We start from the raw sequence: 46,337 nt of genomic DNA, 5'->3' as shown, positions 1-46,337 counted from the left end.
CTCTCGTGCCCGTGGAGGAGCCGTCCACAGCATCACGAGCGGGAGTTCGCGAACAACCGCCTATCCGATCCAGCAAACTACCCTTGCTTCTCGATCTCGCCCGGCCGCCAGGTAAGGGCCATAACCGGTCATGGCTCATAACTTCGCCAGCCGCGCGCGGCTGCTGCGACGACAGCAAGGGTTGCCTTGGCGCCGTCAGCCTCACCCTTCTCAAAATCGCCCTCCGTTTGCGCCATCGAATTTGTGACATGCGCAAAGCAGACGAGGGAATGGCCACTCGTAGCGCTAAAGGCATAAAGAGCGGCGGCTTCCATCTCGACCGCAAGCGTTCCTAGATCGCGCGCCCGCACGATCGCCGCTTCGGTTTCCCGATAGGGGGCATCCGTTGTCCAGGTCGAACCGCGATGCAACTTCTCCGGCAGCGATCGGCCCGCCCGCTCGACGCGATCGAGAAGCGACATGTCGGGTGCTGCAGCGAAAGTCGAGCCAGGAAGGTAGTGATAACTCGTCCCCTCGTCGCGCAGCGCGCGGTCGATCAGGACGAAATAGGGTGTCGGTCCGATGGGATTGATCTGACCCGCCGAGGTGATGCTGACGAGCAACCGGCAGCCCGACGCGAAGAGCTGCTCGGCGACCAGGACGGCGAAGGGTGCCCCGACCGCGCAGCCGACGATGCCGATCTCGCCGATGCCGTCGAGATCGAAGGCAAGGAGCTCGGTGTGATAGCAGGCCCAACCTTCATGGATGCGGCCGGCGCCGGTCCGCTTGAGGTGGCGGACGACGTCACCGTCCGGATCGAGCACGCAGATTTCGGGCACAGCGACGAGCGGCAACCGCCTCTGCCGGCGTGCCTCCCTCAACAGGGATTCAGGTCGGAAAACCGAGGGCGCCTTGTGATCCTTGACGCCAACGATCGGCCACGCGGGATCCGCGCGATGAGGCTTATCATCCATGATGCACCTGATCGACCTGTCTCAAGCCACGGATTCGACCGGCAGGCCGGCGGCTTTCCATTCCGGGTAACCGTCCTCAAGCCGGCGAACGCGATAACCGCGCGCCCTCAGTGCCGACACGGCTTCGAACGAAAGAACGCAATAGGGCCCGCGGCAGTACGCAATCACTTCACGGCCTTTTGACAGTTCGCCCAAACGTCTTTCCAGTTCGGCCAGCGGAATGTTGAGCGCTCCCGGGAGATGGCCAAGCGCGAACTCATCCTCGGGGCGCACGTCGAGCAACGTAACCAGGTCGTCCCGCAATCGCGCGACCAGATCGTCACGCGAGACGGGCTCAAGCGCATCACGGGCCTGGAAGTAATCGGACACAACACGACCGATCTCGGCGACATTCCGTTCACCCACGCGCCCCAGCGCTTTGATCAGCGTGACCACTTCGGCGTCGCCGGCGAGACGATAGAGGATGTGTTTGCCGCGACGCTCGGTCTCGACGAGACGCGCGCGCCTCAGGATCTGCAGGTGCCGCGACGTATTGGCGAAGGTCAGATGTGCCCGAGCCGACAGCTCCTCGACGGTGCGGATCCCCTGCGCAAGGTGCTCCAGGAGTTCAAGCCGGTGAGCATGGCCGAGCGCCTGCGCCACCTGGGCAAGGTTTTCATAGATCGCCTGTTTCGGTCCCGAGCTTGACACGGCGCTCCTTCAATATATCATTCAGCAGATCGATTGAATGTATCTAGCGTTTCTCATGAGGGAGTGCAAGTCCATGATTCTCCGCCAGTTCTTGCATAGCGATCCAGTCGGTATCTCCTACCTTTTCGGCTGCGGCGGCAAGGCCACCGGGGCGGTCGTTGACCCGGTCGGCGATATTCAGCCCTACCTACAGGCCGCCGACAATGCCGGGATGCGGATACACTACGTCATCGACACCCATGTCCATGCCGATCACCTGTCGGCGGGCCGCGCGCTCGCGGCCGCAGCGGGAGCCGAATACGTGCTCTCCACGAAGGCTGGCGTATCGTTTCCGTACAAGGCGGTGAGCGACGGGGAGGTTCTTCCGCTAGGCAACGTCTCCGCCACCGTGATGCACACCCCGGGTCACACGCCCGAGCACATCTGCATCCTTGTGACGGACCGAACCCGCGCCAACGAGCCCTGGTTCGTCTTCACCGGACACACGCTCATGGTCGGCGATCTCGGCCGCACCGAACTTGCGGCGAGCGCGGAGGAAGGCGCGAGGCAATTGTTCAAGAGCGTGCGAAGGCTGAAGGAGCTTCCTGACTACGTTGAGGTGCTGCCGGGCGCCTATGCGGGCTCGGTCTGCGGTCGCCGCCTGAGCGGCAAGCCATCCTCCGCGATCGGCTTCGAGAAGCGGCACAATCAGGCGTTCACGATCGAGGACGAAGCCGAGTTTGTCCGGTTCATGGTCGCCGAGATTCCGCCGGCACCACCGGAAGCCGCGAAGATCAGGGCGGCAAATTCAGGCACGGCGGCAGCAGCGGTCTGATCTCATGACCGAGGCCGTAAGCGGTCCACAGACTGCCTCGTCCGTCCGACTGGGGCTGAAAGAGAACTGGCCGCAGTTCGCCTTACTCGTCCTGATCAACGCCTTCGTCGGCGGGATGGTCGGAATCGAGCGGACGGTCGTGCCCCTGATTGGCTCCGAGGAGTTCAAGATCAGTTCGACGACGCTCGTCGTTTCCTTCATCGTCAGCTTCGGCGTCGTGAAAGCGTGCGCCAACCTGGTCTCGGGCCAGCTCGCCGACGCCTGGGGACGCAAACGTGTTCTGATCCTCGGCTGGCTGATCGGCCTGCCGGTGCCGTTCATGATCATGTGGGCGCCGAGCTGGGGATGGGTCATCGCAGCAAATGCTCTCCTCGGCATCAACCAGGGTCTTGCCTGGTCGATGACGGTGATCATGAAAATCGATCTGGTCGGGCCAAAGTCACGGGGACTTGCCGTCGGTCTGAACGAATTCGCAGGCTACCTTGCGGTGGGTGTGACCGCTTTCCTCACTGGGTATCTGGCCTCGAAATACGGCCTGCGGCCGGCGCCGATATATCTTGGTGTTGCCTATGCGGTTCTTGGCACGGCGCTCTCGATCTTGCTGGTGAACGATACGCGCGAGCATGTTCGACTGGAAACGGCGGCCCATACGCAGCAATCAGTTCCGATCAGCTTCCGCGAGATATTTCTTCTCACCTCGATCAGGGATCGCAATCTGTTTGCAGCGTCACAGGCCGGACTCGTCAACAATCTCAACGACGGAATGAGCTGGGGAATCTTCCCGCTGTTCTTTGCCTCGTTCGGGCTCCACGTCGATCGGATCGGCATATTGAAGGCCGTCTATCCGGCCACGTGGGGCATCCTGCAGATCGCTACGGGCCCTCTTTCCGATCGCTGGGGCCGCAAAGGGCTGATCGTTGCCGGCATGTGGGTGCAGGCCGCGGGTCTATTCCTGACCGCTGCAACAAGCCATTTCGAATGGTGGCTGGCCGGCAGCCTGCTTCTCGGACTTGGCACGGCCATGGTGTACCCGAGCCTGATCGCTGCGGTCTCCGACGCTTCGCATCCAAGCTGGCGCGCACGCTCGCTCAGCGTCTACCGCTTCTGGCGTGATCTCGGTTACGCGATCGGTGCGCTTGCGGCCGGCCTGATCGCCGACCTGCTCGGCATGGCATGGGCGATCGGAATGATCGGCGCGCTGACCTTTCTGTCCGGGGTGGTCGTCGCCGTCGCCATGGAGGGCAGACCGGGAGCACGAACGTGAGCGAAACCTATTCAGGACGTTGCCTCTGCGGCGCGGTGCGTTTCGAAGCACGTGGCCAGCCAAAGGGGGTCTTCTGGTGTCACTGCAGTAGCTGTCGTCGCCATTCCGGAGCCCCAGTCAGCGTATTCGTTGGGTTCGAGAACGACTCCGTCACAGTGATCGAAGGCGTCATCACGACGTTCAAATCATCGCCGGGAACGACGCGCGGCTTCTGTGCCCGCTGCGGCTCGACGCTGACCTGCGCTACCGTGCATTTTCCGGCGGAGACGCACTATCACGTTGGTGCCTTCGACCGGGCGGCAGACCTCCAACCGGGGAGACATTTCTTCGCTAACGAGCAATTGCCCTGGCTGCGGCTTGACCACAACGAGCAAGGCAAATGACGGCGACGATGCGGCCGATCTATCTCGATTACAACGCGAGCACACCGGTTGATCCAGCCGTGGCGGAGGCGATGCGGCCATTTCTGGACGACGCGTTCGGCAATCCGTCCAGCGGCCATTGGGCCAGCGCGCCGGCGAAGGCCGCGCTGGATCGGGCTCGCAGCCAGGTCGCCACACTCCTCGGGGCTGCACCTGACGAGATCGTATTCACCAGCGGTGGCAGCGAAGCAAACAACCTGGCAATCGAGGGCACGTTCTTCGAGCTGAACCGCCCAGGGACGCACATCATCACCTCGGCCATTGAGCATCCCGCCGTTCTTGCGCCCTGCCGGTTTCTCGAACGGTTTGGCGGCTCGGTCACGTACATACCGGCGGACGGGACAGGCTTGATCGATCCAGAGGACGTGCGGCGCGCCATCACTCCGCAGACGCTGCTGATCAGCATCATGCATGCCAACAACGAAGTCGGTACCATACAGCCGATCGCGGAAATCGGCGCGATCGCTCGTCAGCATGGAATCCGTTTTCATACCGATGCAGCCCAATCGGTCGGAAAAATCCCGACCAAGGTGAACGAGCTCGGTGTCGATATGCTGACAATCGCCGGTCATAAGCTCTACGCTCCAAAGGGCGTCGGCGCGCTGTATATCAGGCGAGGCCTTGAGCTTGAGCCGTTGATCCACGGCGCGGGTCATGAATCGGGCCGACGCGCCGGGACCGAGAGCGCCCTGCTGGCAGTCGGGCTTGGGACTGCCTGTGCACTAGCGGCTGACCTTGCCCCTATGAGGCACGTAGAGGCCCTGCGTGATCGCCTGTGGAGGGCGCTGCAAGACAGGTTCAACGAAGGCGTCGCGCTCAACGGCCATCCCACGCATCGTTTGCCGAACACTCTCAACGTGTCATTCGTCGGCAGGATCGGTGCGGACATTCTGGGCCAGTTGCGCAATGTGGCGGCATCGACGGGTTCGGCGTGCCATTCGGGGCAGATCGAGCTCTCGCCCGTTCTCGCGGCGATGCGCGTGCCAGAACGGATCGGAATGGGAGCGATCCGCTTCAGCCTGGGAAAGCACACCACAGCTGACGAGATCGACGCCGTCGTGGCGCGTCTGGGCACGATTGCGTTGTCCTGATTGCGACCGGCCGCCAGTCAGGCAGATCGTTTCGTCGCCAACAGAAGGGCAGGCTCGTTCGCGCCATCCCCTGCAACATGGACCTCCATGCCCGCTCGCTCGAGCACTGTCCGTACGTCGGCCAGTCTCGGAAAGCTGTAGATTTCTGCCGGAAAAGACGCGATGGCCTTCTGGTCGGCGTTCGTGCGGAACAACAATGCAAGGCGGCCACCCGGCTTCAGCACGCGCTCGATCTCGCGTAGCGACATTTCGACGTCCTTCCAAAAATAAAGCACGTGGACGCATAGCGCCTTGTCGAACATGTCATCGGGGAAAGGCAACGATTCCACACTCGAAAGAACCACATCGATGCGACCGGCTTCGATGAGCGTTCGGTTTCGTTTGGCCGCGATCTCCACCATCAACTCGGAGGGGTCTATGCCGACACTCCGCCCCCGAGGGGCTCGCGCAGCTATTTCCATCAGACTGCGCCCATGACCGCATCCAACGTCGAGGACCTGGTCGGTCTGTCCTATGCCGAGCGCTTCCATGGCGCGCATGTTCTCGCTCCAGGTTTCCCGAGCCATGATGAACGCGATCAGCCGGCCCAAGATGCCCCGCGCGTTACGAGCATGTTCTGCAATGAATTGAGGACGACGCATTCCTACTCCTGAGGCTCGCAGGCCCGCAGCAGGGTGCTGCAATTCATCAGAAATTGCTCGCCGAAAATGAAACGTGGCTGGCCATTTTCGAAAACGTCAACACACATCAAAGGGTTGGACCAGGGCGGCGCGCATCAAGCCGGCAGCCTTCACGTTCTATTTGAAACGGCCCTTCTGCGTCGCAGCCATTCCGGTTGGGGCCAAAAGCTACTATCCGGCGCGACCGCCTTTCGGGTCCGCTAAGGGCGAAAGGCCGAAATTATCGCGGTCGTCAGCGGCCCAATGATACGTTTTAGATGGCCGCCACGGTGGTCACTACAATGAGAATGATGGTTACGAGCGCCCCTGAAACATAGAGAATGGTTCTGATGCTGCCACCTTTGGCGGCGTTGCCGCCGCGCAAATAGACCGCAATGTGGATTAGGCGAATTGCGATATAGACCCATACGAACGTTGCAAGCGTCGCGGGTCTTACCCCCACCATCATAGCCAGCACAGCCGGGACGACAAAAGGCGTCAGCGCCTCCACCGCGTTCATGTGAACGCGATCGATCCGGTACAGCAGATTGTCGTCATCCGCTGGAAGGACAGGTCCGGAGAGCGCCCCGGCCCTGCCTTTGGACGATCCTGAATAGATCGCCAGCAAAATTGACAGGAGGCAAAGGACAAGCACTCCGACGACGCTAAGCGAGTAGGCTGCCATACGGACCTCCGCAATCACGTCGCATGGGATACGCGAGCATCATGTCTCGCGGGCAATCCGCTCGGCGAACCGTTTCAGATAGAGCGGCCAACCCTGATCGCCCGCGACGCCATCGCGCACGCCTTCCCAACCTTGGCCATGACGTTCGAGGTGGCGGTGCTCAAGCTCCAATCGGGTCCGGCTTGGCGTCTCGGCGATGAACCGCACCTCCCATTCACTGGTCTTGTGGGGATCGGCTTCGATTTGCCAGCGCGGGCTGATGTCCCAGCTTAGAAGTACGCGATTGGGCGGCTCAAAAGCCAACACACGCGCCCAGCGGCACTCGCTTCCGTCGACACCCCGATCATAAACGTGACCGCCGACCCGAGGCTCGAACACGGTCTCGGCGATGGGGACGGAGAGCAGATTGTGCTCGCGTGGCTTGAAGCTGCCGAAGTCTTCGGTAAAGACCTTGAACGCACGCTCGATAGGCGCCTCAACCACGATGGATTGTTTGATGGGCGCGGCCGATACACGCATGCTCATTGCTGGTCCTCCACTGATTTTTCGACGGCCACTTTGTAAGCGGCAAGTGTGCTGCTCCAGAACCGGTCAAGCCAGGCACGCATCTGGCCGAGCCCCGCTGGATCGATGTGATAAATGTTGCTGGCCCCCTTTGGCTCGGCACGAACCAAACGAGATTCGCGCAGCACCTTCAGATGCTGGGAGACGGCTGACTGGGAGACCGTCAGTTCTCGGGTGATTTCAACGACAGTGCGAGGCCGCGCGCCCACCAGTTCGAATATTCGTCTGCGAGTCGGATCGCCCAGAGCGGCCAGTTGCACGTTGTCTTTAGCCATGGCTGGCCGACGTCCGAAGCCGGCAGTGCCAACGGGACCTTTCAATTCGGTCACGACATCGGGTTCTCAGGGTGTCATTAGTCATTACTAATGATTAGCACGCGCTAATGGTTGCGTCAAGTCGCAGCATGCCCGATACGTCGGCGTGGACCGAGCGTCGGCTACTGTGCATGGGGTTGTTTTCAATATTTTGGTTGGGAGCGCCGAGACGACGGCGCGGGGCCAGGAACCGTCGCCCTACCTATCCAGCGGCCCCAATATCCTCACCAGCTCCCCGTGCACGAATTCATTTCCGCACACGACATGTCCGGTCTTCAGCGCATCGTCCTTGCCGCCGATGTCTGAAATCGTGCCACCGGCTTCCCGCACCATGATCTGTCCCGCGGCGATATCCCACGGCGACAAATTCCGTTCCCAGTAGCCGTCGAGGCGGCCGGCGGCGACGAAGGCGAGGTCGAGGGAGGCGGCGCCGAAGCGGCGGAAGCCGGCGACCTTGTTTTGCAGCACGGCCATTTCCTTCAGCGCCAGTTGATGGTCGCCGCGGCCGATATGCGGCAGCCCGCAGGCGATCACGCATTCGTCGAGCTGGCGGCGGCCGGCGACGCGCAGCCGCTGGTCGTTGAGGAACGCGCCCTTGCCACGCTCGGCGATGTAAAGCTCGTCATTGGCGGGGTTGTAGATCACGCCCGCAATGATCGTGCCCTCGCGGGCGAGGCCGATCGAGATCGCGAATTGCGGAATGCCGTGCAGGAAGTTGGTGGTGCCGTCGAGCGGGTCGACGATCCAGGTGTGGGTCTTGTCGGCGCCCTCGCGCTTGCCGCCTTCCTCGCCGATGAAGCCATAGCCCGGCCGCGCCTTGGCGAGATCCTCGTACAGCATTTCCTCGGCGCGCTTGTCGGCCTTGGTGACGAAGTTGGCCGGCCCCTTCAGCGACACCTGCAGATGCTCGATCTCGCCGAGGTCGCGCTTGAGGCTGCGGCCGGCGCGGCGCGCGGCTTTCACCATGACGTTGATAAGGGCTGAATAGAGCATGATGCGCGCTTATGGAGTGAGAGGGAACGGGCCAATGCCGTCAGGGGTTGGGGGACTGGGTGCCCTGCAGATGTGCCGCCGTCAAGGCGTCATTTGCCGGCGGTGCCGGTCCATTTGCGCGCCGCAGCCTCGGCCTTGGCACGTTCCTCGGGGCTGAGTTCGGAAAGCAATTCGTCCAGCTTGGGATCACCCTTGCCGGCCGTCTTGGCGACGAGATGCCATTTGAAGCCCTCGACCTTGTCCAGGGGCGCGCCCACGCCATAGATCAGCAGCCAGGCCAGCCGGTTTTGTGCGACCGGGCTGTTTTGCCGGGCGGCCTTGCGCAAGAGCGCGACCGCGGCCGGCTGGTTCTTCGGCGTGCCGGTGCCGTTGAACAGCGCGATCGCGTACTCGACCTCGGCGTCGACATTGTCGGCAAGCGAAGCCGCTTGCAGCAGCCGCACTGCTTTCTCGATGTCCTTCGGCACGCCGTTACCTTCCTTGTAGAAGGTCGCGAGCGCGTATTGCGCCTCCGGGTTGCCGGCGTCGGCCGCGGCGCGCAGCAACTCGGCGGCGCGCCGCACATCCTGCGGCAGCGTGTTGCCGTCGAGATAGAGCAGCGCCAGATTGTAGGCCGCCTTGGAGTTGCCGAGCTTGGCGGAGGAGGCCAGCAGCTTCACCGCCTGCTCGCGATTGGTGTTACCGCCGCGGCCGGACAGCCGCATCATGGCGAGCGCGAACATCGCCTCGCGGTCGCCGGCGTCCACCGCGCGCTGGTACCAATCGGCTGCCTTGGCATAGTCGCGCTTGACGCCGAGCCCGTTGGCATAGAGCTCGCCCAGCATCGTCATCGCCTTGGGGTCGCCGTTGTATTGCGCGCGCGTCGTCGCGAGATCGAACGCGGTCTTGTAGAGGCCGCGCTGATAGGCGCCATAGACGAGGTCGGCGTTCGGGTCCTCGAAGGTGGCCGCCGGCGAGGGGAAGGGCGTCGGCGTGGCCGCCGGTTTGGGCGATGCGGCCGGCTTCGGCGACGCGGTAGGCTGCTTCGCGGCCGGCGGGGCCTTTTGCTTGGGCGTCGCTTCTTGCCTGGGTGCTGTTTCCTTTTTCGCCGCACCCGGCGGGCTCGCCGGCGGCTGCGCCGCAGGCGGCGTCAGCGAGACCTGCGCGGAGGCACCGACCATCGTCATCGCGAGGCCGGCAAGCAGCAATATGGGACGCAGCAGTTTCATATCCGGTGTTATCCGTGCCCGGCCTGATCGGCGTCGGGTTTGGCCTCTCCGAATGTTGCTTCGTAGCCTTCCGCGATCGCTTGCGCGGCATCGATCAGCGCCGCCTTGGCGCCGCGCGGGTCGGCCCAGATGAAATCGCCGACCAGCACGAAGTCCGCCCCGGCGCTCGCGAATTCGAACGCCTCCTCGCGCGAGGCGGCAAAGCCGACGCAGGGCGGTTCGAACAATTCGTCCCACCATTGCAGCCGTTCGGCAATCGCTTCCATCGAGGGCCGCTGTCCCCCGGCATCGGGCTCGCCGAACAGCACGTAATCGGCGCCCGCTTCGCCTGCGGCCATCGAATCGTGCCGCGTGGCGAGGCCGCCGACGCCGGCAATGCGATCCGGCTTCAGCGACGGGAAAGCATCATCCAGCGCGGCAATGCCGTTCAGGTGCGCGCCATCGGCGCCCGCGCGCGCCACCAGTTCGACATGGCCGTCGAGCAGGAGCGCCGCGCCGGCATTCTGGATCGCCGGCGCCAGTGTCTTCACGCGAGAGGTCATGGTCTTTTGATCGGTCTGCTTCAGCCGCAGCAGCACCGCCGCGACATCGGTCGCGGCCAGCAGCTCGGGGAGCTGACTTGCGAGATGTGACGGATCGTCCACTTCAGGCGTCGCGAGATAGAGTCGCGGCGCCGGGCGCGACGGAAGAGGTTTAGTGGCCAAGTCTAGGCGACCTTCTTTTCCAGACCGGTTTCCCACTCGCCCTTGCTTGCCAGCGCATTCATCTTCGCGCGGTGCGTGAACGCGCGCTGGCCTGCGGCGACGTTCTCGGCCTTGCCGGACCACGCCTTCTGCGGCGCCGCCTGCAGCGCCCGGCCATAGGAGAAGGTGAGTTTCCAGGGCAGGCCGCCGATCCGGTTCATGGCGTCGAGATGCGCGGTTGCTTCCTCGTCGGATTGTCCGCCGGAAAGGAAGGCGATGCCCGGCACGGCCGCGGGAACGCAGGCCTTCAAGAGGCGTACGGTCTTCTCCGCGACTTCGTCGACGGAAGCCTGCTTCGCGCACTTCTTGCCCGAGATAGCCATGTTGGGCTTCAGCACCATGCCTTCGAGCTCGACGCGCTGAACGCGCAATTCCTGGAACGTCTTGTTCAGCACGCGCTGGGTCACGTCATAGCAGCGGTCGATATCGTGATCGCCGTCCATCAAAACTTCCGGCTCGACGATCGGCACGATCTGCGCCGCCTGGCACAGCGCCGCGTAGCGCGCCAGCGCATGGGCGTTGACGCTGATCGCGGTCATGCTGGGAATGCCCGAACCGATATCGATTACCGCGCGCCATTTGGCGAAGCGCGCGCCGCGCTCGTAATATTTCTTCAAGCGCTCGGCGAGCTTGTCGAGGCCGACGGTGACGAGTTCACCCGGGCACTGCGGCAGCGCCTGCGTGCCTTCGTCGACCTTGATGCCGGGGATGGCGCCGGACTGTTCGATCAGCTTGACCAGCGGCGTGCCGTCCTTGGCATTCTGCCAGATGGTCTCGTCATAGAGGATCACACCCGAGACATACTTGCTCATCGCCTCGGTGGAGCGGAACAGCATCTCGCGATAGTCGCGGCGGTTCTCCTCGGTGGATTCGACCTTGATGGCGTCGAAACGCTTCTTGATCGTCCCTGAGGATTCGTCAGCGGCGAGAATGCCCTTGCCTGGGGTGACCATGGCGAGGGCAACCTTGTTGAGGTCAGCAAGATTCATGGGAACGTTCTCCGGAAACATCATGCCCTTGCTGGCCAAAATAGGCGGTTCTCGGGCAAATGCCTAGAAATCGTTCGTCGCACCCTGGGTGTTTGCGGGGCGCGCGCGGCTGCCGGCTCAGGCGACCTTGTCAGGCGACTCGCGGATCCAGCTCACCCTTGGTGTAACGCTTGGCCATTTCGGCCGTCGTCAGCACCTTCTTGATCTTGCTGGCTTGGCCCGCGGTATTGAACTCCTGCAGCCGCTGCTTGCACAGCTTGGCCATGGCCTCCATCGCCGGCTTCAAATATTTGCGCGGATCGAACTCTTCCGGATTGTCCTTCAGGACCTTGCGGATCTGGCCGGTCATCGCCATGCGGTTGTCGGTATCGATGTTGATCTTGCGCACGCCGTTCTTGATGCCGCGCTGGATTTCGGAAACCGGCACGCCCCAGGTCGGCTTCATCTTGCCGCCATTGGCGTTGATGATTTCCTGCAGGTCCTGCGGCACCGAGGACGAACCATGCATCACCAGATGCGTGTTCGGCAGCTTGCGATGAATCTCCTCGATGACGTTCATGGCGAGGATGTCACCATCAGGCTTGCGGGTGAACTTGTAGGCGCCGTGCGAGGTGCCCATCGCGATCGCCAGCGCGTCGACTTTTGTTTCCTTCACGAACTTCACGGCTTCATCGGGATTGGTCAGCAACTGGTCGTGCGAGAGCTTGCCTTCGGCGCCGTGGCCGTCTTCCTTGTCGCCCATGCCGGTCTCAAGCGAGCCGAGCACGCCGAGTTCGCCTTCCACCGAGATACCGCCGAGATGGGCCATGTCGGTGACGGTCTTGGTCACGCCGACATTGTAGTCCCAGTCGCCGGGGGTCTTGCCGTCGGCCTTCAGCGAGCCGTCCATCATCACGGAGGTAAAGCCGGCCTGGATCGCGGTCATGCAGGTGGCGGGTTCGTTGCCGTGATCGAGGTGCACGCAGACCGGGATCTGCGGATAGATCTCGGTGACGGCGTCCATCATGTGCTTGAGCATGACGTCATTGGCATAGGAGCGTGCGCCGCGCGAGGCCTGGATGATGACGGGAGCATCGAGCGAGGAGGCGGCCTCCATGATGGCGAGCGCCTGCTCCATGTTGTTGATGTTGAACGCCGGCACACCGTAATCGTGCTCTGCCGCATGATCGAGCAGTTGACGCAGGGTAATGCGAGCCATTCAAATTCTCCTGTATTTGCCGCGCCTGTGGCGCCCCATGAAGTCTGGATTCAACGCTGTTTCAAAACTTCGACGCCGGGCAGCGGTTTGCCTTCCATCCATTCGAGAAACGCGCCGCCTGCTGTCGATACATAGGAAAAATCATCGGCTACGCCGGCCTGGTTCAGCGCCGCGACCGTGTCGCCGCCGCCGGCCACCGAAATCAGCTTCTTCGCCTTGGTGCGCTCGGCCGCATGCTTGGCCGCAACCATGGTGCCGCGGTCGAACGGCGTCATCTCGAACGCGCCGAGCGGACCGTTCCAGACCAGCGTCTTGGCGTCGTCGATCGCGGCGTGAATCCTCGCGGTCGATTGCGGGCCGACGTCGAGGATCATGCCGTCAGCCGGGATCGCGTCGAGCCCATAGGCGTGCGACGGCGAATTGGCCGCGAAGTGATAGGCGACCACGGCATCGACGGGGAGAATGATGGCGCAGTTCGCGACGCTGGCTTTTTCCATGATGCGCAGCGCGGTCGCCGCGAGATCCTTCTCCGCCAGCGATTTGCCGACACTGACGCCCTGCGCGTGCAGGAAAGTGTTGGCCATGCCGCCGCCGATCACCAGCGCGTCGACCTTCGACACGAGGTTTTCGAGCAGGTCGATCTTGGTCGAGACTTTTGCACCGCCGATGATCGCGATCACCGGCTTGGTCGGCGCTTCCAGCGCCTTGCCGAGCGCGTCGAGCTCGGCCTGCATGGTGCGGCCGGCATAGGCTGGTAATTTGTGGCCGAGGCCTTCGGTGGAAGCGTGCGCACGGTGCGCGGCGGAGAATGCGTCGTTGACCCAGATGTCGCCGAGCTTGGCGAGCTCCGCGACAAAAGCCGGATCATTCTTCTCTTCCTCTTTGTGGAAGCGGGTGTTTTCCAGGCAGAGGATATCGCCGTCCTTCATCGCCGCCACGGCCTTGGCCGCGGCTTCGCCGATGCAGTCGTCGGCAAACGCCACCGGCTTCTTGATGACCTGGCCCAGCGCCGCCGCGACGGGCTTCAGCGAATCCTTGGCATCGCGCCCCTTCGGGCGGCCGAAATGGGCGAGCAGGATGACCTTGCCGCCCTTGTCGGAAATTTCGGTGATGGTCGGCGCGACGCGCTCGAGCCTTGTCGCGTCGGTGACGCGACCGTTCTCCATGGGCACGTTGAGGTCGACGCGCAGCAGCACGCGCTTGCCCTTCACGTCGGCGTCATCGAGGGTGCGGAATGATTTTGTCATGGGATAGTTTCCTCCGTCATGGCCGGGCATAGCCGTCCGAAGGACGGCGTCGCTTCCGCTCGCCTATGTCCCGGCCATCCACGTCTTTCGCTCCACGGAAAGAAGGGCAAGACGTGGATGCCCGGCACATGGCCGGGCATGACGACTTACTAGAATCTTACAGCAGCTTCCCCATCGCAACCGCGGTGTCGGCCATGCGATTGGAGAAGCCCCATTCATTGTCGTACCAGGACATCACGCGCACCAGCGTGCCGTTCTGCACCTTGGTCTGGTCCTCGTGGAACGTGGACGAGTGCGGATCGTGGTTGAAGTCGATCGAGACGTTCGGCGCCGTGGTGTAGCCGAGGATGCCCTTGAGCTGCTGCTCGGAGGCGCGCTTCATCGCCGCATTGATTTCCTTGGCATCGGTGGCGCGCTTGGCGACGATCTTGAGATCGACCACCGAGACGTTCGGGGTCGGCACGCGGATCGCGACGCCGTCGAGCTTGCCCTTCAGTTCGGGCAGCACGAGGCCGATTGCCTTCGCAGCACCTGTGGAGGTCGGGATCATCGACATCGCCGCGGCGCGGCCGCGATAGAGATCCTTGTGCAGGGTGTCGAGCGTCGGCTGATCGCCGGTGTAGGCGTGGATCGTGGTCATGAAGCCGGTCTCGATGCCGACCGTGTCGTTCAGGACCTTGGCGACCGGCGCCAGGCAGTTGGTGGTGCAGGAGCCGTTGGAGACGACCAGGTGATCCTTGGTCAGGGTGTCGTGGTTGACACCGAAGACGATGGTGGCGTCGGCATTGTCGGCGGGGGCCGAGACCAGCACGCGCTTGGCGCCGGCGGTCAGGTGCGCGGAGGCCTTGTCCTTGGCGGTGAAGATGCCGGTGCATTCCAGCGCGATGTCGACACCGAGCGCCTTCCACGGCAGCTTCGACGGATCGCGCTCGGAGGAAACCTTGATCTTGCCATTGCCGAGGCTGAGCGAGTCGCCGTCGACGGTCACGGTGCCAGGGAAGCGCCCATGCACGGAGTCGAAACGCAGCAGGTGGGCGTTGGTCTCGACCGGGCCGAGATCGTTGATGCCGACCACCTCGATATCCTTGCGGCCAGATTCCGCAATCGCCCGCAACACGTTGCGGCCAATGCGGCCAAATCCGTTGATCGCGACGCGGATTGCCATGCTGGTATCTCCTCTAATAGCCGCTGCCGGCCCCGCGGAGATGGTCCGCGGAGGTGCTTACGGCGGAACGCCCGGTTCGGCCGGGCGGGAACGGTCAAGATGGGGGTCTAGGTAGACCTTTTTCCCCCGGACCTCAACCGTCAGCCCAGGCGCTTCACGGCAGCGTTAACGACGGCCTCGGCGGTAATGCCGAAGTGCTTGAAAAGGTCCTTGGCGGGCGCGCTGGCGCCGAAACCGTGCATGCCCACGAATTCGCCGTCATGGCCGATGATGGCATCCCAGCCCCAGCGTACCGCTGCCTCGATGGCGACCTTGACCGGCGCATTGCCGATGATGGCTTGCTGGCGGTCCTCGGGCTGCGCCAGCAACAGCTCCAGCGAGGGCACGGAAACCACCCGCGACGGGATGCCGCGTTCCGCCAGTTGCTTCTGGGCGGCCACCGCGATCTCGACCTCGGAGCCCGAGGCGAACAGCGACACCTTGGCTTCGCCCTGGGCTGCGACCAGTTCATAGGCGCCATGCGCGCAAGGATTATCGTTAGGCGCATTGGTGCGCAGTTGCGGCAGGTTCTGGCGGGTCAGCGCCAGCACCGTCGGGCCGTCGATACGATTGAGCGCCAGCTCCCAGCATTCGGTGACCTCGACGGCGTCGCAGGGCCGGAACACGCGCATATTGGGAATGGCGCGAAGTGCTGCGAGATGCTCGACCGGCTGGTGCGTCGGTCCGTCCTCGCCGAGCCCGATCGAATCATGGGTCATCACATAGACGACGCCCGCACCCATCAGCGCGGCAAGCCGCATCGCGGGCCGCGCATAGTCCGTGAATACCAGGAAGGTCGCACCGTTCGGCGCGAAGCCGCCATGTAGGAAGATGCCGTTCATCGCCGCGGCCATGCCGTGCTCGCGGATGCCGTAATGGATGAAGCGGCCCTTCGGCGTCTTGGCCGAGAACGCCACCGCCGATTTCGCCTTGTTGTTGTTGGAGCCGGTGAGGTCGGCGGATCCGGCAAGGAATTCCATCGGCATCGCAGCCGCAATCGCCTCGATCGCGGATTCGGAGGATTTCCGCGTGGCCACATTCTGCGGCGATTCCAAGAGTGCCTTCTTGTGCGCGCGCAGCGCCTTCGACAGCGCAGCCGGCCGCTCGTGTCGCAACCGCCGCTCGAACTCGGCGCGCTTGCGGGGGCCGAGCTCGGCGAAAACGCTTTCCCATTCCTGACGCGCGGCAGCGCCGCGGCTGCCGGCGTCGCGCCACGCTTTCAGCACATCGTCGGGCACCGAGAAGGCTTCGAGCGAGATGCCGAGCTTTTCCTTGGCGCCCTTGAGTTCGTCGGCACCGAGCGCTTCGCCATGGGCTTTCGCCGTGCCGGCGCGCGTCGGCGCGCCATAGCCAATGGTAGTCTTGCAGGCGATCAGCGACGGCTTGTTGGATTTTTGCGCGCGGGTGATCGCGGCCGCAATCGCCGCCTGATCCTGGCCGTCGATCAGCTCGGCGGCCCAGCCGGCGGACTTGAAGCGCTTCACCTGGTCGACCGAATCGGCCAGCGAGGTCGGGCCGTCGATCGAGATGCCGTTGTCGTCATACAGCACGATCATCTTGTTCAGCTTCCAGTGCCCGGCCATCGCGATCGCTTCCTGCGACACGCCTTCCATCAGGTCGCCGTCGGAGGCGAGCACGTAGGTGTGATGGCTGACCACCTTCTTGCCGAACTCGGCAGCCAGCATCTTTTCCGCCAGCGCCATGCCGACCGCAGTGGCGATGCCTTGGCCGAGCGGGCCGGTGGTGGTCTCGACGCCGCTGGTCTCGAAGTTTTCAGGGTGACCCGGCGTCTTGGAGCCGAGCTGGCGGAAATTCCTGATCTGGTCGAGCGTCATGTCCTTGTTGCCGGTGAGGTACAGCAAGGCATAGAGCAGCATCGAGCCGTGTCCGGCCGACAGCACGAAGCGGTCGCGGTCCGGCCAGTTCGGATCAGTTGCGTCAAATTTGAGGAACTGCGTGAACAGCACGGTCGCAATGTCGGCTGCGCCCATCGGCAGGCCAGGATGGCCGGATTTCGCCTTTTCGACGGCATCCATGGCAAGCCCGCGAATCGCATTGGCCATACGGGTATGATCGACCTGCGTCATGATGAAAATCCGCCTGAAATGAGGTGCTTGGTTAGGGGTACGTACCGGGCGAAGGCCGGAATACGGGCGTGCTTAGGGGGAAGTGCGGGCTGGATAGCACCTCAATCCCCCCGAGTCCAAGGCGGGGAAACGCGCTTCCGGTCCAAAAAGTTGCTTAGCAGTGCATAGCTTCGCGTCGGCGTTGCGCTTCCCTCGCTTGCCACGTAAATTTCGTGCTCTAACCGCTTGCCGAACCGCGGATTTTGCTGCCGTCCGGCGGGCTCAGGCGAAGGTGCGCGCTGTCTCCCATGAGCGATCGTCACACTAACGGTGTCGGCAATGCCGAGTCGGTCCAAGTCGACATCGACGTCGCAACGCGGCGCCTGATGCTGGCGCTCGACGCGCTCGAGGCTGCCGCCGAGCGGCGGCGCGACGCCGACCGCGACGAGAACGAACTGGCGAGCCGGATCCAGGCGCTCGGCGCCGATCGCTCGCGTCTTGCCGACGAACTCGACGGTTCGCTGGTGAAGACGCGGCGGCTGGAGCGCGCCAATCGCGAGATATCGGAAAAACTGGATGCCGCGATCGGCACCATCCGCGCGGTGCTCGACGCCGGAGAGGATGAATGAGCCACATCAACGTCACCATCAACGGCCGGCAGTACCGCATGGCCTGCGAGGAAGGGCAGGAGGTGCGGCTCCTCAAACTCGCCGAGAGCCTGGAATCGCGGGTCGGTGAGTTGCGCGGCAAGTTCGGCGAGATCGGCGATGCGCGGCTGACGGTGATGGCGGCGCTCACCGTGTGCGACGAGCTGGTCGATGCCAACGCGCGCATCCGCGCGCTGGAGGGCGAACTCGAAACCCTGCGCAACGTCCGCACCGCCGCCGCCGACCGCGCCAGGGCCACCCAGGTTGCCGTCGCCAACGCGCTGAACGCCGCCGCCGACCGCATCGAAAAAACCACGCAGGTGATCAACCGCACCATCGGCAACGGCGTCGCCATCGGGTGATTTTTTCTTCACCCGCCCCTTGAGGGGGCTGGTCGCCGCGCAGCGGCGGGGCGGGGTGAAAATCTATCGTCGTCGGAGGTGTTTGAGTGGTAACGGTTCGGCATCCCGCGAACCATGCACTTCAAGATAAATCTGCTCCAGCACCGCGTTGAGATCGCCAGCAACATCCGAATTCCAAAAGCGGATGACCCGATAGCCTTCCTGTTCCAGCCACGCCTGCCTTTCGCTATCGTGCGCGGCTATCGCATCATCATTGTGATGCCCGCCATCGAGCTCGATGATTAAACGTTTAGCCGGACAGAAGAAGTCTACGACATAGGGACCGACCGGGGCCTGACGCCGAAAGTGCGTGCCTTCGATTGGCAGCTCTTTCAGCGCACGCCAGAGAATGCGCTGATGCGGCGTGGTGTTTGCCCGCAGTTTCTTTGCCGCGGCGCGTCGGATAGCTGTTGAAACCATGACCAGTGTGCTCGCTGAGAGATCACCCCACCCCGCGTAAAGTCGGCAAAGCCGACTTTACGCGACCCTCCCCCTCCAGTGGAGGGTGAGGTTGAGCGCAATTTAAGAGCGAGTACAAGTGGCCGTCTCGGAAGCTGTTTAGCAATCGCAAGTCCGTAACCCGCTGGCGCATTCGGCCCGTAACGCTTACATTGGTTCCTGCGAAGCTGCGTCGTGCGTCAGGAGCCATATATCCCCGGGGCCTTATCGATCCTTTAGGGAACTGTCCCTGGCCGGGTCCGTGGATCCGGACATATGGTGCCCACCTACTTTCGTAGGGAACTCCGGGATCGAGTGCTTCAACGGCGATCGCGGCCTCGCGCTCTTGTTTGTTCTTGCTTGTGACTTGTCCTACCCGCGCACGTCCCGTCATACCCCGCGCATGCGGGGTATCCAGTACGCCGCGGCGTCTCGGTTGAATCACTAAAGTCTCTGGAATACTGGATCACCCGCATTCGCGGGTGATGACGGCGAAGAGCAGCATGGCATGACGACAACCCTCTCCAAATCCGACCTCCGTACGGCCGCGCTCGCCAAGCGCGATGCATTGAGCGATGAGCAGCGCGCGGCCGCGGCGCAGGCGATGGCCAAGCGCGGCCTGCCGTTCGGGATCGAGCCGGGCCTCGTCGTATCAGGATACTCGCCGATCCGCAGCGAGATCGATCCGGCCCCCTTGATGCGCAAGCTCGCGGAGCAGGGCGCCAAGCTCGCACTGCCGGCGGTTCTGTCTCGCGGAAAATCGCTGGCGTTTCGCGCGTGGTCGCCCGACGACCGTCTGATGCTGGGCCCGCTCGGCATCCTCGAACCGTCGCCGGCGGCGGCAGAACTCATTCCCGACATCATGCTGGTGCCGCTGGCGGCGTTCGACCGCGAGGGGCACCGCATCGGCTACGGCGCGGGACATTACGACTTCACGCTGGCGCATTTGCGAAAAGCCAAGGCGATCACGGCGATCGGCACCGCCTTTTCCGTGCAGGAAATAAAAACCGTTCCCGCGCTGCCGCACGACGTGGCGCTGGATTATGTGCTAACGGAAAAGAAAGTGTTCGATTTCCGGAGCTGAACTTTGCGTATTCTTTTTGTAGGCGACGTGGTCGGTCGCGCTGGCCGCACTGCGATCGCGGAACATCTTCCCGGCATGATCAGGGACTGGGCGCTCGATCTCGTCGTCGTCAATGGCGAGAATTCGGCCGGCGGCTTCGGCATCACCGAGGCGATCTATCAGGAACTGCTCGATGCCGGCGCCGACGCCATCACGCTCGGCAATCACGCCTGGGATCAGCGCGAGGCGCTGGTGTTCATCGAGCGCGCGCCAAAACTGGTCCGCCCCGCAAACTTTCCAAAGGGCACGCCGGGCCGCGGCGCGGCGCTGGTCGATACCAAGAACGGCAAGCGGGCGCTCGTCGTCAACGCCATCGGCCGCGTCTTCATGACGCCGTTCGACGATCCGTTTCAGATCCTCAATCGTGAGCTCGAGGCCTGTCCGCTCGGTGAGGCGGCGGACGCGGTCGTGGTCGATTTCCACGGCGAGGCGACCAGCGAGAAGCAGGGCATCGGCTATTTCTGCGACGGCCGCGCCAGCCTCGTCGTCGGCACGCACACCCATGTGCCGACCGCCGATCACCAGATCCTCACCGGCGGCACCGCCTATATGAGCGACGCCGGCATGACCGGCGACTATGACTCGGTCATCGGCATGCAGAAGGAGGAGCCGCTGCGGCGTTTCACGACGGGCATTCCGTCGGCCCGCTTCGAACCGGCCGCCGGTGTTGCGACACTCAGTGGCGTTGCGGTCGAGACCGATGATGCCACCGGGCTCGCGCTGCGCGTCGCGCCGGTGCGGGCCGGCGGCAGGCTTGAGCCGGCGGTGCCGGCGTTCTGGGTCTGACAGGATTCAAACGCCGGAGAAGGTTGATGCCAGGGCTGCTACCAAGGCTGCTGCTGGTTGCGCTGACGCTATTTCTTAGCCTTGCAGCCGAGGCCCAAACGCTGACCCAGCGTCCGGTATCGCAAGGCGCGGTGACGCCTGCCAAGATGACGGAGCGGCTGGAGAAGGCTGCGTTGCGAACCAAGGAGCAGGCGCCGAAGGGCGCGGCGCGCGGATCGTCGGTCGATTTCTGCTGGCCGGCGAGCGCCGAGGAATATCGGGCGATTGGCAAATATGTGCTGGTACTGATCAGCGTGGTCACCCAGGACGCGGCCGAACTGCCGTTGCGCCGCGTCTACGTCACCGTCAATGGCGAGCAGACCGAGCTGGTAAAGCTCTCGAGCCAGCGTAGCGATGTCAGCAGGAAGTCAACGACCTATTCGATCCTTGGCCCGTTTCGCGAGGATGGGTTCTACGTTGCGCCGGCCGGCCTGATGGTGAGCGACGGCTATCTGCAGGCCGACTTCGCCGTCCGCCGCACCGGTTTCAATCTCTACAAGCTGCCCGGCACGCCGCCCGATTTCGTCAAGGCGGACAACAACCCGATGCCGGCCAGGGACGCGACGCCGGACATGCCGGCGCTGAAGGCGTTGCTGAAGCGCGAATACCAGGGTTTTGAGCTGCCGGCGAGCCTGCGCTAGCGCGAGAACTTCTCGCCAGCGTAAGCGCCCGGGCTGTCATACAAATTCGATCACCTTGTCCAGCGTGATCGGCAGGTCGCGCACGCGCTTTCCCGTCGCATGATAGACCGCGTTGGCGATTGCGGCTGCGACGCCGACGATGCCGATCTCGCCGAGGCCCTTGATGCCGAGCGGGTTGACCATCTCGTCCGGCTCGTCGACGAAGATGACCTTGATGTCGTGGATGTCGGCATTCACGGGCACATGGTATTCTGCGATATTGGCGTTCATCACCCGTCCGAAGCGATGGTCGTAGAGCGTTTCCTCGTGCAGGGCCATGCCGATGCCCCAGACCACGCCGCCCATGACCTGGCTGTGCGCCGTCTTGGGGTTGAGGATGCGGCCCGCGGCCACGGCCTTGACCACGCGCATGACGCGGATGATGCCGATCTCTTCGTCCACCTTGACTTCGGCAAAGATCGCCGAGTGCACATTGCGCGCGTGAGACTTGTCTTCGGAAGGCTGGTTGATCTCCTCGCGCGTGATGCGCTCGGCCTTGCCCGATTGCATCGCGCTGGCGATCGGGACCGCGCGGCCTGCATCCTGCTTGCTGACGATCTTGCCGTCGATCAGCGCAACATCATCGACGCCGGCGCCTGCGAGCGGCGAATCCTTCGTCGCCTTCGCAAGTTCCAGCAGGTCGCCGCGGACCGCGCGCGCCGTATTCGCGATGGCGTTGCACACGGATGATGCGATCCACGAGCCGCCTTCCACCGGACACTGCGGCAGGGTCGAATCGCCGAGCTTGACGCTGATATTGTCGATGGGAAGGCCGAGCATGTCGGCCGCCACCTGCGCCATGATCGTGTAGGTGCCGGTGCCGATATCGGACGCGGCGGTCGCCACTTCGGCGTGGCCGTTCGCGGTCAGCACGATGCGGACCGTGGCCGGCACCTGCAGCGCTTCCCAGACGCCTGATGCCATGCCCCAGCCGACCAGCTCGCTGCCGTCGCGCATCGAGCGCGGCTCCGCGTTGCGCTTGTCCCAACCAAAAGCCTCCGCGCCCTGCCGGTAGCACTCGCGCAGTTGCTTGCTGGTATAGGGAAGGTCCTCGCCCTGATGGCGGTCGGAGTAGCATTGCAGCCGCAACTGCACCGGGTCGGTCTTGAGCGCGATGGCAAGTTCGTCCATCGCGCATTCCAGCGCATAGACGCCGGTCGCAGCGCCCGGCGCCCGCATGTCGCTGGACGTCGGCAGGTCGAGCTTGACGAGTTTGTGCCCGAACTTCGCGTTGGGACTCTTGTAGAGCAGGTTGCCCCAGCCGGTGTCGTTGCGCGCGAACTCCTCGAACTGCGAGGTCACGGCGATGGCTTCATGTTGCATCGATTCGAGCAGGCCGTCGCTGCTCGCGCCGAGCGCCAGCCGTTCGATGCTCGCCGGCCGGTAGCCCAGCGCGTACATCTGCGCCCGCGTCAGCACGACGCGAACCGGGCGCTTGAGCGCGTTCGCTCCCAGCACGGCCAGCACGACCTGATACTGCGGACGCAGGCCCGCGCCGAAACCGCCACCCATATAGGGCGACATGACACGAACCGCATTGGGCTGCAGCTTGAAAACCTTGCAAAGATACTGCTGGACGTTCTGCACGCCTTGCGTCTTGTCGTAGACGGTGAGCTGGCCGTTCTCCCAGATCGCCGTCGAGGCAAACAATTCCATCGGATTGTGGTGCTCGGTCGGAATGGAGTATTCGGCCGCGTGGCTGATAGCGGCGGACGCAAATGCCTTTTCGGCATCGCCGCGCGGCTTCTCCGGCACGTCGATGGCATACGCCCTGGCGCGCTCTGCCTGCAGGTCGGTGACGTGCGGCTCCTTCTGGTATTCGATCTTCACCAGCGACGCGGCGACGCGCGCCGTTTCCCAATCTTCCGCCAGCACCAGCGCGACCGGCTGCCCGGTGAACTGGATTCTGTCGTCGTAGAGCGGGCGGTAGGGCGAACCCTTCTCGGGCGCGACCTCGTCCTTGTAGGCGTCATCCTTGTCGGCCATTGTCGGCCGATTGCTGTGGGTGAGCACGTCGATCACGCCGGCAACGCCGAGCGCGCCACTGGTGTCGATGCGCACGATCCGCCCCTTCGGGATCGGCGAGTCGACGACATAGCCGTGGACGAGGCCGGAAACGTTGAACTCGCCGGCATATTTGGCTTCGCCGGTAACCTTGGCTCGGCCGTCGACGCGGGACGTCGCGCTTCCGATATAGCTTGCCATTGCACTCACCGTATTTTCTTGTCGGAGATCGACTGCGGCGTGCCTCGCGCAGCCTGACTGAGCGTTCGCACGATGGCGCGCCGCGCCAGGCCGATCTTGAAGTCGTTGTGTCCGAAACCCCTGGCACCGCGCAGCAGGATGTCTGCGGCGTTCGCAAATGTGCTCGCATCAGCCCGCTGGCCGCGCAGGACGACTTCGGCTGCTGGACTGCGCCATGGCTTATGCGCCACGCCGCCGAGCGCCACGCGCGCCTCCTTGATCGTGTCGCCGTCAAGCTCGAGCGCTGCCGCCACCGATACCAGTGCGAACGCATAGGAGAGGCGATCGCGGATCTTCAGGTAGGAGTAGTTCGTGCTGAAACCTTTTGCCGGCAGCTCGATTGCCGTGATGATCTCGTCGGGCTCCAGATTGGTGTCGATCTGCGGCGTGTTATCGGGCAGGCGGTGGAAATCCGCCAATGCGATGGTGCGCGCCCCGGCCGGACCTGTGACATGCACGATCGCTTCGAGCACGGCGAGCGCCACGCACATGTCGGACGGATGGGTCGCGATGCAGGATTGGCTCGTGCCGAGGATTGCATTGATGCGGTTGATGCCGTCGATGGCCGAACAGCCGCTGCCCGGTTCGCGCTTGTTGCACGGCGTCGTCGCGTCGTAGAAATAGAAGCAGCGCGTCCGCTGTACGAGATTGCCGCCGGTCGACGCCATGTTGCGCAACTGCTGCGACGCGCCGGCCAGAATCGATCGTGACAGCAGCGGATAGCGCGCTTCGATCAGCGGATGGTAGGCGAGGTCGGTATTCGGCACTAGCGCCCCGATTAGAACGCCGCCGTTCGCGGTCTCCTCCACGTTCCCGAGTGGCAGGCGTGAGATGTCGATCAGCCGGGTGGGCGTTGCGACATCGTATTTGATCAGGTCGAGCAGGTTGGTGCCACCAGCGATGAATTTTGCGGATGGGTCTGCGGCGATCTGCTTGATGGCGTCGGCGACGTCGCTGGCGCGCGTGTATTGAAAAGGTATCATGATCGCCCCATCGCCTGCTGGATTGCCGCCACGATGTTCGGATAGGCGCCGCAGCGGCAGATGTTGCCGCTCATCAGTTCGCGGATCTCGTCGGCCGTCTTCGCCTTGCCCTCGGCGATCAGGCCGGCGGCCGAACAGATCTGTCCCGAGGTGCAATAGCCGCATTGAAACGCGTCGTGATCGATGAAGGCCTGTTGCAACGGATGCAGCTCACCATTGCGTGCGAGGCCCTCGACGGTCGTTACCTCGGCGCCTTCCTTCATCACTGCCAGCGTCAGGCAGGAATTGATCCGCCGCCCGTCGACCAGCACGGTGCAGGCGCCGCACTGGCCGTGATCGCAGCCCTTCTTGGTGCCGGTCAGGTCGAGATAGTCGCGCAGCGCATCGAGCAGCGTCGTCCATGGCGCGACCGAAAGTTTTGCCTCTGCGCCATTGACGATCAGTGTGATCGGAATTTTCTCCGGGGCTGCGGCGATCGGCCCTTTGGGCTTCGTTGTCCCAGAATGCGTCATTTTCATCTCCGCCTGCTTCGGTGCTAGGGGATGTCATATCCGCGCGTCAGTACGATGACTTTCACCGGCATGTTTGTCGTACGCAAAAGACGGCCTGAATTTCGAGCCTACCTACAATCGGCTCAGGCGAAGAAGGTTCAAAACGACGGATGTGATATGCTGATTTGCGGATCGGGCTCACGCCACGATGCGCGCCTGCAATGGCGGCGAGATTGGATGGTACGGTAGCGCCGTCGCGCTGCGCATTTTGCAGGCAGCCTGCGGCAATTCGCGCGAACCGACGCGCGCAATTTAGATGAAATGTGCGATTACAGTTTGTAGGCCATGGCGCCGCCGCCTCAGTGGCAGCGCCCGCATGTCGAGGCCAAGTCACGACGACCGATCATGAGTTAGCTCTGCCGAAAGCCCATCCGGAATGCGCCCCAGTGGCGACCGCGGACGAAGATCGGTGACGACAGGTCTTTCATCAACACGAAATTGCCGCCGCCCATGTCGCGCCGATAGGTCTGCAGCAGGAACGGTTTGGTGTTCGCCGCCACCTTCTTCACCGCGCGGTCGTTGAACAGGCGGCGGTTGCGGCAATTGGCGTTGTTCCAGACCGGATCGGGCCCCTGCGGCAGGCGGTAGTTCGGATTGTGGGTCGGCAGATAGCCGCCCTTGGCCCAGGCGACGCAGAACACGATGCGCGGATCGCTCTTCTGGATCGGGTCCTGAATGGAGGGGAGAATGCGGTCGGTGAAGGCGACATAGTCGGTCAGATATTGCTTCGGATCGGTGCCGGATATTTCGCGGTACTTCTCGTTCATCAACTGCTCGACCGTGATCTCGCCGCGAGCGATCGCGCTTTCAAAGGCGTCGGAAATCTGCCTCGCGGTGTCGACGACGATGCGGATCAGGGGTGCATCCGAGGTCTCGACGCCGCTGTCGGCGATCAGCGCGATCAGGCCTTCGGAGGTCTCGAGCAGCTTTGCCACCCGCTCGTCCGCGTGCTTGAGATCGCGCGAGGAGAGGTCGACGCCCCTGGCGAGCTCATTGAGCTCGGTGATGACAGTGTCGCAATGGCCGAGATTGGACGTCGCGGCCCTGGCGACGCCGTCGATCTCCTGGCCCACGGACGCGATGCCCTGGTGCACGCGCGCGATGATGCCGCTGATCTCTCGTGCACCTTCACCGGCGCTCTTGGCGCGAAGTGAGGCGTCGCTGCTCTCGCCGATCAGGCTGCCGATCTGGCCGTCGAGATCGCGCACGGTGTCGGAAATCTGCTGCGTGGCCTGGCGCGTTCCCTCGGCCAGGCTCTTCACTTCGCTCGCGACCACGGCAAAGCCGCGGCCGGCGGTCCCGGCGCGCGCCGCTTCGATGGTGGCATTGAGCGCCAACAGGTTGGTCTGCTTCGCAATCGCCTCGATCGAGCCGGAAACTTTCGCAACCTGCGACAGGGCCGAGCCGACGGCGCTGAGCCGGGCCTCGATGCGGCCGACCGCTTCGACGAGTTCGGCGATGTGCTGGACGGCCGAATCCACCGCGCTGCGCGACTGAACGATTTCCACGACGGCTGCGGACGTGGTCGATTGCACCGCCTGCGATGCGTTGGCGATGTCGCGGTTGGCCGAGACCATCGTCTCCGCCGTCTTCTGCAGGTGGTGGAATCGCTCCGACTGGTTCGCGACGCGGTTCGCGACCTCCTGGACGTTGCCGGCGATATCCGCAAGTTCCACGCCGAGCCCGCCGATGCGGTCGGCAAGCTGGTCAATAAGTCGTTCGGCCAGTGTCTGGTTGGACAGAGTGTCCAGGACTGCACGCTGCACAACGGACATATCAGAGCATTCTCCAGTCAGAGCCGATGATCGGCCCACTGTGACGATCGCATTCTAATTTCAAGTTTAGAGCGTGATTCGCGCCTTGGCGTCTTGCCTGAGAGCGCACTAGAGCTTGTAAGCCGTGCGGAACCCGCCCCAGTGGCGGCCGTTGACGCGGACAGGCACGTCGATCTCGCGCATCATCACCGTGTTACCGTTGCCCATGTCGCGGGCGTAGCTCTGGATCAGATAGGCGCGCTGGTTGCGCCCGGCGGCAAGTCCGGCCGGATCGTTGAAGATGCGGCGATTGCGGCAGTTGGCGGTATTCCAGGTGACGTCGCCCGGGCGCTGCGGGTGCGAATAGATCTTGTTGTGCACCGGCAGATAGCCGTTGGTGTCGATCATGGCGCAGAACGCCATCCGCTTGTCCTTGGCGAGGAACGCTTCCTGGAACGGCAGCAGCGCGCGGTCGGCCCAGTCCAGCATTCTGGTGCGGTATTGCACCGGGTTGCTGCCTGCGATCTCGACATAATTGGTGTCGAACAGGTCTTCCATCGAGATGGCGCCGCTGTTGACGGCGTTCTCGAAGATCTTCTTCAGCGCCGCGCCGGCTTCCATCGCGCGGGTAACGGCCTCGGTGTTGTCGTCCTGAATCGAAAACAGCTTGTCTTCGATCTTCTCGGTCAGCGCCGCATTGCTGCGCTCGAACCGCGCCTGCGTGCCGGCCTTGGCGTGCTCGCCGATGCGAATGCGGCAGGGGCCGACATCCTGCAGCGTCGCATCGAAACTCTGGCCCTGCGCCAGCCTGTTGGCGTCGGGCCCGCTGACCAGGATGCCATCCATCGATATCTCGTAGACCGGCGCCGACATCACGCCGCGCGGCGTCTGGATTTCGATCTTGAGGCTGCAGGGCAGCTTCTGCGGCTCGCGGCGCTCGGTATGGCCGCCCTGTCGCAGCAGCACGGCGCAGCGCGATTTGAGCTTCTGCGCAAACGCGGTGACGGCCCGTCCGGCCTTGGCGACGCTTTCGCCATGGGCCTCGGCTTCCTTGGTCGCATTGTCGATTTCGCCGGCGCTGTCGCCGACCGAGGCGATGAAGGAGGAAGCGGAGGCCGCATTGTCGGCCATCTCGCCGGTGGTGGCGTTCTGCTCGGCGACCGCGCCGTTGACATTCTCGAATACCGGGCGGATCGCCTCGATCGACTGGGTGATGCGATGCACGGCATCGACCGAGCCCGCGGCATCCCGCTGCAGGGCCTCGATCTTCTTGGTGATTTCCTCGGTGGCGTTCTGGGTCTGCACCGCGAGCGCCTTCACCTCGGTGGCGACCACGGCAAAGCCGCGCCCGGCTTCGCCCGCACGTGCGGCCTCGATAGTGGAATTGAGCGCCAAAAGGGTGGTCTGCCGCGCGATCTGGGCGATCAGATTGACGACATTGCCGATCGCGGCCGACGATTCTCTCAGACGGTCGACATTGACGCTGGCTTCGCGGGCGGCCTCGCTGGCCTGGTCGGCGAGTTTGCCGGCGTCGCGGACCTGGGAGCCGATCCCCTGTGCCGACTGGGTGAACTTGTCGGCGGCGTGCGAAAAGGTCGTCGCCGTGCCCTGCGCGGCGCTGGTGCGGTTGGTCAGGGCGTCGGTGCGCCGGCGGATGGTGGAGAGGGTCGCAGCCGTCGCCTCGGCCCCGCCGGCGACCGAATTGGCCGCGCGCTCGAGCTGGCGGATCATGGCGCCGAGTTCGAGGTCCAGAAGTTCGAGGATTGCCCTGGCCGAATCCTCGGCGCCGACGGCCTCAGCCACGGCCGGATCCCGCGGAACCTTGGCTTCAGCGGCAGTCGCTGCCGCTTCCGGCGCCTGCTTTTTGAACAAACCGAAGGGCATGGAGTCTCTTAAAAGTTGAGGACGCGTGCGAAATCCTCTCATCCGAGCATGAAGTCATGGTTAACAACTGCCTGATTTTCCGGCTGACGGGCGCTACTTTAGTAGCCGAATCGGCCGCAAATCTTTGATTTTGCCTGATTGCCGGCCTATAAGGCCGCGCTTTCACCCCAACGTCCCTCCGGACGAACCAAGAGACCTCGCATGGCCGGCCATTCCCAATTCAAGAACATCATGCACCGCAAGGGCCGGCAGGATGCCCAGAAGTCAAAACTGTTCGGCAAGCTGGCGCGCGAAATCACGGTCGCGGCCAAGCTGGGGACCCCGGACCCGGCCATGAATCCTCGGCTGCGCGCGGCCGTCATCGCGGCGCGCCAGGAGAACATGCCGAAGGACAATATCGAGCGCGCCATCAAGAAGGCGACCGGCGGCGAAAGCGAGAACTACGACGAAATCCGCTACGAGGGTTATGGCCCCGGCGGCGTCGCCGTCATCGTCGAGGCGCTGACCGACAACCGCAACCGCGCTGCGTCCGACATTCGCTCCTACTTCACCAAATCAGGCGGCAATCTCGGCGAAACCGGCTCGGTCGCCTTCATGTTCGATCGCACCGGCATCATCGAATATGATGCGAGCAAAGCCTCCGACGACGCGATGCTGGAAGCTGCGATCGAAGCCGGTGCCGATGATGTCGTTTCAAGCGAAAGCGGCCACGAGATCTATGCCTCGCAGGAAACCTTTCGCGAGGTGGCGAAAGCGCTGGAAACGAAGTTCGGCGAAGCCCGCAAGGCGGCGCTGACCTGGAAGCCGCAGAACACGGTTTCGGTCGACGACGAGACCGGCGAGAAGCTGTTGAAGCTGATGGATCTCCTCAACGAGCACGACGACGTCCAGAACGTCTACGCCAATTTCGAGGTCTCCGACGCGCTGGTCGCCAAGATGGGCGGCTGATCTGTCGTCCCTGCGAAAGCAGGGACCCATACCGCGTGATTTATCGATTATGGCAGGGTGGCAGATGCCTTTCGCCCAATAGCTGCCGGTGGCTATGGGTCCCTGCTTTCGCAGGGACGACGATGGTTCGGTGATCGCGGCTTGCCAGCGATTGGGAGGCCAGCCCGCTTTGGCTGGGATTTCCGTTCTCTTTATGTTTCGTTCACCCGGCTCTGGCGTTATCACTACGCCATGACATCCCCACCGATTCGCCACCCCGTCCGGATCATCGGCATCGACCCCGGCCTGCGCCGCACCGGCTGGGGCGTGATCGAGACCGAGGGCAACCGCCTCGTCTTCATCGGCTGCGGCTCGGTCGAGCCGCCGGACGATCAGCCCTTGGCCAGCCGCCTGCTCGCGATCCATGAGGGGCTCGCCACCGTCCTCGGCGATTTCCGCCCCGCGGAGGCCGCCGTCGAACAGACATTTGTGAACAAGGACGGCGTCGCCACGCTGAAACTCGGGCAGGCCCGTGGCGTCGCCATGTTGGCGCCCGCGATGTTCGGTATTGCCGTTGCGGAATACGCGCCCAATCAGGTGAAGAAGACCGTGGTCGGCGCCGGACACGCCGACAAGAACCAGATCGCCGTGATGCTGAAAATCCTGCTGAAGGCCGAGCCGAAATCCGCCGACGCCGCCGACGCGCTGGCGATTGCGATCACCCACGCGCATCACCGCCAGGGCGCCGCGCTGCGGATGAGGGTGGCGAGCCTATGATCGGTAAACTCAAGGGCCTGATCGATTCCTACGGCGAGGATTTTGTCATCCTCGACGTCGGCGGCGTCGGCTATCAGGTGCATTGCTCCTCGCGCACGCTGCAGGCACTGCCGTCGCCCGGCGAGGCCGCGGTGCTGTCGATCGAGACCTATGTCCGCGAGGACCAGATCAAGCTTTTCGGTTTCCGCACCGACACCGAGCGCGAATGGTTTCGCCTGCTGCAGACCGTGCAGGGCGTCGGCGCCAAGGTCGCGCTTGCGGTGCTCGGCACCTTGCCGCCGGCCGAACTCGCCAACGCGATTGCGCTGCGCGACAAGGCCGCCGTATCGCGCACGCCGGGCGTCGGCCCGAAAGTCGCCGAGCGCATCGTCTCCGAGTTGAAGGACAAGGCGCCGGCATTCGCCAATGTCGATCCCGCCGTGGTGCATCTCGCCGGCGCCATCGACAACGATCGCGCGCCGCGCCCGGTCACGGATGCGATCTCCGCGCTGGTCAATCTCGGCTACGGCCAGCCGCAGGCCGCCGCCGCGATTGCCACGGCGTCGCGCAGCGCGGGCGAGAATGCCGAGACCGCGCAGCTTATCCGGCTGGGATTGAAGGAATTGGCGAAGTGAGCGGTGAGGCCGTAGGGTGGGCAAAGCGAAGCGTGCCCACCATTTAATGTATTAACCCAGACGGTGGGCACGGCGGGAGATGCGCCTTTGCCCACCCTACACGTCCGCCATTGACCGACGAAGGAATGTATTTCCGTCATGCTGAGCGAAAAGGACAAGGAGCTGATCGCCGCCGCGACTGATGCGATCAGCCGGCGTTATCGCAATGACTGGCAGGAGGTCGGCGCTGCGTTGCGTACCCGCGACGGCCGCATCGTTACCGGCGTCAATATCGACGCCTATATCGGCCGCATCGCCGTCTGCGCCGAAGCCATTGCGATCGGCCGCGCCATTACCGAAACCGGCGATCATGGTATCGAGACCATTGTCGCGGTGCGTCATCCCAAGCCGGACGAGCCCGGCAGTATTGCCGTGGTGTCGCCCTGCGGCATCTGCCGCGAGCTGATCCACGATTACGACACCAAGGCGCAGGTCATCGTTCCCGACAGTGGCCGCGAGCCGAAGGTCGTGACCATCGACGAGCTGCTGCCCAACAAGTACCGCAGGGGCAACGAGTGAACACCCCCTCCCGCATCGTCACGCCCGAGCGCCGCTCCGACGATGTCGGCGACACCGCGCTGCGCCCGCAACTGCTGTCGGAATTCGTCGGCCAGGCGCAGGCGCGAAAAAATCTGTCGATCTTCATCGAGGCGGCGCGCAAGCGGGGCGAGGCGCTGGATCACGTGCTGTTCGTCGGGCCACCCGGCCTCGGCAAGACCACGCTGGCGCAGATCGTGGCGCGCGAACTCGGCGTCGGCTTTCGCGCCACCTCCGGACCCGTCATCGCAAAGGCCGGAGATCTTGCCGCGCTGCTGACCAATCTCGAAGAGCGCGACGTTCTCTTCATCGACGAAATTCATCGCCTCAGCCCGGCGGTCGAGGAAGTGCTCTATCCCGCGATGGAGGATTTTCAACTCGACCTCATCATCGGCGAAGGCCCGGCCGCGCGCTCGGTGAAGATCGATCTCGCAAAGTTCACCCTCGTCGGCGCGACGACCCGCGCCGGACTGTTGACCAATCCACTGCGCGACCGCTTCGGCATTCCGGTACGGCTGAATTTCTACACCGAGGAAGAGCTGGAGAAGATCGTCAGCCGCGGCGCCCGCGTGCTCAACATCGGCATGACGCCTGATGGCGCCAACGAGATCGCGCGCCGCGCCCGCGGCACGCCGCGCATTGCCGGCCGGCTGCTGCGCCGCGTCCGCGATTTCGCTTCGGCCGCGGATGCAAGCTCCGTCGACCGCGCCATCGCCGACCACGCACTGAGCGCGCTGGAAGTCGATGCCGCCGGCCTCGACGCCATGGACCGGCGCTATCTCACGACCATCGCGCTGAACTACGGCGGCGGCCCGGTCGGCGTCGAGACCATGGCCGCGGCGCTATCGGAACCGCGCGATGCGATCGAGGACATCATCGAGCCGTTCCTGATCCAGTGCGGCTATCTGCAACGCACCCCGCGCGGAAGGCTTTTGACATCGCACGCCTTCCGCCATCTCGGCCTCGCGGAACCCGCGCGCGATCCCGCGCAGTTCGGCCTGTTCGGCAACGGCGACAGCGACGATTGAGCGCTTCGAACCCGATCATTCCAGGGATGCACTAAGGGCAAAATACCTGGCGCGCTTGAGCGCTTGGCTCGCCTGCCCTGGAGTGCAGATACCGATGGCTTCGACCGAAGACGCAGACATGCTCGCCCTGATCGCGGCGGCGCCGGAACTGGCGACACCTGATGATACCGAGAGCTTTCTCGACGGCATGCCGATACCGGAACTGGCCTCGATGTGGGGCGCGCTGCAGCGCCTGAGCCGGCGCGACCAGACGGGCGCCGCCTGGGCGGTGATCCTCTATTTCGATCATCTGCCGCACAAGCGGCCGGAGCGCGCGCTCGACCTTGCGCTCGAAGTGCTGCGCGCGGAGACCGACAAGCCCACCATCATGCAGCTCAACGACAAGTTCATACTGTCGCTGCTCTATGCGCATGGCGCTGCCGTGATCGAGCGGATCGAGGCCGAGGCGAAACACAATGCCGCGCTACGCTGGCTGCTCGGCGGAATGCACTTCGGGCCTGATGAACCGTTCAAGCGCCGTATCGAGGCGATTGCCGACGGCAAGGGCTGGCGCGCCGACGATCGCGCGCGCCGCACGCCAAAACGTCCGCTCGATTGCGAGGCGATGTCGGTGGCCGAGCTGGCGCGCGCCTGGGTCGAGCAATATTCGAAATCCGAGCGCGACCGCGACGACAACTTCTTCGCGACCATGGACTGTGAGCGCGATCTGCGGGAGGAGTACCCCGATCAGGCGATAGACCTCATCGTCGAGATCCTTAAGATCGAGACCAATCCGGTGCTGCTGTCGCTGCTCGCCGCTGGCCCGCTTGAGGACGTCATCAGCATGGAGACCATCGACCGCATCGAGCGCGAAGCTTCCGTCAACAAGCGTTTTCACGATCTGCTCGGTGGCGTCTGGTATTACCGGGCGCCGGATGAATTGAAGGCACGGCTGGATGCCCTGGTCGGGCAGAACCGCTGGTGAGAAGCTGCTGGAGCTCTGCTGACGTTCTGCACAAACGGACCCCAATTCGGGCTCAATCCGCCACCATGTTGGCGGTGCATCACGATTGGATCACATGTTAACACGCCGTCATTTTTTAAGAGGCATGGGTGGATTGGGCGCACTGGGCGTCTCCACCACCGCTTACGGATTCAGCGCGCCGATTATCCGGCTTCGCGTCACCAGGTACAACATCTCGCCGCCGCAATGGCCGGCCGGGCTCAAGCTCAAGATCGCCGCCATCGCCGACCTCCATGCCTGCGATCCCTGGATGTCGGTCGATCATATCGAGGAGATCGTCGAACGCACCAATGGGCTCAAGCCTGACATGGTCGTCATGCTCGGCGACTACGTGACCGGACATCGCAAGGTGACGCGCATCATTCCCGACGCTGAATGGGCGGCGGTGCTGGGTGGATTGAAGGCGCCGCTCGGTGTGCATGCGGTGCTCGGCAATCACGACTGGTGGGAAGACAAGACCGTGCAGCGCGAAGGGCAGGGGCTGCCGAGCGCGGGCCGTGCGTTGGAGAACGTCGGCATTCCCGTTTACGAAAACGAGGCGAAGAAGCTCAGCAAGAACGGTCAATCGTTCTGGCTGGCCGGCCTCGGCGACCAGCTCGCTTACATGCCGGCGCGCCGCTTCCGGCCGCTCAAGCGGATCGGCGTCGACGATCTCGGCGCGACGCTGGCGAAGATCACCGACGATGCGCCCGTGGTTCTGATGGCGCACGAGCCCGACATCGCCCGGCGCGTGCCCTCGCGCGTCGCGCTGCAGCTCTCCGGCCATACCCATGGCGGCCAGGTGCGCATGCTCGGCTGGTCGCCGATTTCGCCGTCCGGACAGCAGCTCGCCTATGGCCACATCAAGATGAACTGCGACGTCGTCGTCTCCGGCGGCCTCGGCTGCAGCATCATGCCGTTCCGCCTCGGCGTGCCGCCGGAAATCGTGCTGGTGACGCTGGGTGCGGCACGGCCGGCAGTGGCGTAGCGGCCGGCGCTTGCGTGCGGCTCCGATTTGCGCAAAAGCAGGGCTTTCCAGCGCGATCAGGAACCGCAAGTGACATCACCCATTCTCGACGGCGAGATCCGTGACGGCCGCCATCACATGCAGGTCCGCGTTTACTACGAGGACACCGATTTTTCGGGCATCGTCTATCACGCCAATTACCTGCGCTTCATGGAGCGCGGGCGCACCAATCATCTGCGGCTGATGGGCGCCTCGCAGCACGCGCTGTTCGAACAGGCCGAGGTGGAGACGCCAGGCTTCGCCTTCGTGGTGCGCTCGATGGAGCTCGATTTTCTGCGCCCCGCGCGCATGGACGACGTGCTCGACGTCGTGACATGGCCGGTCGCGGTGAAGGGCGCTTCCATCACGCTGGCGCAGGAGGTGCGGCGCGGCGATGAGGTGCTGGTCAAGGCCGAGGTGCGCGTCGCCTTCATCAGCGAGGGCCGGGCGAAGCCGATCCCGAAATCGCTGCGGCTGCTGTTGAAGGCCGATGTGGCGGAATAATTCTCCCGGTTGACTCTCTGTACCGATCGGTACAATCTCTCCGCATCGCCAATCCGGAGAAATGTCATGTTGCGTCCGCCGCTGCCGCCCTTCACCCGCGAAACCGCCGCGCAGAAGGCGCGCATGGCCGAGGACGCCTGGAATTCACGCGACCCCGTGCGCGTGTCGCTGGCCTATACCGAGGATAGCCGCTGGCGTAACCGTTCCGAATTCTTTCAGGGACGCGAGGCGATCGTCGAATTCCTCACCCGCAAATGGGCCAAGGAGCACGATTATCGCCTGATCAAGGATCTCTGGGCGTTCGACCAGAACCGCATCGCGGTGCGCTTCCAGTATGAATGGCACGACGATGCGGGGCAGTGGCATCGCTCCTATGGCAATGAGCAGTGGGAGTTCGACGAGCACGGCCTGATGCGGCGGCGCGAGGCCAGCATCAACGACCTCACGATCAAGGAGAGCGAGCGCCGCTTCCACTGGCCGGCCCCGGGCCCGCGCCCGGCCGATGTCGCAGGCCTGAGCGAGAACCCGCTATGACCGGATGTTGAAGAAAGGCGGCGAGCGAAAGGAAGTATTGCGCGCCCTCGGCGAGGTGTTTCGTGCGCACGGCTATGAGGGCGCTTCGCTGACGCTGATCACCGAGGCGACCGGGCTCGGCAAGGGCAGCCTCTATCACCTGTTCCCCGGCGGCAAGGAGCAGATGGCGGGCGAGGTGCTGGCTGAAATCGACGGCTGGTTCGAAGTCAATATCTATGCGCCCTTGCGGGAGGCCGACGATCCCGCGCGCGCGATCGCCGCGATGATCGCGGGGGTCGACCAGTATTTTCATTCCGGCGATCGCATCTGTCTGGTTGGCCTAGTCGCGCTCGGCGCCGCGCGCGATACGTTTGCGGAAAGCGTCGACAGCTATTTCGCGCGCTGGCAGCACGCGCTGGCGCAGCTCCTGAGGAGATCGGGATTGAGCAAGAGCCAGGCGCAGCGGCGCGCGGAGGATGCGCTGCTCACCATTCAGGGCGCGCTGGTGCTGGCGCGGGCGCGCAACGATGCCGGGATATTTCGGCGAGCGTTGACGGAACTGACCAAGCGGCTGCTGGCGCCGTCGGACTGACGGCTGAATGCGATTCTCTATCCACGTCGTCCCTGCGAAAGCAGGGACCCATGCGCCGCGGCCGTTCGAGTTGTTCGCTGCGAGCGACGACTGCCTCAACTAACGAGCGCCGGTGGTTATGGGTCCCCGCGCCAAGTGCGCAATTGCGCACAAGGCGGGGACGACGTGTGGAGAGACTAACGCCTTACGCCGCAGCCTTATGCCGCGCGAGTTCGGCCTTGTACAATTCGAACTCCTCGGCGGTTGCCTTGGCGATGCTTGGGCGGGTGCGCAGTCGCTCGTAATAGGCCTTCACGTTAGGCCATTTCGCCAGCTCGACCGGCGGCGTTGCCATCGTCCAGTTGATGATGGTGACGAGATAGGCGTCGGCCACGCTGAAGTGATCCAGCAGGAACTCGCGGTCCTTCAAATAGTTCTCGAGATAGTCGAGCCGCGACAGGTTCTTGGTGAGCGCATAGGTCTTCGCGTCCTGCGGCGCGGTCTTGTCGAGCAGCGGCACGAACAGCGCCTTGTGCAGCTCAGTGCCGATGAAGCAGAGCCATTGATGCAGGCGGCTACGCTCCTCGGCGGAGTTGGCTGAGATGCCGGCAGTTGGAAAACGATCGGCGACATATTGCAGAATCGCCGCGTTCTCCGTCAGCACCGTCCCGTCGTCGGTGCGCAGCGTCGGCACCAGCCCGAGCGGATTGACGGTGCGGAAGTCCGAGCCGTCCTTCTGAACGACTTTGCTCTTGGGATCGACCTCGAGATAGTTGGCCTCGGCGCCGGCTTCATACAGCGCGATCCTGGTCGCCAGCGAGCAGGCGAGCGGCGAGAAATAGAGATCCATGGGTTTGCCTCCTTGGCGGTTGATCAATCGGGCCGCGACCTGAGGGGCAGGCGGGATTGATTTTTATACTGTTCCGCATAATATAAAGCCGGTCAAGGAATTTCTTGCGAAATGGTACAAAAAAGTAAGCCCCCGGTCCCCCGGATCGACGCCCCCATGCCGCCCAAGCGCCGCGGCCGCCCGCGCGCCTACGAGCCGGACGTGGCGCTCGGCAAGGCGCTAGACCTGTTTCGCAAGGACGGCTTTGCGGCGACGTCGCTCGACGATCTCTCTGCCGCCACCGGCATGAACCGGCCGAGCCTCTACGGCGCGTTCGGCGACAAGCGCGAGCTCTTCATCAAGAGCTACCGGCGCTATCGCGAAGATGCGCGGGCCGCGATGGGCAGTGTTTTCAGGGATGAGCTGCCGATCCGAAAGCGCCTCGAACGCATCTATGCGGTGGCGCTCGACATCTATCTGTCAGGCGAATCCGGTCCGCGCGGCTGCTTCACGGTGATGACGGCGGCGTCAGAAGCGGTGCACGACCCCGATATCCGCGCCATGGTGCTGGAAGGCTTTACCGAACTCGACAAGGCTTTTGCGGCCTGCTTCCGGCACGCCAGGGAGAAGGGCGAATTGCCCGAGGGCGCCGATCCCGCGGTGCTTGCGCAGCTAGCTTCCTCCACCATCCACACCATCGCCATCCGCGCCCGCGCGCGAACCCCGCGCAAGGAGTTGGAAGCGCTCGTCAACGGCGCGATTGGCGTGATGGTCGGGGCGGCGAAATAAATTTCTCCGTCGTCCCTGCGAAAGCAGGGACCCATACGCCGCGGCTTCTCGTTTTGGCGCTGGGGGCCATTGCCTTCGCAACAACAAGGGCCGGTGGTTATGGGTCCCCGCGTTCGCGGGGACGACGATAGAGTTTCAATACCCCCGTCCGCGATCCACCACATTCTCCAGCGCGCCGCCCGCCTCAAACCGCGCGATCTGCTCGGCGACATATTTCGATATCTCGTCGGGATCGGTGTCGGCGGCGTTGTGCGGGGTCAGCACCACTTTGGGATGGGTCCAGAACCGGCTGTCGGCGGGCAGCGGCTCGGTCGCGTAGACGTCGAGCGAGGCGCCACCGAGGGTGCCGTCGTCGAGGCATTGCAGGATGTCGTCCTCGTTCTGCAGGCCGCCCCGGCCGGCGTTGATCAAGACCGGCGCGCCGAGCGGGCTCGTCCGGTTCAGCTTCCTGAAAGCGTCGCGGTTGAGAATGTGCCGCGTCTCCGGCGTCAGCGGCAGCAGGCAGACCAGGATGTCGGTCCGCCGCAGGAACGCGTCGATCTGCGCTTCGCCATGAAAGCAATCGACGCCGTCGATGACCTTGGGGCTCCGGCTCCAGCCGGCGACACGAAAGCCGAGGCGCTTGAGCACGCCGGCGGCGTCAGCCCCGAGCGTGCCGAGCCCCATGATGCCGACGGTAACCGCGCCCGCCGCCCATTGCGATTTCGGCGCCCAGCGTTTTTCGCGCTGCGACTCCCGCAAATAGAGTTCCTGCCGGTGGTGCATCAGCACATGCAGCACGACGTATTCGGTCATCCGCGCGGTGAGGTCGGTGACGGCCACGCGCACCAGCGGCACGTCGGGCAGCGAACTATCAGCCATCAGCGCATCGACGCCCGCACCGAGATTGAAGATGACGCGCAGATTGGGGAAAGCGGCAAGCTCGCCCGGCTGCGGCTTCCACACCGCGGCGTAATGCACATCGGCCGGATCGAATGACGTATTCGGCAGCAGCAGCACGGGCCGCCCCGCGCAGACATCGTCGAACCGGTCCTTCCAGCGCCGCGGCGACCAGTTTTCGGTCCCGCCATGCACCAGCAGCGCGAGCGCACCCTTCGTCATTGCCATTCCTTTCGCCTCGCCATCCGGCGTGACCCGTCTCACATCGCGGATCGAACCGCTTCTCTAGCCTCCTTTGATCCGATGCGGGAGGCTTCAGTTGCGCCAATTGATCCGGATCGCCGCCCAAAATGGTCTCTCCCGATGACACAGGGCTGCATCATCGCGGTGGTGGTGGCCGCGCTGGCCCTTTGCCGGCGGAACCATCAGCGCGGCGTCGCCGTCACCCGGTTTGAAGCCTTCAGAACGAAGATGAAGGTTCTGTTTCTGGTTCTCGCCGTGTGCAGCCTTTGTTCCAAGGCGATCGTCCACGCTTGCCGGCACTTCAACCCGCCACAGCCTCCGATCATCGGTCCCTGAAACATCTCAAAATTTCTTCGACGCTCCTGTCGGCTCCGGGCATAATCGTTCGTCATCATGACGAACGGAGATGCTTTTCCGCCATGCTTTACGCCATCCTTTGCTATCACGACGAGGACCATGTCGGTTCCTGGACCAAGGAACAGGACGCTGCGGTCATGACCAAGCTTGCCGTTGTGCAGGACAAGCTGACCAAGCAAGGCCGGCTCGGCCCGGTCGCGCGGCTGCTGCCGACCACCGCGGCGACCACGCTGCGCAAGGACGATCCGCCGCTGGTGCTCGACGGGCCGTACGCCGAAACCAAGGAGCAGTTGCTCGGCTTCTATGTCGTCGACTGCAAGAACCTCGACGAGGCGCTCGATGTCGCCCGCGATCTCGGCGCGGCCAATCCGGGCGGCGCCTATGAGATCCGGCCCGTCGGCCTGTTTCGGCCGGGGAGCGTGCAGTCGTGACCGATACCGCCTGGATCGATGCCGCGCTGACTTCGGCTCGCCCCCAGGCGGTCGGTGCGTTGCTGCGCTATTTCCGCAATCTCGATACCGCCGAGGAAGCCTTCCAGAATGCCTGCCTGCGGGCGCTGAAGAGCTGGCCGCAGAACGGCCCGCCGCGCGATCCCGCGGCGTGGCTGATCATGGTCGGCCGCAATGTCGCGATCGACGACATCAGGCGAACCAGCAAGCAGCAGGCGCTGCCGGAGGACGAGGCGATCTCCGATCTCGACGACGCCGAGGAACAGCTCGCCGAGCGGCTCGACGGCTCGCACTACCGCGACGACATTCTGCGGCTCCTGTTCATCTGCTGCCATCCGGACCTGCCGGCGACGCAGCAGATTGCGCTCGCGCTGCGGATCGTCTCAGGGCTCACGGTCAAGCAGATCGCGCGCGCCTTCCTGGTTTCGGAAGCCGCCATGGAGCAGCGCATCACCCGGGCAAAGGCGCGCGTCGCCGACGCAGATGTGCCGTTCGAAACGCCGGGCGCGGTGGAGCGCTCCGAACGTCTCGTCTCCGTCGCCGCCATGATCTATCTGATCTTCAATGAGGGCTACTCGGCCTCCGGCGACACTGCGGAGATTCGCTCGCCCCTGTGCGAGGAAGCCATTCGCCTGGCGCGGCTGTTGCTGCGGCTGTTTCAGAGCGAGCCCGAAATCATGGGGCTCACCGCGCTATTGCTGCTGCAGCATGCGCGCGCCGCGGCGCGGTTCGACGCCGATGGCGCGGTGATCCTGCTCGACGATCAGGATCGCTCGCTCTGGAACAAGTCTCTCATCGCCGAGGGGCTGGCGCTGATCGACAAGGCGATGCGCCATCGCCGCAGCGGGCCCTACCAGGTGCAGGCGGCGATCGCGGCGCTGCATGCCCGAGCCGAGAAGCCCGAGGATACCGACTGGACCCAGATCGATCTGCTCTATGGCGCGCTCGAGATCATGCAGCCGTCGCCGGTGGTGACGCTGAACCGCGCGGTCGCCGTATCCAAGGTGAAAGGGCCGGAGGCCGCGCTCGACATGATCGAGCCGTTGGCGCAGCGCCTGTCGAACTATTTTCATTACTTCGGCGTGCGCGGCGCCTTCCTGATGCAGCTCGGCCGCAACGACGAAGCCCGCATAGCCTTCGACCGAGCCATCGCGCTCGCCAACACCTCGGCCGAAGCCGCCCATATCCGCATGCACCTCGACCGCCTCCAGCGCGACAGCCAGCCCCGCGGCAAGAAGGCGGGGAAGTAGGATTGCAGTCGCGCCGGGAGCGGTAACGGGCTCCGTCAACGTCTTATGGGGTTGCGGAGCACGATCAGTTTCGTTTGGCCACCGCCGTTGCAAGTGTAGCAGCAGCCCGTGCAGCCCCCACGATCGTTGGGACCGCTGCCCCAGGTGTGCTGTTGGTTGGGCGTGGTCCAGGCGCCATAACAGATCTTCTCGTTGGTGATGCAGGACAATGGGAATGACTTTTCGTCGTAGTCATTGAGGCTGTAGGCCCGCCCGGGGCCGGGCCAGCGGATCCGGCGGTCTTGCGAGTAGAACACGATTTGAGCTTTCTGACTCGCCATGCTCTGAACCCGAAAAGTAATACTGTCCGCGAGGGCGCCTGTGGTCGCGGTCGGAATCGCGAATAGACTGCACGCAATAGAAATCCAAATTGCCCTTACCCTGTTCATGATTAGCTCCATTAAACAATGAATGAAGATAAAGATCACGCACAGGTAGTAGTAGTTCCCGCCTGCTCGCTTCATCTATGAAGCAGCCCACACGACCCGTCTTGTGCGCTACCGTGCCGCAGCCCAGCTCGTTTCCCGGCTGCGATGGGCCACGTCCAAGAACTTGCTTGCTTCAATGGTTTCGAATGCGAGCCGGACGCTACAGAAAAAATGCAAGCCCCCTGTCGGTTTTCGCCGGCCTCGCTCGTCTTGAATCCGAACCGCCATTCAAGACGACACGGAGCACATCATGACCGTCATCACCGAGAACGCGTCCGCCTCAAATCCCGCGCGCTGGGTTGGCCGCATCCTGTCCGGCCTCGTCATTCTGTTCCTCATGGTCGACGGCGCCATCAAGCTGGTGCCGTGGCCGATCGTCACGGAAACCATGGACCGCATGGGCTATGGCTCAAGTGACACGCTGATGCGCGGCCTCGGCCTCATCACGATCGTCTGCACCGTGCTCTACGCCATTCCGCCGACCTCTATCCTCGGCGCGATTCTGCTCACCGGCTATCTCGGCGGCGCGATCGCCTCGCATGTGCGCATCGACAGCCCCTTGTTCTCGCATACGCTGTTCGGGCTCTATCTCGGCCTGATGATATGGGGCGGGCTGTGGCTGCGCGATCCGAACTTGCGTCGCCTGATTCCCTTCCGCCGCTGAGTTGCTTCAACGATAATCTTCCGCCATGGAGCCGATCATGTTTGAAGTCATTGCCGTCATCGCCGTCGTACTGGCCGTCGCCATCGCAGCCATTTTCGTGATCGCCGCGACCAAGCCGGGCACGCTCCGCGTTCAGCGCGCGATCCGCATCAAGGCGCCGCCGGACGTGATCTTCCCGCTGATCTCTGATTTTCACCAATGGCTGAAATGGTCGCCCTATGAAAACAAGGACCCCGCGATGAAGCGCAGCTATGACGGCGCCGAGCGCGGCAAGGGTGCCGTCTACGCCTGGGACGGCGACAAGAATGTCGGCTCCGGCCGCATGGAGATCCTCGAAAGCACGACGCCGTCGAAGATCGTCATCAAGCTCGATTTCTTCACGCCGTTCGAGGGCCACAACACCGCCGAGTTCACAATGCTGCCGCAGGGCGATGCCACTCATGTCACGTGGCTGATGCATGGTCCGGCCAACTTCATGTCCAGGCTGATACAGGTGTTCATGAATCTGGACCGCATGATCGGCCGGGATTTCGAAGCCGGTCTTGCCAATCTGAAAACGCTCACCGAGAAATGAACGCAACCATCGTGTCCCGGACGCGTCGCAGCGATACGCTGCGCCGCAGAGCCGGAACGCCACCGACACCACTGCCAAACCCAAGGAGCCAGCGATGCAGGTCAATCCCTATCTCTTCTTCAACGGCAATTGCGAGGAAGCGCTGAACTACTATCAAAAGGCGCTCGGCGCCCGGATCGAGGCGAAGATGCCATACGGCGATGGCCCCGCCGAGATGCCGATGCCGGCGGACTGGAAAACCAAGATCATGCATGCCCGCATCACCATCGACGGTGAGGTGCTGATGGCGTCAGATGCGACGCCGGGCGATTACAAGGCGCCGCAGGGCATTTCGGTGGCGCTCGCGGTCGAGGACCCCGCGGATGCCGAGCGCCGGTTCAAGGCGCTGGCCGAAGGCGGCACGGTGCGGATGCCGTTCGGCCCGACCTTCTTCTCCAACGGCTTTGGCATGTGCGTCGACAAGTTCGGCATTCCCTGGATGGTGAACAGTCCGAAGGAAGGGATGTGAGTTCATAAGGCGTAGGGTGGGCAAAGCGAAGCGTGCCCACCATTCGTGCCACGAGGAAGGTGGTGGGCACGGCGCAAGGGCGCCTTTGCCCACCCTACGCAGCGGCGCAGTCTCATCATCTGCACCTTGGATAGATCGCCGCGAGCTCGCGCCCGCGTAACAGCAGCAACCGCGACGTCAATCCGCCGCGTCGCGCGATCCAGTCCCGCACTAGCGGCGGATAGGCTGCCTGCACCGCGCGAGAGGCTTCCGGTTCCGCATAGACGCGGCCGCGGCCGTCGATCGAGCGCGCGGCGTGAAATCCCAGCACCGCGCGGCGGGTCACGCAGATCCGTTCCTCCGGGATCGTCATCAGCACCAGTGTGCACGCCGACAGGCACGGGCCGTCGATCACCACCCGTTCGCCGGATTGGCGCACGCGATCGAACAGTTCGAGAAACGGGCCGACCTCGCCGCCGGGGCTGGAGAGAATGCGGATCTCGGCCCGCACAGGCCCGATCGCCGCAACCAGCGCGGCGGCGACAACAACTAGCTTTATGACCGCCCTTCGCATGTGCGGCTCCCTCGTCAGCACTGCCCTCCCGGCCAAATACGCCGAGATATGTGGCAAGGTTTCGTCAAACATCCGCACTGGAGACGCCGGCCCCCACCTTTGATCCACAAACCATCGGGCATCGCTGCTCCGCCGGCGTTCGCTGGCCGATGCCAGCCTTCGAAGCTCGTCTCACCGGGGCTCGTCGATCCTAATCCAAAATAGTGGAAACGACTAACCTTGCGTCGCCGGGTTACGAGCCTGCCACCCGAACAGGTTATGAATTATTCCGAGCGCAATTTCCCGCTCGCCCATGATGATGAGATCGGCGCCGAGCGACCTCAGGTGATCGACTTCGGCATCTGAATGGGCACGTGCGATGATCCGGATGCCCGGATTGGCCACGCGAGCCTGTTGCACGATCTGCCCCGCCTCGAATGCTTCCGGTATCGCAATCAGCAGATATCGCGCGCCGCCAAGATTGGCGGATGTCAGGACATCGGAACGTGCGGCATTTCCAACGATGGTCTCGAAGTTACTCTCGCGCAGCTTCGCAACGACATCGTCTGCATCCTCGATGATGAGGAACGGTTGGCCGGTCTTCTTCAAGGCATCGGCAACAATGCTGCCGACGCGACCATGACCGACGAGTATCGTATGATCTTTCAACTGCGTAGCCTCGGGTGCTGCGGATGATTTCGCCGATGCGGCGACCTGTCCTGCCCTTGCGTCGGATCCGACAACATCAACACCGCTGTGACCGGGAGGTCGCTCAAGGCGTCGGGACAACCAATCCACCGCCGCAAAGACCACGGGATTGAGCATGATGGTGAGGATGGCGCCAGCCAGGATCAGGTCGCGTCCTGCCGTCGGCAGCAGGTTCAGCTTCACGCCAAGTTCAGCCAGAATGAACGAGAATTCCCCGATCTGGGCGAGACTGGCCGAGATTGTCAGTGCCGTTCCGACCGGATGACGAAACGCAAGCACAATCAGGAACGCGGCTACCGATTTTCCAACGATGATGATGAAGAGCGTGGCGACCAATGGCCAGGGCTCGCGCAGCAGGCTCGCCGGATTGAACAACATGCCGACGGAGACAAAGAACAGTACGGCAAAGGCATCGCGCAATGGCAATGTTTCCTGGGCCGCACGCTGGCTGAGTGCGCTTTCGCTGAGGATCATTCCGGCGAAAAACGCGCCGAGTGCAAGAGAAACGCCGAACAGCTTCGCTGATCCGAATGCGACCGTGAGGGCGATTGCCAGAACGGCGAGGCGGAACAATTCCCGCGAGCCGGTGTGCGCGATGTAGTGAAGGATCCAGGGAATAACGCGCCGTCCTACGATCAGCATGATGGCGACGAAGACCACGACCTTTGCAACGGTGAGTAACAGAACTCCGCCAAACCCCATCCCGAGCCAGGACGCCAGCCAGTCCGCCGGGATCGTGTTGCTGTTCGCGCCCTGCAGGCCGGCCAGAGCCGGAAGCAGGACGAGCGCGAGCACCATTGCGAGGTCTTCCACGATCAACCAGCCGACCGCTATGCGGCCTCGCTCCGTGTCCATCAGCCGGCGCTCCTGCATGGCCCGCAGCAACACCACGGTGCTTGCGACCGACAGAGCAAGTCCAAAGACGAGACCGGCGCCGATCGTCCATCCCATGAACAGCGCGAGACCCAGTCCCATCAGGCTGGCGACAACGATTTGAACGACGGCGCCGGGCAGTGCTATCGCGCGCACGGACAGAAGGTCGTTGAGCGAAAAATGAAGTCCAACGCCAAACATCAACAGGATGACGCCGATCTCGGCCAACTCGGTCGCCAGTGCCTGGTCTGCGACGTAGCCCGGCGTAAAGGGACCGGCTGCGACGCCTGCCAGGAGGTAGCCGACGAGTGGTGGAATTCGAAGGCGCTGGGCGATTGCGCCGAGCACGAAGGCCAGTCCCAGGCCGGCGACGATGGTGGCGATGAGAGGCGTATCGTGCGGCATTCCTGATCCTGCGTGGTTCCAATTTCCGCACTTTGCCATGGCCGCGCTTGCAAAGCCTGCGACCAAGTGAGGCGGGACGATGCTCAACGATTAAGCGGCAGTATTTTTGCACGCAAACTGCCTCGCATTCGTTGCGTCATCAGGCTGTGGTTCCGCGATGATGAGTCCACGCTCTGGTTGGATTTCGTCAATCGTGGGTGCTGGAGACACCGGCTTCGGTGAAGGTCGCCATCCCCGCATGGCAGGCGAGCGCGGCGCGCGCCAGCAGGATCGCGACCCCTGCACCTGATGCCTCGCCGAGCCGCATGTTCAGATCAAGCAGCGGATCTAGCCTTAGTTCCCGCAGGAGCTCGCGGTGGCCGGATTCGGCCGAGACGTGCCCCGCGCGACAATGATCGAGGCCGCGTGCATCGAGACGCGCGAGCGGCAGCACGGCTGACGTCGCCACGAAGCCGTCGAGCAGTACCGGAACCTTATGCTGCCGCGCGGCGAGCACGGCGCCGGCAATCGCAGCAAGCTCGCGGCCGCCAAGCGCTGCCGCCACCGCCAGCGGATCACCCAAAATGCCGCGATGGAAATTCAGCGCCGCCTCGATCGCGGCGCGCTTGCGCGCCAGCCCGTCATCATCGACGCCTGTGCCGCGGCCGGCCCAGCGCGCCGCGCCGCCGCCGAGCAGGG

The 46,337-nt window shown here is 63.7% G+C and carries 51 protein-coding genes and 1 other RNA gene; 26 read left to right on the top strand and 26 right to left on the bottom strand.

All coding sequences use genetic code 11. The features are described from left to right. Window positions 1-128: 128 nt before the first annotated feature. Both CQ12_RS39675 and CQ12_RS39670 read right to left on the bottom strand, forming a co-directional pair. A complete protein-coding gene (locus CQ12_RS39675; RefSeq protein WP_057840660.1) occupies window positions 129-953 on the bottom strand; it encodes a nucleoside phosphorylase in 825 nt (274 codons plus the stop codon). 21 nt (window positions 954-974) lie between these two features. After that, complete coding sequence (locus tag CQ12_RS39670) at window positions 975-1,643, bottom strand: ArsR/SmtB family transcription factor (protein ID WP_057840659.1); 669 nt, start codon at window positions 1,641-1,643, stop codon at window positions 975-977. Between the two features lie 73 nt (window positions 1,644-1,716). Between CQ12_RS39670 and CQ12_RS39665 the strand changes: the two genes are divergently transcribed. Genes CQ12_RS39665 through CQ12_RS39650 form a run of 4 tightly spaced genes read left to right on the top strand, consistent with a single transcriptional unit; the run spans window position 1,717 to window position 5,234 of the window. Beyond that, the gene (locus CQ12_RS39665; RefSeq protein ID WP_057840658.1) at window positions 1,717-2,457 is read left to right on the top strand and encodes an MBL fold metallo-hydrolase; all 741 of its coding nucleotides are present in this window, start codon (window positions 1,717-1,719) and stop codon (window positions 2,455-2,457) included. Window positions 2,458-2,461: 4 nt separating this feature from the next. Next, window positions 2,462-3,721: an MFS transporter gene (locus CQ12_RS39660; RefSeq protein WP_057840657.1), complete on the top strand. Its 1,260-nt coding sequence runs from the start codon at window positions 2,462-2,464 to the stop codon at window positions 3,719-3,721. Then, window positions 3,718-4,104, top strand: coding sequence for a GFA family protein (locus CQ12_RS43130; protein WP_198164391.1), 387 nt, complete (start codon window positions 3,718-3,720; stop codon window positions 4,102-4,104). Before CQ12_RS39660 ends, CQ12_RS43130 begins: the two co-directional genes overlap by 4 nt. Further along, window positions 4,101-5,234: a cysteine desulfurase family protein gene (locus CQ12_RS39650; protein WP_245310345.1), complete on the top strand. Its 1,134-nt coding sequence runs from the start codon at window positions 4,101-4,103 to the stop codon at window positions 5,232-5,234. Before CQ12_RS43130 ends, CQ12_RS39650 begins: the two co-directional genes overlap by 4 nt. Before the next feature lie 17 nt (window positions 5,235-5,251). Here CQ12_RS39650 and CQ12_RS39645 read toward each other — a convergent pair whose 3' ends face one another. The 12 genes from CQ12_RS39645 to tkt all read right to left on the bottom strand — a co-directional run bounded on the left by CQ12_RS39645 (window position 5,252) and on the right by tkt (window position 17,125). Next, a complete protein-coding gene (locus CQ12_RS39645) occupies window positions 5,252-5,875 on the bottom strand; it encodes a class I SAM-dependent methyltransferase (RefSeq protein WP_157088773.1) in 624 nt (207 codons plus the stop codon). A 292-nt stretch (window positions 5,876-6,167) separates the two neighbouring features. Further along, window positions 6,168-6,578: an MAPEG family protein gene (locus CQ12_RS39640; protein WP_057840654.1), complete on the bottom strand. Its 411-nt coding sequence runs from the start codon at window positions 6,576-6,578 to the stop codon at window positions 6,168-6,170. Between the two features lie 39 nt (window positions 6,579-6,617). Continuing rightward, window positions 6,618-7,103: an SRPBCC family protein gene (locus CQ12_RS39635; protein WP_057840653.1), complete on the bottom strand. Its 486-nt coding sequence runs from the start codon at window positions 7,101-7,103 to the stop codon at window positions 6,618-6,620. Further along, window positions 7,100-7,417: an ArsR/SmtB family transcription factor gene (locus CQ12_RS39630; protein ID WP_057840652.1), complete on the bottom strand. Its 318-nt coding sequence runs from the start codon at window positions 7,415-7,417 to the stop codon at window positions 7,100-7,102. The genes CQ12_RS39635 and CQ12_RS39630 overlap by 4 nt, the downstream gene beginning before the upstream one ends. A gap of 237 nt (window positions 7,418-7,654) precedes the next feature. Beyond that, complete coding sequence (locus tag CQ12_RS39625) at window positions 7,655-8,449, bottom strand: inositol monophosphatase family protein (RefSeq protein WP_057840651.1); 795 nt, start codon at window positions 8,447-8,449, stop codon at window positions 7,655-7,657. Window positions 8,450-8,538: 89 nt separating this feature from the next. After that, the gene (locus CQ12_RS39620) at window positions 8,539-9,657 is read right to left on the bottom strand and encodes a tetratricopeptide repeat protein (RefSeq protein ID WP_057840650.1); all 1,119 of its coding nucleotides are present in this window, start codon (window positions 9,655-9,657) and stop codon (window positions 8,539-8,541) included. A gap of 8 nt (window positions 9,658-9,665) precedes the next feature. Continuing rightward, window positions 9,666-10,361, bottom strand: a complete 696-nt coding sequence (locus CQ12_RS39615; RefSeq protein ID WP_057840649.1) for a thiamine phosphate synthase — start codon at window positions 10,359-10,361, stop codon at window positions 9,666-9,668. A gap of 2 nt (window positions 10,362-10,363) precedes the next feature. Continuing rightward, on the bottom strand, window positions 10,364-11,389 hold the full coding sequence (locus tag CQ12_RS39610) for a class I fructose-bisphosphate aldolase (protein WP_057840664.1): 1,026 nt from the start codon (window positions 11,387-11,389) through the stop codon (window positions 10,364-10,366). A gap of 130 nt (window positions 11,390-11,519) precedes the next feature. After that, entirely contained in the window at window positions 11,520-12,587 is a 1,068-nt protein-coding gene (gene fba, locus CQ12_RS39605; protein WP_057840648.1) for a class II fructose-bisphosphate aldolase, read from the bottom strand. Between the two features lie 50 nt (window positions 12,588-12,637). Beyond that, entirely contained in the window at window positions 12,638-13,834 is a 1,197-nt protein-coding gene (locus tag CQ12_RS39600; RefSeq protein WP_057840647.1) for a phosphoglycerate kinase, read from the bottom strand. Between the two features lie 157 nt (window positions 13,835-13,991). Beyond that, a complete protein-coding gene (gene gap, locus CQ12_RS39595) occupies window positions 13,992-14,999 on the bottom strand; it encodes a type I glyceraldehyde-3-phosphate dehydrogenase (RefSeq protein ID WP_057840646.1) in 1,008 nt (335 codons plus the stop codon). A gap of 140 nt (window positions 15,000-15,139) precedes the next feature. Beyond that, a complete protein-coding gene (gene tkt / locus CQ12_RS39590; RefSeq protein WP_057840645.1) occupies window positions 15,140-17,125 on the bottom strand; it encodes a transketolase in 1,986 nt (661 codons plus the stop codon). A gap of 287 nt (window positions 17,126-17,412) precedes the next feature. On the opposite strand from tkt, the gene CQ12_RS39585 reads away from it, so the two are divergent. After that, window positions 17,413-17,733 (top strand): DUF4164 domain-containing protein, encoded by a 321-nt coding sequence (locus CQ12_RS39585; protein ID WP_057840644.1) that lies wholly within the window; start codon window positions 17,413-17,415, stop codon window positions 17,731-17,733. Further along, the gene (locus CQ12_RS39580) at window positions 17,730-18,113 is read left to right on the top strand and encodes a cell division protein ZapA (RefSeq protein WP_057840643.1); all 384 of its coding nucleotides are present in this window, start codon (window positions 17,730-17,732) and stop codon (window positions 18,111-18,113) included. Before CQ12_RS39585 ends, CQ12_RS39580 begins: the two co-directional genes overlap by 4 nt. A gap of 63 nt (window positions 18,114-18,176) precedes the next feature. Here CQ12_RS39580 and CQ12_RS43125 read toward each other — a convergent pair whose 3' ends face one another. Continuing rightward, the gene (locus tag CQ12_RS43125) at window positions 18,177-18,572 is read right to left on the bottom strand and encodes an endonuclease domain-containing protein (protein WP_083519685.1); all 396 of its coding nucleotides are present in this window, start codon (window positions 18,570-18,572) and stop codon (window positions 18,177-18,179) included. A 200-nt stretch (window positions 18,573-18,772) separates the two neighbouring features. Between CQ12_RS43125 and ssrS the strand changes: the two genes are divergently transcribed. The 4 genes from ssrS to CQ12_RS39565 all read left to right on the top strand — a co-directional run bounded on the left by ssrS (window position 18,773) and on the right by CQ12_RS39565 (window position 21,179). Beyond that, window positions 18,773-18,933: non-coding RNA, 6S RNA (gene ssrS / locus CQ12_RS41540), on the top strand. 165 nt (window positions 18,934-19,098) lie between these two features. Then, a complete protein-coding gene (locus CQ12_RS39575) occupies window positions 19,099-19,674 on the top strand; it encodes a 5-formyltetrahydrofolate cyclo-ligase (protein ID WP_057840642.1) in 576 nt (191 codons plus the stop codon). A 3-nt stretch (window positions 19,675-19,677) separates the two neighbouring features. Continuing rightward, entirely contained in the window at window positions 19,678-20,499 is an 822-nt protein-coding gene (locus CQ12_RS39570) for a TIGR00282 family metallophosphoesterase (RefSeq protein WP_057840641.1), read from the top strand. Between the two features lie 26 nt (window positions 20,500-20,525). Beyond that, window positions 20,526-21,179 (top strand): hypothetical protein, encoded by a 654-nt coding sequence (locus tag CQ12_RS39565; RefSeq protein WP_057840640.1) that lies wholly within the window; start codon window positions 20,526-20,528, stop codon window positions 21,177-21,179. A gap of 36 nt (window positions 21,180-21,215) precedes the next feature. On the opposite strand, the gene CQ12_RS39560 is transcribed toward CQ12_RS39565, so the two are convergent. From CQ12_RS39560 to CQ12_RS39540, 5 genes are all read right to left on the bottom strand, one after another. Next, the gene (locus tag CQ12_RS39560; RefSeq protein ID WP_057840639.1) at window positions 21,216-23,423 is read right to left on the bottom strand and encodes a xanthine dehydrogenase family protein molybdopterin-binding subunit; all 2,208 of its coding nucleotides are present in this window, start codon (window positions 23,421-23,423) and stop codon (window positions 21,216-21,218) included. A 5-nt stretch (window positions 23,424-23,428) separates the two neighbouring features. Then, window positions 23,429-24,445, bottom strand: a complete 1,017-nt coding sequence (locus CQ12_RS39555) for an FAD binding domain-containing protein (protein ID WP_057840638.1) — start codon at window positions 24,443-24,445, stop codon at window positions 23,429-23,431. After that, window positions 24,442-24,957 carry a (2Fe-2S)-binding protein gene (locus CQ12_RS39550; RefSeq protein ID WP_057840663.1) on the bottom strand — a complete coding sequence of 172 codons (516 nt, stop codon included), beginning with the start codon at window positions 24,955-24,957 and terminating at the stop codon, window positions 24,442-24,444. Before CQ12_RS39550 ends, CQ12_RS39555 begins: the two co-directional genes overlap by 4 nt. A 389-nt stretch (window positions 24,958-25,346) precedes the next feature. Continuing rightward, a complete protein-coding gene (locus CQ12_RS39545; protein ID WP_057840637.1) occupies window positions 25,347-26,771 on the bottom strand; it encodes a methyl-accepting chemotaxis protein in 1,425 nt (474 codons plus the stop codon). A 108-nt stretch (window positions 26,772-26,879) separates the two neighbouring features. Continuing rightward, window positions 26,880-28,634 carry a methyl-accepting chemotaxis protein gene (locus CQ12_RS39540; RefSeq protein ID WP_057840636.1) on the bottom strand — a complete coding sequence of 585 codons (1,755 nt, stop codon included), beginning with the start codon at window positions 28,632-28,634 and terminating at the stop codon, window positions 26,880-26,882. A gap of 201 nt (window positions 28,635-28,835) precedes the next feature. Here CQ12_RS39540 and CQ12_RS39535 point away from each other — a divergent pair, with 201 nt between their 5' ends. The 10 genes from CQ12_RS39535 (at window position 28,836) to CQ12_RS39490 (ending at window position 36,153) form a co-directional block, all read left to right on the top strand. Next, window positions 28,836-29,582, top strand: a complete 747-nt coding sequence (locus CQ12_RS39535) for a YebC/PmpR family DNA-binding transcriptional regulator (RefSeq protein WP_057840635.1) — start codon at window positions 28,836-28,838, stop codon at window positions 29,580-29,582. A 231-nt stretch (window positions 29,583-29,813) separates the two neighbouring features. After that, window positions 29,814-30,338 (top strand): crossover junction endodeoxyribonuclease RuvC, encoded by a 525-nt coding sequence (gene ruvC / locus CQ12_RS39530; RefSeq protein WP_057840634.1) that lies wholly within the window; start codon window positions 29,814-29,816, stop codon window positions 30,336-30,338. Beyond that, the gene (gene ruvA / locus CQ12_RS39525) at window positions 30,335-30,952 is read left to right on the top strand and encodes a Holliday junction branch migration protein RuvA (protein ID WP_057840633.1); all 618 of its coding nucleotides are present in this window, start codon (window positions 30,335-30,337) and stop codon (window positions 30,950-30,952) included. Before ruvC ends, ruvA begins: the two co-directional genes overlap by 4 nt. 138 nt (window positions 30,953-31,090) lie before the next feature. Beyond that, window positions 31,091-31,510 carry a cytidine deaminase gene (locus CQ12_RS39520; protein WP_057840632.1) on the top strand — a complete coding sequence of 140 codons (420 nt, stop codon included), beginning with the start codon at window positions 31,091-31,093 and terminating at the stop codon, window positions 31,508-31,510. Continuing rightward, window positions 31,507-32,556: a Holliday junction branch migration DNA helicase RuvB gene (gene ruvB / locus CQ12_RS39515; RefSeq protein ID WP_057840631.1), complete on the top strand. Its 1,050-nt coding sequence runs from the start codon at window positions 31,507-31,509 to the stop codon at window positions 32,554-32,556. Before CQ12_RS39520 ends, ruvB begins: the two co-directional genes overlap by 4 nt. A 94-nt stretch (window positions 32,557-32,650) precedes the next feature. Further along, window positions 32,651-33,520 (top strand): DUF6869 domain-containing protein, encoded by an 870-nt coding sequence (locus CQ12_RS39510; protein ID WP_057840630.1) that lies wholly within the window; start codon window positions 32,651-32,653, stop codon window positions 33,518-33,520. A 94-nt stretch (window positions 33,521-33,614) separates the two neighbouring features. Then, on the top strand, window positions 33,615-34,526 hold the full coding sequence (locus CQ12_RS39505) for a metallophosphoesterase (protein ID WP_057840629.1): 912 nt from the start codon (window positions 33,615-33,617) through the stop codon (window positions 34,524-34,526). Between the two features lie 69 nt (window positions 34,527-34,595). Next, window positions 34,596-35,048, top strand: coding sequence for a tol-pal system-associated acyl-CoA thioesterase (gene ybgC, locus CQ12_RS39500; RefSeq protein ID WP_245310344.1), 453 nt, complete (start codon window positions 34,596-34,598; stop codon window positions 35,046-35,048). A gap of 66 nt (window positions 35,049-35,114) precedes the next feature. Then, window positions 35,115-35,582 carry a nuclear transport factor 2 family protein gene (locus tag CQ12_RS39495; RefSeq protein ID WP_057840628.1) on the top strand — a complete coding sequence of 156 codons (468 nt, stop codon included), beginning with the start codon at window positions 35,115-35,117 and terminating at the stop codon, window positions 35,580-35,582. Window positions 35,583-35,586: 4 nt separating this feature from the next. Further along, on the top strand, window positions 35,587-36,153 hold the full coding sequence (locus tag CQ12_RS39490; protein ID WP_057840627.1) for a TetR/AcrR family transcriptional regulator: 567 nt from the start codon (window positions 35,587-35,589) through the stop codon (window positions 36,151-36,153). Between the two features lie 184 nt (window positions 36,154-36,337). On the opposite strand, the gene CQ12_RS39485 is transcribed toward CQ12_RS39490, so the two are convergent. After that, window positions 36,338-36,982 carry a glutathione binding-like protein gene (locus CQ12_RS39485; RefSeq protein ID WP_057840626.1) on the bottom strand — a complete coding sequence of 215 codons (645 nt, stop codon included), beginning with the start codon at window positions 36,980-36,982 and terminating at the stop codon, window positions 36,338-36,340. Window positions 36,983-37,093: 111 nt separating this feature from the next. Between CQ12_RS39485 and CQ12_RS39480 the strand changes: the two genes are divergently transcribed. Then, window positions 37,094-37,750 carry a TetR/AcrR family transcriptional regulator gene (locus CQ12_RS39480; protein WP_057840625.1) on the top strand — a complete coding sequence of 219 codons (657 nt, stop codon included), beginning with the start codon at window positions 37,094-37,096 and terminating at the stop codon, window positions 37,748-37,750. Between the two features lie 135 nt (window positions 37,751-37,885). Here CQ12_RS39480 and CQ12_RS39475 read toward each other — a convergent pair whose 3' ends face one another. Both CQ12_RS39475 and CQ12_RS44710 read right to left on the bottom strand, forming a co-directional pair. Then, window positions 37,886-38,851, bottom strand: a complete 966-nt coding sequence (locus CQ12_RS39475; RefSeq protein WP_057840624.1) for a 2-hydroxyacid dehydrogenase — start codon at window positions 38,849-38,851, stop codon at window positions 37,886-37,888. A 93-nt stretch (window positions 38,852-38,944) separates the two neighbouring features. After that, window positions 38,945-39,160, bottom strand: a complete 216-nt coding sequence (locus CQ12_RS44710) for a hypothetical protein (RefSeq protein ID WP_157088771.1) — start codon at window positions 39,158-39,160, stop codon at window positions 38,945-38,947. A 131-nt stretch (window positions 39,161-39,291) separates the two neighbouring features. On the opposite strand from CQ12_RS44710, the gene CQ12_RS39465 reads away from it, so the two are divergent. The 5 genes from CQ12_RS39465 to CQ12_RS39440 all read left to right on the top strand — a co-directional run bounded on the left by CQ12_RS39465 (window position 39,292) and on the right by CQ12_RS39440 (window position 43,141). Then, complete coding sequence (locus CQ12_RS39465; protein WP_057840622.1) at window positions 39,292-39,660, top strand: YciI family protein; 369 nt, start codon at window positions 39,292-39,294, stop codon at window positions 39,658-39,660. Further along, window positions 39,657-40,928 (top strand): RNA polymerase sigma factor, encoded by a 1,272-nt coding sequence (locus CQ12_RS39460; RefSeq protein WP_057840621.1) that lies wholly within the window; start codon window positions 39,657-39,659, stop codon window positions 40,926-40,928. Before CQ12_RS39465 ends, CQ12_RS39460 begins: the two co-directional genes overlap by 4 nt. Window positions 40,929-41,645: 717 nt before the next feature. Then, entirely contained in the window at window positions 41,646-42,059 is a 414-nt protein-coding gene (locus CQ12_RS39450; protein WP_057840619.1) for a DoxX family protein, read from the top strand. A 37-nt stretch (window positions 42,060-42,096) separates the two neighbouring features. Continuing rightward, complete coding sequence (locus tag CQ12_RS39445; protein WP_057840661.1) at window positions 42,097-42,633, top strand: SRPBCC family protein; 537 nt, start codon at window positions 42,097-42,099, stop codon at window positions 42,631-42,633. A 94-nt stretch (window positions 42,634-42,727) separates the two neighbouring features. Next, window positions 42,728-43,141 (top strand): VOC family protein, encoded by a 414-nt coding sequence (locus CQ12_RS39440; protein ID WP_057840618.1) that lies wholly within the window; start codon window positions 42,728-42,730, stop codon window positions 43,139-43,141. Window positions 43,142-43,256: 115 nt separating this feature from the next. Here the strand turns inward: CQ12_RS39440 and CQ12_RS39435 are convergent, their stop codons facing one another. From CQ12_RS39435 to CQ12_RS39425, 3 genes are all read right to left on the bottom strand, one after another. Further along, on the bottom strand, window positions 43,257-43,694 hold the full coding sequence (locus tag CQ12_RS39435) for a hypothetical protein (RefSeq protein ID WP_057840617.1): 438 nt from the start codon (window positions 43,692-43,694) through the stop codon (window positions 43,257-43,259). 213 nt (window positions 43,695-43,907) lie between these two features. Further along, the gene (gene ybaL, locus CQ12_RS39430; protein WP_057840616.1) at window positions 43,908-45,659 is read right to left on the bottom strand and encodes a YbaL family putative K(+) efflux transporter; all 1,752 of its coding nucleotides are present in this window, start codon (window positions 45,657-45,659) and stop codon (window positions 43,908-43,910) included. Window positions 45,660-45,846: 187 nt separating this feature from the next. Beyond that, a partial coding sequence (locus CQ12_RS39425; RefSeq protein WP_198164390.1) for a nicotinate-nucleotide--dimethylbenzimidazole phosphoribosyltransferase occupies window positions 45,847-46,337 on the bottom strand: 491 nt, incomplete at its 5' end.

This window comes from Bradyrhizobium jicamae, assembly GCF_001440395.1.
Taxonomy (GTDB): domain Bacteria; phylum Pseudomonadota; class Alphaproteobacteria; order Rhizobiales; family Xanthobacteraceae; genus Bradyrhizobium; species Bradyrhizobium jicamae.
The sequence above is the reverse complement of the archived record's forward strand: the minus strand, read 5'-3'. Positions and strand labels throughout refer to the sequence as shown.

Excerpts from the sequence above, each read along its gene's own strand:
- CQ12_RS39630 (WP_057840652.1), bottom strand. The coding sequence starts at position 7,417 with ATGGCTAAAGACAACGTGCAACTGGCCGCTCTGGGCGATCCGACTCGC.
- CQ12_RS39555 (WP_057840638.1), bottom strand. The coding sequence starts at position 24,445 with ATGATACCTTTTCAATACACGCGCGCCAGCGACGTCGCCGACGCCATC.
- CQ12_RS39635 (WP_057840653.1), bottom strand. The coding sequence starts at position 7,103 with ATGAGCATGCGTGTATCGGCCGCGCCCATCAAACAATCCATCGTGGTT.
- CQ12_RS39450 (WP_057840619.1), top strand. The coding sequence starts at position 41,646 with ATGACCGTCATCACCGAGAACGCGTCCGCCTCAAATCCCGCGCGCTGG.
- CQ12_RS39585 (WP_057840644.1), top strand. The coding sequence starts at position 17,413 with ATGAGCGATCGTCACACTAACGGTGTCGGCAATGCCGAGTCGGTCCAA.
- CQ12_RS39640 (WP_057840654.1), bottom strand. The coding sequence starts at position 6,578 with ATGGCAGCCTACTCGCTTAGCGTCGTCGGAGTGCTTGTCCTTTGCCTC.
- CQ12_RS39610 (WP_057840664.1), bottom strand. The coding sequence starts at position 11,389 with ATGAATCTTGCTGACCTCAACAAGGTTGCCCTCGCCATGGTCACCCCA.
- CQ12_RS39600 (WP_057840647.1), bottom strand. The coding sequence starts at position 13,834 with ATGACAAAATCATTCCGCACCCTCGATGACGCCGACGTGAAGGGCAAG.
- ruvA (WP_057840633.1), top strand. The coding sequence starts at position 30,335 with ATGATCGGTAAACTCAAGGGCCTGATCGATTCCTACGGCGAGGATTTT.
- CQ12_RS39645 (WP_157088773.1), bottom strand. The coding sequence starts at position 5,875 with ATGCGTCGTCCTCAATTCATTGCAGAACATGCTCGTAACGCGCGGGGC.
- CQ12_RS39480 (WP_057840625.1), top strand. The coding sequence starts at position 37,094 with ATGGTACAAAAAAGTAAGCCCCCGGTCCCCCGGATCGACGCCCCCATG.
- CQ12_RS39665 (WP_057840658.1), top strand. The coding sequence starts at position 1,717 with ATGATTCTCCGCCAGTTCTTGCATAGCGATCCAGTCGGTATCTCCTAC.
- gap (WP_057840646.1), bottom strand. The coding sequence starts at position 14,999 with ATGGCAATCCGCGTCGCGATCAACGGATTTGGCCGCATTGGCCGCAAC.
- ruvC (WP_057840634.1), top strand. The coding sequence starts at position 29,814 with ATGACATCCCCACCGATTCGCCACCCCGTCCGGATCATCGGCATCGAC.
- CQ12_RS39675 (WP_057840660.1), bottom strand. The coding sequence starts at position 953 with ATGGATGATAAGCCTCATCGCGCGGATCCCGCGTGGCCGATCGTTGGC.
- CQ12_RS39535 (WP_057840635.1), top strand. The coding sequence starts at position 28,836 with ATGGCCGGCCATTCCCAATTCAAGAACATCATGCACCGCAAGGGCCGG.
- CQ12_RS39560 (WP_057840639.1), bottom strand. The coding sequence starts at position 23,423 with ATGGCAAGCTATATCGGAAGCGCGACGTCCCGCGTCGACGGCCGAGCC.
- CQ12_RS39565 (WP_057840640.1), top strand. The coding sequence starts at position 20,526 with ATGCCAGGGCTGCTACCAAGGCTGCTGCTGGTTGCGCTGACGCTATTT.
- ybaL (WP_057840616.1), bottom strand. The coding sequence starts at position 45,659 with ATGCCGCACGATACGCCTCTCATCGCCACCATCGTCGCCGGCCTGGGA.
- CQ12_RS39445 (WP_057840661.1), top strand. The coding sequence starts at position 42,097 with ATGTTTGAAGTCATTGCCGTCATCGCCGTCGTACTGGCCGTCGCCATC.
- CQ12_RS39545 (WP_057840637.1), bottom strand. The coding sequence starts at position 26,771 with ATGTCCGTTGTGCAGCGTGCAGTCCTGGACACTCTGTCCAACCAGACA.
- CQ12_RS39650 (WP_245310345.1), top strand. The coding sequence starts at position 4,101 with ATGACGGCGACGATGCGGCCGATCTATCTCGATTACAACGCGAGCACA.
- CQ12_RS39660 (WP_057840657.1), top strand. The coding sequence starts at position 2,462 with ATGACCGAGGCCGTAAGCGGTCCACAGACTGCCTCGTCCGTCCGACTG.
- CQ12_RS39550 (WP_057840663.1), bottom strand. The coding sequence starts at position 24,957 with ATGACGCATTCTGGGACAACGAAGCCCAAAGGGCCGATCGCCGCAGCC.
- CQ12_RS39490 (WP_057840627.1), top strand. The coding sequence starts at position 35,587 with ATGTTGAAGAAAGGCGGCGAGCGAAAGGAAGTATTGCGCGCCCTCGGC.
- CQ12_RS39465 (WP_057840622.1), top strand. The coding sequence starts at position 39,292 with ATGCTTTACGCCATCCTTTGCTATCACGACGAGGACCATGTCGGTTCC.
- fba (WP_057840648.1), bottom strand. The coding sequence starts at position 12,587 with ATGGCTCGCATTACCCTGCGTCAACTGCTCGATCATGCGGCAGAGCAC.
- CQ12_RS39520 (WP_057840632.1), top strand. The coding sequence starts at position 31,091 with ATGCTGAGCGAAAAGGACAAGGAGCTGATCGCCGCCGCGACTGATGCG.
- CQ12_RS39575 (WP_057840642.1), top strand. The coding sequence starts at position 19,099 with ATGACGACAACCCTCTCCAAATCCGACCTCCGTACGGCCGCGCTCGCC.
- CQ12_RS39510 (WP_057840630.1), top strand. The coding sequence starts at position 32,651 with ATGGCTTCGACCGAAGACGCAGACATGCTCGCCCTGATCGCGGCGGCG.
- CQ12_RS39435 (WP_057840617.1), bottom strand. The coding sequence starts at position 43,694 with ATGCGAAGGGCGGTCATAAAGCTAGTTGTTGTCGCCGCCGCGCTGGTT.
- tkt (WP_057840645.1), bottom strand. The coding sequence starts at position 17,125 with ATGACGCAGGTCGATCATACCCGTATGGCCAATGCGATTCGCGGGCTT.
- CQ12_RS43125 (WP_083519685.1), bottom strand. The coding sequence starts at position 18,572 with ATGGTTTCAACAGCTATCCGACGCGCCGCGGCAAAGAAACTGCGGGCA.
- CQ12_RS39485 (WP_057840626.1), bottom strand. The coding sequence starts at position 36,982 with ATGGATCTCTATTTCTCGCCGCTCGCCTGCTCGCTGGCGACCAGGATC.
- CQ12_RS39440 (WP_057840618.1), top strand. The coding sequence starts at position 42,728 with ATGCAGGTCAATCCCTATCTCTTCTTCAACGGCAATTGCGAGGAAGCG.
- CQ12_RS39580 (WP_057840643.1), top strand. The coding sequence starts at position 17,730 with ATGAGCCACATCAACGTCACCATCAACGGCCGGCAGTACCGCATGGCC.
- CQ12_RS39495 (WP_057840628.1), top strand. The coding sequence starts at position 35,115 with ATGTTGCGTCCGCCGCTGCCGCCCTTCACCCGCGAAACCGCCGCGCAG.
- CQ12_RS39625 (WP_057840651.1), bottom strand. The coding sequence starts at position 8,449 with ATGCTCTATTCAGCCCTTATCAACGTCATGGTGAAAGCCGCGCGCCGC.
- CQ12_RS39475 (WP_057840624.1), bottom strand. The coding sequence starts at position 38,851 with ATGACGAAGGGTGCGCTCGCGCTGCTGGTGCATGGCGGGACCGAAAAC.
- CQ12_RS39540 (WP_057840636.1), bottom strand. The coding sequence starts at position 28,634 with ATGCCCTTCGGTTTGTTCAAAAAGCAGGCGCCGGAAGCGGCAGCGACT.
- CQ12_RS39505 (WP_057840629.1), top strand. The coding sequence starts at position 33,615 with ATGTTAACACGCCGTCATTTTTTAAGAGGCATGGGTGGATTGGGCGCA.
- CQ12_RS39620 (WP_057840650.1), bottom strand. The coding sequence starts at position 9,657 with ATGAAACTGCTGCGTCCCATATTGCTGCTTGCCGGCCTCGCGATGACG.